43 protein-coding genes and 1 pseudogene (2 of these 44 running past the window's edge) are annotated in these 57,671 nt (G+C 40.4%); 15 read left to right on the top strand and 29 right to left on the bottom strand.

Annotation, left to right across the window (positions count from 1 at the left end; genetic code table 11):
* From B0184_RS03025 to recN, 6 genes are all read left to right on the top strand, one after another.
* On the top strand, nt 1-105 hold the 3' end of the coding sequence (locus B0184_RS03025; RefSeq protein ID WP_005709494.1) for a hypothetical protein. Its footprint begins 600 nt before the window's first position; 105 of the gene's 705 nt are visible here — the last part of the coding sequence; the start codon falls outside the window, past its left edge; its stop codon occupies nt 103-105.
* Nucleotides 102-749 (top strand): DUF2572 family protein, encoded by a 648-nt coding sequence (locus B0184_RS03020; protein WP_005709402.1) that lies wholly within the window; start codon nt 102-104, stop codon nt 747-749. The genes B0184_RS03025 and B0184_RS03020 overlap by 4 nt, the downstream gene beginning before the upstream one ends.
* Before the next feature lies 1 nt (nt 750).
* Entirely contained in the window at nt 751-1,047 is a 297-nt protein-coding gene (locus B0184_RS03015; RefSeq protein WP_005709486.1) for a DUF5374 domain-containing protein, read from the top strand.
* 66 nt (nt 1,048-1,113) lie between these two features.
* A complete protein-coding gene (recC, locus tag B0184_RS03010; RefSeq protein WP_005709463.1) occupies nt 1,114-4,395 on the top strand; it encodes an exodeoxyribonuclease V subunit gamma in 3,282 nt (1,093 codons plus the stop codon).
* Between the two features lie 11 nt (nt 4,396-4,406).
* Complete coding sequence (ptrA, locus tag B0184_RS03005; RefSeq protein ID WP_005709472.1) at nt 4,407-7,361, top strand: pitrilysin; 2,955 nt, start codon at nt 4,407-4,409, stop codon at nt 7,359-7,361.
* 139 nt (nt 7,362-7,500) lie between these two features.
* On the top strand, nt 7,501-9,180 hold the full coding sequence (gene recN, locus B0184_RS03000) for a DNA repair protein RecN (protein WP_005709375.1): 1,680 nt from the start codon (nt 7,501-7,503) through the stop codon (nt 9,178-9,180).
* 102 nt (nt 9,181-9,282) lie between these two features.
* On the opposite strand, the gene B0184_RS02995 is transcribed toward recN, so the two are convergent.
* Together B0184_RS02995 and B0184_RS02990 are read right to left on the bottom strand one after the other, a co-directional pair.
* On the bottom strand, nt 9,283-9,516 hold the full coding sequence (locus B0184_RS02995) for a zinc ribbon domain-containing protein (protein ID WP_005709501.1): 234 nt from the start codon (nt 9,514-9,516) through the stop codon (nt 9,283-9,285).
* A gap of 24 nt (nt 9,517-9,540) precedes the next feature.
* Complete coding sequence (locus tag B0184_RS02990) at nt 9,541-10,986, bottom strand: YdgA family protein (RefSeq protein WP_244165758.1); 1,446 nt, start codon at nt 10,984-10,986, stop codon at nt 9,541-9,543.
* Between the two features lie 294 nt (nt 10,987-11,280).
* Between B0184_RS02990 and dnaK the strand changes: the two genes are divergently transcribed.
* From dnaK to dnaJ, 3 genes are all read left to right on the top strand, one after another.
* The gene (dnaK, locus tag B0184_RS02985; RefSeq protein ID WP_005709477.1) at nt 11,281-13,185 is read left to right on the top strand and encodes a molecular chaperone DnaK; all 1,905 of its coding nucleotides are present in this window, start codon (nt 11,281-11,283) and stop codon (nt 13,183-13,185) included.
* A gap of 232 nt (nt 13,186-13,417) precedes the next feature.
* Nucleotides 13,418-13,822: a GyrI-like domain-containing protein gene (locus B0184_RS02980; protein WP_005709434.1), complete on the top strand. Its 405-nt coding sequence runs from the start codon at nt 13,418-13,420 to the stop codon at nt 13,820-13,822.
* A gap of 54 nt (nt 13,823-13,876) precedes the next feature.
* Nucleotides 13,877-15,028 carry a molecular chaperone DnaJ gene (gene dnaJ, locus B0184_RS02975; protein WP_005709399.1) on the top strand — a complete coding sequence of 384 codons (1,152 nt, stop codon included), beginning with the start codon at nt 13,877-13,879 and terminating at the stop codon, nt 15,026-15,028.
* A gap of 73 nt (nt 15,029-15,101) precedes the next feature.
* On the opposite strand, the gene B0184_RS02970 is transcribed toward dnaJ, so the two are convergent.
* Entirely contained in the window at nt 15,102-15,581 is a 480-nt protein-coding gene (locus tag B0184_RS02970) for a hypothetical protein (RefSeq protein ID WP_005709562.1), read from the bottom strand.
* Nucleotides 15,582-15,646: 65 nt separating this feature from the next.
* On the opposite strand from B0184_RS02970, the pseudogene B0184_RS10810 reads away from it, so the two are divergent.
* Nucleotides 15,647-15,874 (top strand): annotated as a pseudogene (locus B0184_RS10810) (hypothetical protein); the annotation flags it as partial.
* Nucleotides 15,875-16,221: 347 nt separating this feature from the next.
* Here B0184_RS10810 and B0184_RS02960 read toward each other — a convergent pair.
* The 11 genes from B0184_RS02960 to B0184_RS02910 all read right to left on the bottom strand — a co-directional run bounded on the left by B0184_RS02960 (nt 16,222) and on the right by B0184_RS02910 (nt 29,900).
* Nucleotides 16,222-16,791 (bottom strand): hypothetical protein, encoded by a 570-nt coding sequence (locus B0184_RS02960; protein ID WP_005709482.1) that lies wholly within the window; start codon nt 16,789-16,791, stop codon nt 16,222-16,224.
* Between the two features lie 10 nt (nt 16,792-16,801).
* Nucleotides 16,802-17,059 (bottom strand): DUF4747 family protein, encoded by a 258-nt coding sequence (locus B0184_RS10840; RefSeq protein ID WP_078177607.1) that lies wholly within the window; start codon nt 17,057-17,059, stop codon nt 16,802-16,804.
* Nucleotides 17,060-17,063: 4 nt separating this feature from the next.
* Nucleotides 17,064-17,705: a DUF4747 family protein gene (locus B0184_RS02950; protein ID WP_005709413.1), complete on the bottom strand. Its 642-nt coding sequence runs from the start codon at nt 17,703-17,705 to the stop codon at nt 17,064-17,066.
* A gap of 111 nt (nt 17,706-17,816) precedes the next feature.
* The gene (gene metH, locus B0184_RS02945; RefSeq protein WP_005709384.1) at nt 17,817-21,506 is read right to left on the bottom strand and encodes a methionine synthase; all 3,690 of its coding nucleotides are present in this window, start codon (nt 21,504-21,506) and stop codon (nt 17,817-17,819) included.
* 149 nt (nt 21,507-21,655) lie between these two features.
* On the bottom strand, nt 21,656-22,807 hold the full coding sequence (gene fucO / locus B0184_RS02940) for a lactaldehyde reductase (RefSeq protein WP_005709476.1): 1,152 nt from the start codon (nt 22,805-22,807) through the stop codon (nt 21,656-21,658).
* A 66-nt stretch (nt 22,808-22,873) separates the two neighbouring features.
* Nucleotides 22,874-24,160 carry an L-fucose:H+ symporter permease gene (gene fucP / locus B0184_RS02935; RefSeq protein WP_005709414.1) on the bottom strand — a complete coding sequence of 429 codons (1,287 nt, stop codon included), beginning with the start codon at nt 24,158-24,160 and terminating at the stop codon, nt 22,874-22,876.
* A gap of 40 nt (nt 24,161-24,200) precedes the next feature.
* The gene (gene fucA / locus B0184_RS02930; RefSeq protein WP_005709426.1) at nt 24,201-24,848 is read right to left on the bottom strand and encodes an L-fuculose-phosphate aldolase; all 648 of its coding nucleotides are present in this window, start codon (nt 24,846-24,848) and stop codon (nt 24,201-24,203) included.
* A gap of 60 nt (nt 24,849-24,908) precedes the next feature.
* Nucleotides 24,909-25,343: an L-fucose mutarotase gene (gene fucU / locus B0184_RS02925; protein ID WP_005709431.1), complete on the bottom strand. Its 435-nt coding sequence runs from the start codon at nt 25,341-25,343 to the stop codon at nt 24,909-24,911.
* 20 nt (nt 25,344-25,363) lie between these two features.
* Nucleotides 25,364-26,797, bottom strand: a complete 1,434-nt coding sequence (gene fucK / locus B0184_RS02920; protein WP_005709529.1) for an L-fuculokinase — start codon at nt 26,795-26,797, stop codon at nt 25,364-25,366.
* 120 nt (nt 26,798-26,917) lie between these two features.
* On the bottom strand, nt 26,918-28,684 hold the full coding sequence (gene fucI, locus B0184_RS02915) for an L-fucose isomerase (RefSeq protein ID WP_005709492.1): 1,767 nt from the start codon (nt 28,682-28,684) through the stop codon (nt 26,918-26,920).
* 466 nt (nt 28,685-29,150) lie between these two features.
* Nucleotides 29,151-29,900, bottom strand: coding sequence for a DeoR/GlpR family DNA-binding transcription regulator (locus tag B0184_RS02910; protein ID WP_005709531.1), 750 nt, complete (start codon nt 29,898-29,900; stop codon nt 29,151-29,153).
* Between the two features lie 221 nt (nt 29,901-30,121).
* On the opposite strand from B0184_RS02910, the gene B0184_RS02905 reads away from it, so the two are divergent.
* From B0184_RS02905 to map, 4 genes are all read left to right on the top strand, one after another.
* A complete protein-coding gene (locus tag B0184_RS02905) occupies nt 30,122-30,640 on the top strand; it encodes a hypothetical protein (RefSeq protein WP_005709514.1) in 519 nt (172 codons plus the stop codon).
* Between the two features lie 329 nt (nt 30,641-30,969).
* Nucleotides 30,970-34,998 carry a DNA-directed RNA polymerase subunit beta gene (gene rpoB / locus B0184_RS02900; RefSeq protein WP_039851581.1) on the top strand — a complete coding sequence of 1,343 codons (4,029 nt, stop codon included), beginning with the start codon at nt 30,970-30,972 and terminating at the stop codon, nt 34,996-34,998.
* A gap of 278 nt (nt 34,999-35,276) precedes the next feature.
* Entirely contained in the window at nt 35,277-39,563 is a 4,287-nt protein-coding gene (rpoC, locus tag B0184_RS02895; RefSeq protein WP_005709524.1) for a DNA-directed RNA polymerase subunit beta', read from the top strand.
* Between the two features lie 253 nt (nt 39,564-39,816).
* A complete protein-coding gene (gene map, locus B0184_RS02890; RefSeq protein ID WP_005709453.1) occupies nt 39,817-40,623 on the top strand; it encodes a type I methionyl aminopeptidase in 807 nt (268 codons plus the stop codon).
* Nucleotides 40,624-40,674: 51 nt separating this feature from the next.
* Here the strand turns inward: map and B0184_RS02885 are convergent, their stop codons facing one another.
* The 4 genes from B0184_RS02885 to rpiA all read right to left on the bottom strand — a co-directional run bounded on the left by B0184_RS02885 (nt 40,675) and on the right by rpiA (nt 44,587).
* A complete protein-coding gene (locus B0184_RS02885) occupies nt 40,675-40,767 on the bottom strand; it encodes a methionine/alanine import family NSS transporter small subunit (RefSeq protein ID WP_039851557.1) in 93 nt (30 codons plus the stop codon).
* A 1-nt stretch (nt 40,768) separates the two neighbouring features.
* Nucleotides 40,769-42,277, bottom strand: coding sequence for a sodium-dependent transporter (locus B0184_RS02880; protein ID WP_005709535.1), 1,509 nt, complete (start codon nt 42,275-42,277; stop codon nt 40,769-40,771).
* A 336-nt stretch (nt 42,278-42,613) separates the two neighbouring features.
* On the bottom strand, nt 42,614-43,843 hold the full coding sequence (gene serA, locus B0184_RS02875) for a phosphoglycerate dehydrogenase (protein WP_005709462.1): 1,230 nt from the start codon (nt 43,841-43,843) through the stop codon (nt 42,614-42,616).
* Nucleotides 43,844-43,927: 84 nt separating this feature from the next.
* The gene (gene rpiA, locus B0184_RS02870; RefSeq protein ID WP_005709459.1) at nt 43,928-44,587 is read right to left on the bottom strand and encodes a ribose-5-phosphate isomerase RpiA; all 660 of its coding nucleotides are present in this window, start codon (nt 44,585-44,587) and stop codon (nt 43,928-43,930) included.
* A 176-nt stretch (nt 44,588-44,763) separates the two neighbouring features.
* On the opposite strand from rpiA, the gene B0184_RS02865 reads away from it, so the two are divergent.
* A complete protein-coding gene (locus B0184_RS02865; protein ID WP_005709510.1) occupies nt 44,764-45,468 on the top strand; it encodes an FtsZ/tubulin family protein in 705 nt (234 codons plus the stop codon).
* 62 nt (nt 45,469-45,530) lie between these two features.
* Here the strand turns inward: B0184_RS02865 and glmM are convergent, their stop codons facing one another.
* The 11 genes from glmM to ftsW all read right to left on the bottom strand — a co-directional run.
* The gene (glmM, locus tag B0184_RS02860; RefSeq protein WP_005709421.1) at nt 45,531-46,862 is read right to left on the bottom strand and encodes a phosphoglucosamine mutase; all 1,332 of its coding nucleotides are present in this window, start codon (nt 46,860-46,862) and stop codon (nt 45,531-45,533) included.
* 9 nt (nt 46,863-46,871) lie between these two features.
* The gene (gene ilvA / locus B0184_RS02855; RefSeq protein WP_039851580.1) at nt 46,872-48,395 is read right to left on the bottom strand and encodes a threonine ammonia-lyase, biosynthetic; all 1,524 of its coding nucleotides are present in this window, start codon (nt 48,393-48,395) and stop codon (nt 46,872-46,874) included.
* Between the two features lie 94 nt (nt 48,396-48,489).
* Nucleotides 48,490-49,086, bottom strand: a complete 597-nt coding sequence (gene slyD, locus B0184_RS02850; RefSeq protein ID WP_005709449.1) for a peptidylprolyl isomerase — start codon at nt 49,084-49,086, stop codon at nt 48,490-48,492.
* A gap of 169 nt (nt 49,087-49,255) precedes the next feature.
* Complete coding sequence (gene lpxC / locus B0184_RS02845) at nt 49,256-50,176, bottom strand: UDP-3-O-acyl-N-acetylglucosamine deacetylase (protein ID WP_005709445.1); 921 nt, start codon at nt 50,174-50,176, stop codon at nt 49,256-49,258.
* A gap of 26 nt (nt 50,177-50,202) precedes the next feature.
* Complete coding sequence (gene ftsZ, locus B0184_RS02840) at nt 50,203-51,432, bottom strand: cell division protein FtsZ (protein WP_005709387.1); 1,230 nt, start codon at nt 51,430-51,432, stop codon at nt 50,203-50,205.
* 48 nt (nt 51,433-51,480) lie between these two features.
* Nucleotides 51,481-52,764: a cell division protein FtsA gene (gene ftsA / locus B0184_RS02835; protein ID WP_005709552.1), complete on the bottom strand. Its 1,284-nt coding sequence runs from the start codon at nt 52,762-52,764 to the stop codon at nt 51,481-51,483.
* A gap of 26 nt (nt 52,765-52,790) precedes the next feature.
* Nucleotides 52,791-53,591: a cell division protein FtsQ/DivIB gene (locus tag B0184_RS02830; protein WP_005709465.1), complete on the bottom strand. Its 801-nt coding sequence runs from the start codon at nt 53,589-53,591 to the stop codon at nt 52,791-52,793.
* Complete coding sequence (locus B0184_RS02825) at nt 53,591-54,502, bottom strand: D-alanine--D-alanine ligase (RefSeq protein WP_005709499.1); 912 nt, start codon at nt 54,500-54,502, stop codon at nt 53,591-53,593. Before B0184_RS02825 ends, B0184_RS02830 begins: the two co-directional genes overlap by 1 nt.
* Before the next feature lie 126 nt (nt 54,503-54,628).
* On the bottom strand, nt 54,629-56,056 hold the full coding sequence (murC, locus tag B0184_RS02820; RefSeq protein ID WP_039851579.1) for a UDP-N-acetylmuramate--L-alanine ligase: 1,428 nt from the start codon (nt 56,054-56,056) through the stop codon (nt 54,629-54,631).
* A gap of 11 nt (nt 56,057-56,067) precedes the next feature.
* Nucleotides 56,068-57,126 (bottom strand): undecaprenyldiphospho-muramoylpentapeptide beta-N-acetylglucosaminyltransferase, encoded by a 1,059-nt coding sequence (gene murG / locus B0184_RS02815; RefSeq protein ID WP_005709546.1) that lies wholly within the window; start codon nt 57,124-57,126, stop codon nt 56,068-56,070.
* A gap of 138 nt (nt 57,127-57,264) precedes the next feature.
* On the bottom strand, nt 57,265-57,671 hold the 3' end of the coding sequence (ftsW, locus tag B0184_RS02810) for a putative lipid II flippase FtsW (protein ID WP_005709458.1). The gene runs 772 nt beyond the window's last position; the window shows 407 of its 1,179 coding nt (coding positions 773-1,179); the start codon falls outside the window, past its right edge; it ends in the stop codon at nt 57,265-57,267.

Genomic DNA, 57,671 nt, shown 5'->3' with positions numbered 1-57,671 from the left:
AATGAATTGATGCAAATTGAATTAACACTTTCTTCAATTAAAGATAAAAAAATAAATTATCACTTAACGGTTTATATTTATTTGTTAAATGGACTCACGCAATGAAGAAATTAGATGCGAGTAGTTTATTAAGTTCATTACTGATTTTAGCAACTATTCTCACGTTACTATTTTTAACTAAAGAAAATTGGTTAAGGCAAGAAAGTGTGGTAAATGTCTATTACCAACAATATTTATCATCCAAATTAGCGCTGTTGAAGACAGTAAATCAAGATCAATGTGCAACAAATAAAAAAGAGATGATTGAAGAAAAAATAGGTGAAATTATTTATTCTTACCAATGTGAAATGAGCAGTTTATTTATTAAACCAAAACCGACAAAAGATAAATATATTGCAGTAGATAATATTGAAAATTGGCTAGACTTAAACAATTACGCTTCTCAAATTATTTATATTAATTCATTATCTGAATTACCTAAAAATAGTGAAGATGATCCTAAAATTGTTGTGGCAAAAAAGGCGATTGAAGAGAGATTAGACGAACATTTTTACGGCATTATTATTACCGACTACCATTTTGATATTACAGGCTCCAAAAGAGTATATGGCGTACTTTATTCTACATTTGATAATGAGCGAGAAGAGCGTAATTTAACGTTTAGAAGAGCCGTAGTTGATAATTTAGAAAAGAAATATTCAAAATGGCATCTGGTGCCGAATTCAAAAAATATCTTAAATAATAAATAGTATGGTTAAACAATTAAGAGCGGAAAGCTTGGTTTCATTGTTGGTCGCATTAACGCTATTTGCAATTTTTGCGTTAAATTTCACCGCTTGGCAGAAAACTCAGCTTGAACGTGGTGCAAGAAATTACCAGCAACAGCAGGCACTACAAATTGCGGAAAACCAGATTGCGTTAAGAATGGCTGGGCTAAGTTGCGAGCCGCAAGCGGTCGAAAATGATGTGAAATTTATCATCCAATGTAGCGGGGAGTTAATAAAGGTCAGTTATCCGATGGGGCATGTTGAAATTAAAGTGAAGTAATCGGCTAAAAGCGTTGAATATTCTAGCCAATTCAAGCAAAATGATTCGCTCTATGAGGATTTTAGTATGTTCACCATTTATTATTCGAATGATCTCAATGCCTTAGCGTCAATGCTTATTCAGCACCAAAAAATTTCTCCAAATCCTGATCCTTTTGCCGAAGAAACCATTTTGGTACAAAGTATCGGAATGGCTCAATGGCTACAAATGGAAATTGCTGAGCAAACAGGCATTGCGGGAAATTACAGCTTCCCATTCCCAACTAGCTTTATTTGGCAGCAATATCGCCTTGTCTTCCCCTTCCTGCCGAAAGAGAATATTTTTGAGCGTGCCGTGATGGCATGGCGCTTGATGCGAATTATTCCGAACGTACTTGAGCAAGAAGGCTTTAGTGCCTTACGAGCTTATCTTAAATCTGAAAAAGAGGGCTCGGATTTACGCCTTTATCAATTAGCGAATAAAATTGCCGATCTTTTTGACCAATATTTAGTTTATCGTCCACATTGGTTAGTTTCTTGGGAAAAGAATAATCAACAGTTAATCATTGATGAAATTAAACATCATTTTTCCAATAAAATTAAAAATGAAGAATATATTGCCGAAAATGTACTTTGGCAAAGTATTTTATGGAATTTATTGATTGAGGATACCAAAAAAGATTACGATGAACTTTTATTTACTACCTCACACCGTGCCTATTTACAAAATTTATATTTTGAAAAATTAGATAATTTAACTGAAGAAGAACAACAAAAATTGCCAAAACGCATTTTTGTTTTTGGTATTTCTTCACTCCCACCTTCACAGCTTGCCGTATTACGCAAGTTAAGTGAGCATTGCGATATTCATTTATTCTTTTTAAACCCAAGTGAAAAATATTGGGGAGATAGTATTGAATATAGTGTATTAGAAAAACTCGCGTTAAAACAACAACTCTCTCAAGAAGATATTAAGAATTTATTATCACAACAAGGCAATCAATTACTTGCGATTTGGGGCAAACAAGGGCGAGATTTCTTAGCACAATTAGTGGAAGAAGAACACGATGTTATTGAAGGCTTTATTCCACCTTTTGAAGGTCATAATCTAAGCCAAGTTAAACAAGCGATTTTAGAATATCATAACGAGCTTGATTTAGATTTTAAACAAGATCATTCGATTCAAATTCATTCAGCACATAGTATTTTACGAGAAGTTGAAATTTTACATAATCAATTGCTACATATTTTCGAAGAAAATAAAACACTCTCGGCAAAAGATATTATTGTAATGTCGCCAAATATTGAGCAATATGCCCCTTATATTCAAGCTGTATTTTCTCGTTATGATAAAAAAGATGAAAAAGGCGTAAAAGATAAACGTTATATTCCATTTGCGATTTCAGACCAAAAAATCAGTGAAGTTGATCCTATTCTTTCTAGCTTTATTTATCTGCTTTCAATGAAAGAAAGCAGATTTAGTGCAGAAGAAATATTAGATTTATTAGAAGTTAAAGCGATTGGTGAGAAATTTAATTTATGTGAAAACGATATTGTTTTATTAAGAAATTGGGTTAAAGAAAGCGGTATTCGTGCAGAACTCACAATTCAGAAAGATGAACAATGGGATAATTATAATTCTTGGGAAAATGGTTTAAATCGCTTACTGCTTGGTACAAGCTTAAAAGAAGAGAGCGGTATTTGGCAGAACACTATTGCTTTTAATGAAAGCTACGGCTTAATTTCAGAACAGGTAGGTTATTTAGCAGGTTTTATTGAGAAATTAACAGATTGGGCGAACTTTTTACAGGAAAATCATACTGCTGATAAATGGAAAGAAATGCTGGAATATATAGTCAATCATTTCTATCAAGAAAATGAAACGACGACTAACGCATTATTATTGATTTCCGAAGAAATTGAAAAATGCTATTCATTAATTGAACAAACAAAATATAATCAGCCTATTTCGATTGATATTATTAGCTCAATTTTTAAAGAGAAATTAAATTATCAACAAAGTCATTTACAATTTTTAGCAGGAAAAGTGAATTTCTGCACATTATTACCAATGCGAGCAATTCCATTTAAAGTAGTTTGTTTATTAGGAATGAATGAAGCAGATTTTCCAAGACAGCAACAAATCAATAACTTTGATTTAATGCAATATCATCCACAAAAAGGTGACCGAGCAAGACGAGATGATGACCGTTATTTGTTTTTGGAAGCATTGCTCTCTGCTCAAGAGATTTTTTATATTAGTTATATTGGGCTATCATTAGTCAATAATAAAGAGTATTTTCCATCGATATTAGTTTCGCAATTGATGGATTATTTAATTGAGTATTCTGATTTAGAAGAAAAAGCACAACTTATTCAAAACCATCCTATTACGGTATTTAGTCCAAATAATTTCAAAGAAAACTATCTTTCTTATGATAAAGAGTGGTTGCCCTTGGCTCAAAATAATACTGAAGTTAAAGAATTTATTTCAGAAAAAATTGTTAATGAAATAGAATTACCAAAATATATTGAATTAGATGATTTGATTAGCTTTATTCAAGCCCCTGCTAGTTATTTTTTCACTCGTCGATTAGGCGTGAACTTTAGTTCAAATGAGGAGAGTATTGAAGAAAATGAACATTTTTCACTTTCTCGTTTAGATGAATATAGTCTATTAGATGAGTTATTGAATATCAAAAATGAAGAGCTAGAGAATTTCTTTGCAAAAGAGTACTTGAAAGGAAATTCGTTAGTGCTGAATTTTGGTAAATTAAAACAAGAAGAATTAAATTCTCGCATTGAGAATATGCGTTCAGAATTGGCTGGTTATTTAAATCAAGATAGTCAAGTGCTTGAAATCCATTTAACGCTCGATCAAACCGAACTTGTCGGCAATATTCCGCACCAATTTGGTAATGGTATTGTGTTATGGCGAACGGGTAGTTTGCGAGATAAAGATGTGATTAAACTTTGGATTTATTATCTTGCCTCAATTTTATCAGGAAAAGAAAACTCACCTATTTTCTATTATCTAAATAACGAAGCGTTAGCTAAACTCAGTTTTAATAAAATAGAAAAAGAACAAGCGAAGCAACAGCTTGAAATTTATGTTTCTGCCTATTTACGCAGCTTTGTTACGTTTGAGTTGGCAATTACCTCAAGTTTAGATAATTATTTTGACAATATTTCTGAAAATATCGAAAAAGATTGTGAAAATAAACTGATTGAAATTGCAAAAAGTTATAATGATGAGAATATCTATCTACAACGTATTCTTAATCAAAGTGAAAAATTAGATTATGCTCATATTCACCAAACAACATTAGATTGGTTTGATTTAATGCAAGAATCTAAAAATAAAGGATAATAAAAATAAGTATGAAGAAAACACAATTAAATCACGCTATTCGTTATGCGATTCTTTCTACATTTTTGGCACTGAATGTGACACCTACTGCATTTGCAGAAAATAATCAAAATCAGACCGCTATTATTCAAGAACAGGCTTACACTAATTTAGGCTTTGAATTGATTAAAACCCAAATCAATAAAAGTCCGAATGATAAAGCTATTTATCAAGGCATTAAATTAGATAATGGGATGACAGTATTATTGATTTCTGATGAAAAGGCGAATAAGTCCTTAATATCGATGGCAATTCCCATCGGTTCGATGGAAGATCCGATTTCTCAACCAGGTTTAGCACATTATTTAGAACATATGATCTTGATGGGATCAAAAAACTTCCCAGAAACCAACAGCTTAGATAACTTTTTAAACAAAAACGGGGGCTACAATAATGCTTCAACTACAGCTTATCGTACTGCTTATTATTTGGAAGTAAATAACGATGCATTCGATGAAGCAGTTACTCGCTTTGCTGATACGCTCGCATTTCCACTGCTTTCTAAGGAAAATGCGGAAAAAGAGGTAAATGCGGTGAATGCTGAAATGGTGCGTGCAAAATCAAGTGATGGGCATTTATTAAATAGCGTTAATTTAGCTACTTCTAACCCTGCGCACCCAATTACAAAATTCACAGTAGGGAATAAAGAAACGCTTTCAGATAAACCAAATAGTTTATTACAAACTGAATTAGAAAATTTTTATCAGAAATATTATTCTGCAAATTTGATGAAAGTAGTCTTATATTCTAATCAACCGATTGAGAAATTAGCAAAATTAGCCGAGAAAACTTTAGGTAAAGTAGAAAATAAACATTTAATTGAACCCAAAATAGATATTCCGCTTTTTAGAGAAGAAGACAAGGGAGTAATAATCTCCTATAAGCCTATTCAACCAATGAAAATGTTAGCTATTTCATTTGATATGCAAAATGATGAAGACAAATTTGCGAATAAAACAGGAGAATATTTAGCTTATCTTTTCAATAATAATACTGATGGCACTTTATCAGATTATTTAATTAAGCAAGGTTTATCAGATAGTGGAATCTCTGTTCAAGCAACAGCAAATGTAAGTCGTAATCGTGGGAGTTTTACCTTTTATGTTGCATTAACTGAAAAAGGATTAAAAGAAAAAGAAAATATTATTTCGCTTATTTTCCAACAAATAGATCAAGTAAAAAAACAAGGTATTCAAGAAAATTATTTTAATGAAGTACGTGAGAGCCTAAAACAAGAATTTACTCATTTACAAGTTGAAAAAAATGGGAGTTATATTGAAGCCCTCGCAGAACAAATGCTATTTTATCCTTTAGAACATATTTTAGATGCGGATTATCTGGTTAAAAATATGGATAAAAAAGCAATTGAAGAAAAATTATCTGAAATGAATATCAATAATGCACGTATTTTATTGGTTAGTGATGATGTAAAAACTGATAAGAAATCGCCTTATTTTGAAGCAGGTTTCTCTATTAAAAAGATAAGTGATGAACAGAAAAAAGTATGGCTAGATTTTAGTAAAAACCCTGAAATCAAATTACCTGAATTAAATCCTTATTTCACTACTGATTTTTCTTTAATTAAAGAAGATAAAAGAACTTCGCCGAAATTGATTGAAGAAGAAAAAGGGACACAACTTTATGCGATGCCAAGCCAATATTTTGCTAATGATCCAAAAGCTCGTATTGCTGTTAATTTCTCGATTACGCCAAGAACAGATAGCTTAAAAGAAAGCATCAGTGCGACAATTTTGAGTTATATGAATGAATTAGCTCAAGCTAAAGTAGATTTCCAATCTTCTGTAGTAGGAATGGGGGCTGGGTTATCGTTAATCGAAAATGGTTTTTCATTGCGGGCAGAAGGTTATACACAGCATTTGGCTCAGTTAATGCAAGATAAAATGCAACAATTTAGCCAATTTGAATTAAATGAAAAATATTTAGTGCAAGCGAAACAGCGTTTAATTGAAGCCTTAGATGGAAAACGTAAAGCGAATAGTTTAAATCAAGCAAATGAAATCTTTGTGAATTTCTCTAGTTATCCTTATTTTGAAGAGGATAAACAGCGTGAGATGATTGACAAAATTACGTTAAAAGATATTCAATCTATTCGAGAGAAATTATTGTCGAAAGCTACGAGTGTGCGAGCTTTATCTGTAGGTAATTTTACTGATAATCAAGTTAAGAATATTATTTCTGAGCTAGAAAAAACAGCTAAAAATAATAATAGTGAATTAGCTAAATATCGCTATTTAGATATTAACCAAAGCACAAGAAAATTAAATGCAATTAAATTTGTACCAAATGAAGATAATGCTCTCTCGATTGCTTATATGGCAAAAGGCTATGATGAGTTGGCAGGCGAAGTGCGAGCAATGTTGCTGAAAGATATTATTTCTCGCTGGTATTTTGATGATTTACGCACTAATAAACAATTAGGCTATGTGGTGTATGCAACTCAAGCAAAAGTAGGCAAAACATCCGGTATTCGTTTTATGGTGCAAAGTCCAAATACGAGCCCGAAAGGGATTATGCAACATAATGAACACTTTTTTGCAGAAAGTTTGCAAAAATTAACCGCTTTAACTGAGCAAGAATTCCAGCAATTTAAAGAGAGTCTATTAAATAAATTAGAAAGAAAGCCTGAATCGATCTCACAAGAATTTGAAAGCTTTGCCTTTGATTATGCGCGTGGCAATCAACAATTTGATCGTAAACAGCAGCTTGTTCAGGCGGTGAAAAATTTGACGAAAAATGACATTTTGGCATTCTATCAAAATGCGGTGATTGAGCAACAAGGTTTGGTATTCATCAGCCAAGCATTGGGCACGAAAGTAAAAGCCGCTGATGCGATTTCACCACAAGGATTTGAAAAAGTGGAGAATGTTGAAGTGCTTCAGAAGGAATTTAAAGTGAAGTTTTATTAAGATACTTTTATTAAGATATTAAAGGCTAAGTTTGGATCTGATTCGAGAAATTTAGCCTTTTTTATTGTATAAAAACACTTTACTGTATATTAAATCAAGTGTAATATAATACAAGTTACTATTTGTACAGGTGTTTATTATGCTTACTCAACTGACTATCAACAATTTTGCGATTGTCCGCCATCTTAATCTTGAGCTTTCTGAAGGAATGTCGGTCATTACGGGTGAAACGGGCGCAGGGAAATCCATTGCAATTGATGCCCTTGGGCTTTGCTTGGGCTATCGTTCTGAGAGTAGTATGATCCGCAATGGTTCGGATAAAGCCGATATTACCGCGACTTTCCAAATGCAGCCAAATAGCCCGGCCTATTTGTGGTTGAAAGATCACGAATTGTTAGATGAAGATAATCCGCACGAGTGCATTTTACGCCGAATGATTAACCTTGAAGGGCGTTCGAAAGCCTTTGTGAATAATCGCCCATTGCCAATTTCTCAATTGCGTGAATTAGGACAATATTTGATTCACTTGAACGGTCAGCACGCCCCGCAATTGCTGTTAAAGAGTGAATATCAACTTGAGCTTGTGGATAGTTATGCAGGCATCCACAGCTTGCTTGGCAAGATGCAAGAACAGTACAGCAAATGGAGAAAATTACATCAGCAAGTAAAAAATTTCCACCAACAATGCAAAGAGAATGAAGCTCGCAAACAGCTGTTGCAATATCAGGTAGATGAACTGGATGAGTTCGATATTAAAGAGGGCGAATTTGAGGAAATGGAAGAGACACACACTCGTCTATCTAATTCCGAAGAACTTACCGAAATGTCGCAATCGGTGTTGGATTTATTGAGCGATGATAACTCAAATGCGGATTCGCTGATTTATAACGCCATTCGTTATTTGGAAGATTTGGTGGAGGTAGATGCAAACTACCAATCTTCGCTCGATATGCTCAATGAAGCTTTGATCCAAGTGCAAGAGGCAAGTTCAGAAGTGCGCGCACTGGCAGGTGGCATTGAACAAGATCATGAATTATTGGCAGAACTTGACGAACGCATTGCCCGTGCAATGTCGCTTGCGAAAAAACACTATGTTTCGCCAAATGAGCTCTGGCAACATCACAACGTATTACAAGATGAACTGCAAAAGCTCGTTGATTTTGAAGATAACGAAGAGCAACTGATTGCTGATGAGAAAAAGGCATATCGTGAATGTGTGGCGTTAGCAGAACAAATTTACCAAGAGCGTGTATCCGCTGCTCAAAAATTAGCAGAGCAAGTAACTGCTCAAATCAAAGCACTTTCGATGGAAAATGGCGAATTTTACATTGATATTCAGCACGATGTGAAAAAACTCACACCAAACGGGGCTGATTTTGTTGAGTTTAATTTACGCAGTAACTTGGGGCAAAATGCTCAACCTCTGGCTAAAATCGCATCGGGCGGTGAGCTTTCGCGCATTTCTCTTGCTGTACAAGTTTTAACAGCTAACAAACTTTCTACCCCGACTATTATTTTTGATGAGGTTGACGTGGGAATTAGTGGTATTGCCGCCACAACCGTAGGCAAATTATTACGCCAATTAGGCAACAAATGCCAAGTGCTTTGCGTGACCCACTTGCCACAAGTAGCAAGCCACGGACACCAACATTTCAACGTGCAAAAATATGTGAAAGACAACCAAACCGAAACACAAATGAGCTTGCTTTCTGAACAAGAACGCATCAATGCCCTAGCCCGTTTGTTAGGCGGAAGCAAAATTACCGATGCGGTATTAGCGAATGCTCAGGAAATGTTGGATTTGGCGAGAGAAAAATGAAAATGGTTGAAAGAGGGTTATGTTAAGATTATTGGATAAAAAGACCGCTTGTAAATTATTTTTCCAAGCGGTCTTTTTTACTTAAAGATTTACCAACTTAGATTATCTATTTACCCACCAACTTGCCACACCTAACACCACGGCGAAGATCAACAGCCAAACCAGTTGAAGTTTATTGCTTTGGCGGTTGATTTCTTTGTTAATCTTTCGGCGTTGTTCAAGTTTTTGACGGTAGATTTCTAAATCTGCCTCTTTAAACGAGAAGCCACAATGTGGGCAGGCTTGCACGCTTTCGCTGATTTTTTTGCGACATTCAGGGCAACGGTGTAGTGCCATAAATCCTCTCTGGTTTTTTAGCAATTAATGAGGAAGTGCGCCGCTCATCAATAGCATAAAGATGGCATTTTGGACTTGCTGTTCTGGAATAGCTGTGCCGTTTAATTTTAACTCGCCATTTTTTAGCACAAGTTTTATGGTAACGGATTTTTCACCATTCACAGCAATGCCATTTTGTTCCGCTTCAGCAAAGCTTGCGGCAATTTTTGCTTTTGCATTGGCTTTTTCTGCTTCAGGCACCAATTTATCAATGATATTTTCAACCGTTGCTTTGTTTAGCTGAACGTCAATTGCAAAATCAGTAAATTGTTTATAAAAATTGCCACGCATTAAATCAAATGTTGGATTTTTGGCTAATGCTATGTTTACATCTAATTCAAGCTTGCCTTTTTCATCAGAAAGAGAAATTGGGTTAATTTTGATTTGTGGCTGGTTGTTTAATATTGCCATACCGTGAGTTTTAACCCAGTCTTGCATAATGATTTTCGTCATTAAATCTGCATTTTCGTGGTTAGATGCTTTAACTACTTCAACAAAGCCTTCAATCAGTGCGTTCAAGGCATTGGCATCAATATGGTTTAACTCATTGTTGTAAGTTAATTTGCCTAAGTTTTTTCCATCGAATAGCACTTCATCAACAATATTTTTGTCTTTGAAGTCGATCACATCCCCGTTAACAGAAATTTCTGTAGTAGATTTTGCACCTTTTTCTGCATAAGACATCGGATTACCCGCATTATCAACTACAGTCACTTCAAATTGCTCTGTCGTTGATGTGCCTTTTCCTGTGTAGAGATATTGCCATTTTGTTGGCTCAAATGTTATTTCATACTTCAAGCCTTTCCAAGAGAATGTGCTTGGGTCTTCAGATGAATTGAGCCTGTATTCATTGGTTTCTAAACTATAAGCACCTTTGAAATCTTTATTGGCATCAAAATTTAGTTCAACATCAGACCATTGAGCAGTAAATTTCGAATTTGTTGCTTCTCCCTTAGCAAGTGTTAGCGAACCTTTTGTACTTAAGCCATAGCTGGTTGAGGCTTGATATTGCAATGGTTTTTCTGATTTAGTTAAATCAAATAACAGTTGTGTCGATTCGTTTTTACCAATGAAACCTTCTGCTGAAAAGAGGGCAGGAATCAGATTAAATTTAGCTAAATGATTTAAAGGCAACGGACCGTGATAGAGTTTCGTTGAAAACGGAATTTTCCACTCTTTTGACTCGCGAGGAATTGCAACAATAAGTTCATCTTCTACTTGAGAACTAAACCAATTGCGCTCAAAGGATTTATTTTTATATTCAATATTGAATGTATTAGAAATGCCCAGCGCTTTAAATTGTTGATTTGCGTATTCAATTTGACGTTTATATTCGGTTTCTGCTTTTTGACCTGTAAACCAAGCTACGCCTGCCCAAACTACGCCAAGTGCAACAACCACGCCAATAGCTAATTTTGATTTTTTCATCATCGAACCTTTGAAAAATAGAAAGTAAAAACAATGCCAATTTACGAAATTTTTATTCTAAAAACTAGCCACAAGCGGTCAAATTTTCTCAAAATTTTGCAAATTTTTTTGTTTTTGCCCTTGAAGGGGGCTTTTTTGTCCTTATTTATGGTTGCGTCTGAATGAGCGAAGTAAAAATTCGCTCCATTCTTTTTATACTAAACTTACAAGATTTTAAATTATGCCTTGAAATAACAAAAAGCATCCTTATCTTGTGGGTACTCAATTAAGTAACGAATTTTTAGAAGGAAAATTATTATGGGAAAAATCATTGGTATTGACTTAGGTACAACAAACTCTTGTGTAGCAGTAATGGACGGCGACAAAGCGCGCGTGATTGAAAATGCAGAAGGGGCACGTACTACTCCGTCAATCATTGCTTATACAGATAACGAAACTTTAGTTGGTCAGCCGGCAAAACGTCAGGCGATAACTAACCCGAAAAACACCTTATTCGCGATCAAACGTTTAATCGGTCGTCGTTTTGAAAGCGAAGAAGTACAACGTGATATTAAAATTATGCCTTTTGAAATTACCCGTGCCGACAATGGCGATGCGTGGGTAAACGTGAAAGGCGACAAATTAGCTCCACCGCAAATTTCAGCAGAAGTGTTGAAAAAAATGAAAAAAACTGCAGAAGATTTCTTGGGTGAAGCGGTAACTGAAGCTGTAATTACTGTGCCTGCATACTTCAACGATGCACAACGTCAAGCAACTATTGATGCAGGTAAAATTGCAGGCTTAGATGTAAAACGTATCATCAATGAACCAACAGCGGCTGCGTTGGCATTCGGTTTAGGTTCAAGCAAAGAGAACCAAGTAATTGCAGTTTACGACTTAGGTGGTGGTACATTCGATATTTCAATTATCGAAATTGATAACTTCGACGGAGAACAAACTTTCGAAGTATTAGCAACAGGTGGTAACACTCACTTAGGTGGTGAAGACTTCGATAACCGCGTAATCGACTATATCATTGATGAGTTTAAAAAAGAGCAAGGTGTTGATTTACGTAACGACCCAATGGCATTACAACGTGTGAAAGAAGCAGCTGAAAAAGCGAAAATCGAGCTTTCATCAGCGCAATCTACAGAAGTGAATCTTCCGTATATCACAGCAGATGCAACGGGCCCTAAACACTTAGCAATTAGCGTAACACGTGCGAAATTAGAAGCTTTAGTTGAAGATTTAGTAGCAAGCTCAATTGACTCATTAAAAGCAGTATTAAAAGATGCAGGTAAGAGTGTAAACGAAATCCACGATATCATTCTTGTGGGTGGTCAAACTCGTATGCCATTAGTGCAACAAAAAGTGGCTGAATTCTTCGGTAAAGAAGCACGTAAAGACGTAAACCCAGACGAAGCGGTGGCAATTGGTGCAGCGGTTCAAGGTGGCGTATTAAAAGGTGATGTGAAAGACGTTCTATTATTAGACGTAACCCCATTATCGCTTGGTATCGAAACTATGGGTGGAGTGATGACTACCTTAATTGAGAAAAACACCACGATTCCAACTAAAAAATCGCAAGTGTTCTCAACTGCGGAAGATAACCAAGCAGCGGTAACTATCCACGTGTTACAAGGTGAGCGTAAACGTGCGGCAGACAATAAATCTTTAGGTCAATTCAACCTAGAAGGTATCAACCCTGCACCACGTGGTATGCCACAAATTGAAGTCACTTTCGACATCGATGCGAACGGCGTAATCAATGTATCTGCGAAAGATAAAAACACAGGTAAAGAGCAACAAATCCGCATTCAAGCATCTTCAGGTTTATCTGATGAAGAAATTCAACAAATGGTGCGTGATGCAGAAGCAAACGCAGATGCAGACCGTAAATTTGAAGAGTTAGTTCAAGCGCGTAACCAAGCAGACGGTATCGCACACGCAACTCGCAAACAAATTACCGAAGCAGGCGATGCGCTAGCAGCTTCAGACAAAGAGAAAATTGAAGCAGCAGTAAGCGAACTTGAAACTGCAGCAAAAGGTGAAGACAAAGCAGAGATTGAAGCGAAAATTGAAGCAGTAATCAAAGCGTCTGAACCGTTAATGCAAGCAGCGCAAGCAAAAGCACAAGCTGGTGGCGAACAACCACAACAATCATCAGCAAAAGATGATGGCGTGGTAGATGCTGAATTTGAAGAAGTGAAAGACAACAAATAATTTCACAGCTCTTCGAGCATAAATAAAGGGCGTGGAAACACGCCCTTTTGGTGTATATAAATGATCCCCCTCTTTAGAAAAGAGGGGTTAGGGGAGATTTGATAGCGATATTAAATTTTCTTATCAGCTAAATTTACTTCTGCCAAATCTCCCCCGCCCCTCTTTGCTAAAGAGGGGAGTATGTTACAAGCGGTCAAATTTACCCAGAATTTTGTAAATTTAAGGAATAGGTATGCCACTTACACTTTATCCATTTGCTACAATTCGTACGCATAACATAAAGGAAAATACCGCGGAAAAGATAGGACAGCTTTGGCAGAATAATTTTGCAAAATTGCCTCAAAATGAGCCTTATTATAGTGTTTATCTGAATTACGAATCGGATTTTACGGGCTATTATGATGTTGCTGTTGCCCAAGAAAGTAAACCAGAAGGCAGTTTCTCAACCATTGAAATTGAAGATCTGACTTGGTATGAAATCTTCCCTACGACTTATGAATCAGTAGTTCAAACGTGGCAACATATTTGGAATAAGGAAAAGCAAGGCTTATTAAAACGTGCTTATAAAGTGGATTTTGAGAAATATTATCCAAATGGCAAAGTGGATATTTACATTTCAATTCGCCCACATTGCTAAAAATAGCGAATTCAAGCGGTCAAATTACAATACATATTTACAAATAGAAATATTATGGCAAAAAAAGATTATTACGAAGTCCTTGGCTTACAAAAAGGGGCAAGTGAGAACGATATCAAACGTGCTTATAAACGTTTAGCGTCTAAACACCACCCGGATAAAAACCAAGGCAGCAAAGATGCAGAAGAAAAATTTAAAGAGATCAACGAAGCTTATGAAGTACTAGGCGATGCTGAAAAACGTGCAGCTTACGACCAATATGGTCATGCGGCCTTTGAACAAGGCGGTGGCGGTGCAGGCGGTTTTGGCGGATTCGAAGGCTTTGGTGGTGGCGGTTTCGGTGGCTTTGAAGACATCTTCAGCGAAATGTTCGGCGGTGGTTTCGGTGCTGGCGGGGGTCGTCGTCAACGTGTTGTGCGTGGCGATGACTTACGTTACGATATCGAAATTACTTTAGAAGAAGCAGTAAAAGGCTGTAAAAAGGATATTCGTCTTTCTACATTAGCTGAGTGTGATACCTGCCACGGTAGTGGTGCAGAAAAAGATTCTAAAGTGGAAACTTGTCCGCACTGCCACGGTTCAGGTCGAGTACGCCGTCAGCAAGGCTTCTTTATGACCGAAAGTCTCTGTCCGACTTGTCACGGTACAGGTAAAAAAATCGAAAAACCGTGCCACTCTTGCCACGGTGACGGACGCATTCAAAAAACGAAAAACTTATCCGTCACCATTCCAGCAGGCGTAGACACTGGTAACCAACTCCGCTTATCAGGCGAGGGGGCTGCAGGCGAGAATGGTGCACCAGCAGGCGATTTATATGTGGTGATTCACGTTCGTGAACACGAAATTTTTGAACGCGACGGCTCAAACCTCTACTGTGAAGTGCCTATTAGCTTTACTCTTGCGGCTTTAGGTGGCGAAATTGAAGTGCCAACCTTAGACGGTAAATTAAAACTCAAAATCCCAGCAGAAACCCAAACAGGCAAACTGTTCCGAGTGCGTGGTAAAGGTGTGATGAGTGCAAGAGGTGGTTACGCGGGCGATTTAATCTGTCGCGTGATTGTCGAAACGCCGGTTTCCCTCAACGAAGAGCAAAAAGAGTTACTCCGCAAATTAGAAGAGAGCTTAGAAGGCAAAAGCCAACATCGCCCTCAGCAAGAAGGGTTTCTAAATAGCGTGAAGAATTTCTTTAGTAATTTAGGTAAATAATCTAGGTCATAAAGATAAGCGGTGAGATTTGCAAAACATTCTGCAAATTTCACCGCTTTTTTATTGACTAATGTTAGCCACCTTTACAATTCAACCAATCTATTCGCTGACCTTGATAAATTTTGTAGTAAGTTGAACCATGTTGGCGTGCTACAAGCTCAATGGTGCTTCCTTGAATTGGGTAATATGAACGATAAATAACCTCGAAACGCGTTCCGCGAGCATTTAATTCTCTATTGTGAATATGATCGAACGGCACAGCTTTCCCACCATTTAGCTGAAAATAGATACCAAAATTCTCTTTTTTTCGGCTCTCGCGTGAAAGGGGAAAATAGGTGGTTAGTGATGATCGTTCTCCTGTCACAGCATGTTTACAAACATAGTAATAGCGTTTGTAATCTTTCGGGTTATTTAATTCCGACTGTGTAATCTCTTCTTTCAGATATAGTGCTTGAGCAGATTTTTTTTGCTGTTGCTTGTTAGGCGTTGTTGTACAGCCAAAAAGCGTCGCTAATGTAATGCCGATTAAGGCTAGTTTGAATTTGTTGAACATAATACTTTACGAGAAAAATTAAAGGTGGGTATGATAGCGTAATTATAATGTAAAAAGTAGGGTAAGGTTATACCGTAGATGTCGGTAAACTCGACAGTAAAGAAATTGATGTTATCGCCCGAAAAGCCGATGAGATTTTATATGTTGAAATCCCTGAAAATACCCACGAAACCGATAATCTTTTGTATATTAAAGATAACTATAAAAAGATCTTAATTACCGGGAAATATTACGAACAAAAAGAGATTGATGGGATTGAAGTGATTTATGTGGTGGATTGGTTGTTGCAATAAATCTAAAAATACTGAAAATTTTCACCGCACTTTTTGTGTTTAATGCTTATGTCGCTGCGCGTTTCCTAGCGTTTGCCTTGGAAATTAAATTAAAGTGCGGTTGATTTTTGAAGTGTTTTTGTTGGAATTAGGCACACGCTGGGAAGCGTGCGTAACAGATTGTGCTAATAAAGAAAGATAGAGCCAGCGTCCACGCTGGTGCTATTTAATAAAAACATTGTGAATTTTACCCATAAGCTGTTGGTAAAAACAATATTCAAAATCCTTTGGATTTTTTGACCGCACTTTTAGTTGATAGGCACAATCGAGGACGCTTGCGCCATCAGAGAGAAATGGCATCGGTAGAGTTACTTATCTTTACTATGGATTTCTTGATATTTTTCATACCATTTAGTACATCTAAATATTGCCATAACTACTGCCATCATAGATGTTATTGAATAAAGTAAAAATAAATAACCAAGCCCCCAAAATATAGGTGTAATTACAGAAAAATAGATCATATAGCTATCAGGTAACCAATTTGGTTGATATGCCAGTGATTTTGCTAATAAGGCAAAAATAATTCCCAACGCTTGAATTAATATAAAATGAACAAATGTAGCTGATACTAAAGTATAGGCTGAGTTTCTCTCCCGATCATCTTTTTCAGCTAAAATTGCTCTAAATTGTTCGTCACCTAAGCCAAGAAAGATAGCAAAGCCACCTAATGAAAATCCTAGGAGATTTGGAAGTATTGATAAGCTTTGATTCCACCAATCTCTTGACATCCATTGATGGTGAGTTAGAAAAAGTAAAAAGAAAGCTACATGTAGATAAGGCGAACTTAATAATGCTCTCCAACCACCATAAGTATTCCAATAATATTGGAATATTTCATAGCTATCTTTATAGCTAGCTTTTAACCTTTTAGCCATATTATAAATCCTATTTAATTATCTCATTGTGAGTATCAAATGCTGTTTCTATTAAGCGTTTTTCTGCAGGATCTTCTCCTCTATTTTCTTCATTTCTATCAGCCTCATACGAAGTTTTAATAACTAGATTAGTTTCTTCTGTAGAAATTTTCCATTTTTCATTCTCAACATTTACTCCTTCGGCAACAACTTTCCCATTAGAGGCTGCAATTTTAATTTCTGCTTTTAAATCCTCATCGAGAACTAAATTTTCCTCTTTAGTTGATATATATTCAGTTCTTTGTTTTTTTAAGGTTACGTTTCTTCATTTTTTCTAATAAAGTTTGTTCTACACAACCAATATCATCAGGATTAGGTCGAACAATATCTACAATTAACTTATCAATATCGTTTCTATTAATTAGTCTTTCTACCTCTGCTGAATCAGGTTCAATAGTAACTTCTATATCCCCAAATTTTTGAGAAATTTCTTTACTTTGAATTAATAACTCAAATAATTTTTTAGCTTTCGTAATTCCAAATAGGTTCTGCTTATGCTTTGTTTGAATGTACAATCTATGACCTTTTGGAATAAAAACAAATGGAATTTTGACAAAATGTGGTCTTAAATGCTTTGGCACAATTAATGATTTTTTCTCTTCATCAGTTGCAGCTTTCTTAGTTCTAGTATTCAAACAATCTCGTTCGGGATCTATTTTGGCATACTTATATATTTGACCAAGAAAGTAACGTTGTTCTCCATATTGCTTGCTTACATTTAATTCACCTATACAAGCCGCATGAGTTTCGTCTAACTGAGCTTCAACATCATCGTTATTTAATGTATGAAATAAATTTTCATAAGATAGCTCACCTTTGTCATGATTGTGCATTGCAATATTCAAAACCGCTATTTCAAGTCTGATTTTAGTCATATTTATTTCCTTAGTTCTATGTATAAAGTTCGTAAAATAGTATTATATTTAACGTAAAACGTGGCATCTATAGTTTAAATTCCTATTTGTTACCTGAGGTTTTATTATTCCCTACTTCATCGCCACACCCAACCATTTCAACATCTCTCTCTCATCCCAGCCTTTACGTTTGGCATAATCTTGAGCTTGGTCTTCATCGATGCGACCTAAAGTGAAATAGTTACTTGCAGGGTGGGTGAAGTACCAGCCGCAGACGGAAGCGGCAGGCCACATGGCGTAGCTTTCGGTGAGTTTCATGCCGATGCGTTGTTCCACTTCTAATAAATCCCAAATCAAGGCTTTTTCCGTATGTTCTGGACAGCTTGGGTAACCAGGTGCAGGGCGGATGCCGACATAGTTTTCATTGATTAAACCTTGATTGTCGAATTCTTCTTGCGTGTAGCCCCAAATGCGGGTGCGTAGCTCAAAGTGCAGATATTCCGCCATTGCTTCGGCGAGGCGGTCGCCCACAGCCTGTAGCAAGATAGCATTGTAGTCATCGCCCGCTGCTTTATAGCCTTCCACTAATGCCATTTCTTCAATACCCGCACAGACGGCGAACATCCCCATCCAGTCTTTTTTGCCGCTTTCGCGATCGGCAATAAAGTCACTTAGGGCAAAGTTAAACGGGCTTTTGCTGTTTTTACCACGTTCCGTTTGTTGGCGTAAGCCGTAAGCCGTACCAATGGTTTGCGTACGTTCTTCATCAGAAAATAGCACCACATCGTCGCCCACACGTTCCGCAGGGAAGATGCCTAAAATACCGCTTGGGTTGAGTTTGTGGTTTTGTTCTAATTCATCCAATACCACTTGTGCATCATTCCACACTCTTCGTGCTTCTTCACCGCCTTCCGGATAATCAAAGGCATCAGGGTAGCCGCCCATCAAGCCCCAAATACGGAAGAATGGTGACCAGTCGATAAATTTGCGCAGTTCGGCAATTGGTACGTTTTTAAATTCGACAATGCCCGTTTGTTTTGGTGTTGGTGGCACATAATCCGCCCATTCGCCACTAAAGCCGTCAAAACGGTTGGCGCGTGCTTCTTCAATACTGAGTTGTTTACGCAGAGGTTTGCGATTGGCAAAAGATTGTTGGATTTTTTCGTAATCTTTCTTGAATTGTTCCCATAATGCCGCACGGCCTTCCGGGTTCATCAAAGTTGCGCAAACCGTTACCGCTCTTGATGCATTAGAGGTATAGAACACACCATGTTGCTTGTATTTTGGATAAAGTTTAATCGCAGTATGTTCTTTAGATGTGGTTGCACCGCCGATCAACACCGGCAAGTTCAACCCTAAACGCGTCATTTCGCCAAGGAAGTATTCCATTTCGTCTAAAGATGGCGTAATCAAACCGCTCAAGCCGATAATATCCGCTTTTTCATCAATGGCGGTTTGAATGATTTTATCCGCCGGCACCATCACGCCTAAGTCGATCACTTCAAAGTTATTACATTGCAACACCACGCTCACGATGTTTTTGCCGATGTCATGCACGTCGCCTTTCACGGTGGCGATCACCACTTTGCCGTTGCTGGAGCCTTTTTGTTTGGTGGCGTTGATAAACGGCTCTAAGTACGCCACGGATTGTTTCATCACGCGCGCCGATTTCACCACTTGTGGGAGGAACATTTTGCCGTCGCCGAATAAATCGCCCACTACGTCCATGCCAGCCATAAGCGGGCCTTCGATCACCTCTAACGGCGTTGGCAATTTTTGGCGCGCCTCTTCGGTATCTTCGATGATATGCGTAGTAATCCCTTTCACGAGTGCGTGTTTTAAGCGTTCTTCCACAGGCCACGTGCGCCATTCAGCGACGGAATCTACCGCACTTTCATCGTTGCCTTGGTTGCGATATTTTTCCGCAATATCCAATAAACGCTCTGTGCCATCCGGCGTGCGGTTTAAGACGGCGTCTTCAATCACATTGCGTAATTCCGGATCAAGATCATCGTAAATCGCGAGCTGTCCTGCATTCACAATTCCCATATCCATGCCTTGTTTGATCGCGTGATAGAGGAAGACGGCATGAATGGCTTCACGCATCACATTGTTACCACGGAATGAGAAAGACACATTCGACACCCCGCCCGAGATTTTCGCGTGTGGTAGGGTACGTTTAATACGACCTGTGGCGTTAATGAAATCCACGCCGTAATTGCTGTGTTCCTCAATCCCTGTGCCGATGGCGAAAATATTTGGGTCAAAAATGATGTCTTCTGGCGGGAAGCCAACTTGCTCGACTAAGATGTTATAGGCACGGGTACAGATTTCCACTTTACGCTCTTCGGTATCGGCTTGCCCCACTTCATCAAATGCCATCACCACAACGGCTGCACCGTATTTACGCACCAATTTAGCCTGATGGATAAATTTTTCCTCACCTTCTTTTAAGGAAATAGAGTTAACGATTGGTTTACCTTGTACTGACTGCAAGCCAGCCTCAATCACTTCCCATTTAGACGAGTCAATCATCACTGGCACTTTGGCCGCATCGGGTTCCGTCGCCATAATGTTGAGGAAACGGGTCATGCATTTTTTGCCATCGAGCAAGGCTTCGTCCATATTCACGTCGATCACTTGCGCTCCGTTTTCTACTTGGTCGATAGCAATTTCAATGGCTTCGGCAAATTTATCTTCTTTAATTAAACGCTTAAATTTCGCCGAACCTGTCACGTTATTACGTTCGCCCACGTTCACGAATAGGCTTTCATCATCAATATTGAGAGGTTCTAAACCTGACAAACGCATTGCTGTTTTGATTTGTGGCAACTTGCGTGGCGGGATGTTTTCTACCGACTCGGCAAAGGCTTTAATGTGTTCCGGTGTGGTACCACAACAACCACCGATAATGTTTACAAAGCCACTTTCAGCCCACTCTTTTAAGTGAGCAGCCATCTCTTCTGCCCCTAAATCGTAGCCACCAAAGGCATTTGGTAAGCCAGCATTTGGGTGGACGGAAACATAGGTTTCGCTGATTTTAGATAGTTGTTCAACATATTGGCGAAGTTCTTTCGGGCCTAGCGCACAGTTCAATCCGAATGTCAGTGGTTTAGCGTGACGGAGGGAGTTATAGAAAGCCTCGGTAGTCTGCCCAGAAAGAGTTCGTCCTGAAGCATCAGTAATGGTGCCAGAAATCATGATTGGCAATTCCACGCCTAATTCTTCGAATACGCTTTCAATGGCAAAAACTGCCGCTTTAGCATTAAGCGTATCGAAAATGGTTTCGATCATAATTAAATCCGCACCGCCTTCAATTAAGCCTTTTGTTGCTTGGGCATAAGCATCCACCAATTCCATAAAAGTCACATTACGGAAACCAGGATCATTTACGTCTGGTGAAATGGAGGCTGTACGGTTTGTTGGCCCTAACACGCCCGCGACAAAGCGAGGTTTTTCTGGTGTGCTATATTTATCTGTTGCCAAACGAGCTAATTTTGCGCCAACAAAATTGAGTTCATAAGCGATAGATTGCAAGTCGTAATCCGCTTGAGCAATCGTAGTTGAACTAAAAGTATTGGTTTCAATAATATCTGCACCCGCTGCTAAATATTTCTCATGAATAGCGGAAATTAGCAGTGGCTGAGTTAATGTCAGTAAATCATTATTACCGCGTAAATCGACCGCACTTTCCTTAAACTTCTCGCCTCTAAAATCGGCTTCTGTCAGTTTATATTTTTGGATCATCGTCCCCATCGCACCGTCTAAAATGAGAATACGATTTTCTAGAGCTTGTTTAAGTTGAGCGGTTTTGTTGGTCATAGTTTTATTCCGTAAAATATATCAGTAATGCAGGAATGATAGGCAGATGGAGAGAGGGTGTCAATAAAACGCAGTCACAAAAAAGCCCGATTATTCAAACACGACAAATAATCGGGCAATACGGAGTTGTGTATTTATTATAGTTCTAATTAAAAGGCAGTTTTGTAGATTTCTAGGATCTCTTCTGCTGTACAATCACGCGGGTTGCCGCCTGTACATACATCTTTCAACGCATCTTGAGAAAGGGCAACTAAGTCCTCTTCTTTCACGCCAATCATATGTAATTTTTCAGGAATGCCAACATCGTGTGAAAGTTGTTTTACCGCGTTAATCGCTGCTTGACGATACTCTTCTTGGCTCATGTCATCAACGCCTTTAACGCCCATTGCACGTGCAATTTCACGGAATTTCTCACCTGTTGCTGGTGCATTGAATGCTAAAACATAAGGTAATAACACCGCATTTGCAATGCCGTGTGGTGTGTCGTAGTAAGCTGAAAGAGGATGAGCCATACTATGTACAATACCTAATCCCACATTTGAGAAGCCCATGCCTGCAACATATTGACCGAGAGCCATACCTTCACGGCCTTCTTTGGTGTTTTCTACCGCACCGCGTAAGGAGCTAGAGATCAAGCGGATTGCTTCTAAGTGTAATGCATCGGTTAATGCCCAAGCAGCTTTGGTAGTGTAACCTTCAATGGCATGAGTTAAGGCGTCCATACCAGTTGCTGCGGTTAAGCCTCTTGGCATACTGCTCATCATTTCTGGATCGACTAATGCAACAATTGGAACATCATGCACGTCAACACAAACGAATTTGCGTTTTCTCTCTTCATCAGTAATAACGTAGTTAATTGTCACTTCAGCAGCAGTCCCTGCGGTAGTTGGAATAGCGATAATCGGTACACATTTATTACGCGTTGGCGCTACACCTTCCAGTGATAATACGTCACTAAATTCAGGGTTATCGATAATAATCCCAATCGCTTTTGAGCTATCAATTGGTGAACCGCCACCAATAGCAATTAAGTAATCCGCACCGCTGGCTTTAAATTTTGCTACGCCTTGCTTAATCACCTTTACGCTTGGATTGGCTTTTACTTCATCAAAGATCTCGTAAGGTAAGCCTGCTTCATCTAACAAGCGGGTAACTTTCTCAACAACTTTGAATTTCACTAATTCTTTATCAGTTACGACAAAAGCTTTTTTAAATTGGCGACTGCGTACTTCATCAACAAGATGTCCAATCGCGCCTGTACCATGATAACTGGTTTCATTAAGAATGATTCGATTAGCCATAATAGACTCCATGATTTTACAAATTAAAGAAGAGGGGAAGATGGCACATCCTGTGCCATCAGAAATTTATTTTAAGACTTTCCAGCATCTGTAACCGTAGATAGTAATTACCACAAAACAGATAAGAGGTAAGATGAATGAGAAGTTTACAGCTGGGATGCCCATAACAACGCCTTGGTCAATGATCATACCTTGTAGAGGTGGCATTAACGCACCGCCTACAATCGCCATTACTAAACCTGCTGCACCTAAAGTTGATTCTTCTTTCAAGCCATCTAAAGCGATACCGTAGATAGTTGGGAACATGAGAGACATAAAGCCTGAAGTTAAGATTAAGCAATATAAACCCCATACTCCGTCGATGAAAATGACACCTAGGATGCTGAAGAATCCGCCGATAGCAAAGAGCATTAACATAAATTCAGCTTTAAGATATTTCATTAAACTGGTGCTGATAAAACGGCTCACAATGAAGATACCCATCGCAATAATGTTAAAGTTTTGACCTTCCGCTTTAGTGAAACCTAAACGCTCAGCGTATTGTACGATGAATGTCCAACACATGATTTGCACACCCACATAGAATACTTGTGCAATCACACCTTCACGATATTTCGCTTTTTGAATTAGGCGACCAAAAGATTCTTTAAATGAGATACGAGCAACTTCTTCTACTTTTACTGCTGGCATTTTATAAAGACCGATGATGACAAGCACGGCAACTACCACAAAACCTAGTGCTACATAAGGGTCACGAATTTCAGCTAAGTCATGAGTACGAATACCCATTTTTTCTGCTTCTGAAAGCGTATGGAAAATTAAGTTACCTGCAGCATCGCGTTTGTCTGATTCTAAATTAGTCAGTACTAATTGAGAGGCAACGAACATCCCTGTAATTGAGCCTAGTGGGTTGAAAGATTGTGCAAAGTTTAAACGACGAGTTGCAGTTTGTGGATCGCCCATAGCTAGAATATAAGGGTTTGCTGTGGTTTCTAAGAAAGCCAAGCCGAAAGTTAAGATATAAAGTGAAATTAAGAAGAAATTGAACACTTCATATTTTGCGGCAGGCCAGAATAAGAAGGCACCAATCGCATAGAGTACTAACCCCAACATAATGCCGGCTTTATAGCTATATCGGCTGGCAAAAAGTGCGGCAGGGATTGCCATTGTGCCGTAACCGCCATAGAAGGCAAATTGTACTAGTGCGGCTTCAGATGCTGGAATTTCCATTACGGTTTGGAATACGGCAACCATTGGGTTGGTAATATCATTCGCAAATCCCCATAGAGCAAATAAACTCGTAATTAAAATGAAAGGGACGAGATATTTTTTTTCTAAAACTTTGGTGCTCATAAGATTTTCCTTATATTAAGTAGATATGAACTGCCTTGGATTATTCTTCAATACGTAATCCGTAAGATTTAAATTTTTCAAGCACAACTGCCATTTGATCTTTGTTAAGAAGCGGAATATCTAAGCCTGTTGCTAAAAGTTGTAAATACCATGAAGCTAACACTTCAACCTCATGAGCTAACCATAAGGCTTTATCAAGGTTTTCTTCACAAGCAATTAAACCGTGATGTGAAAGTAAAATAGCTTTGCTTTCTTTAATCCCTTCGCGGACATAATCAGCTAATTCATGGGTGCCGAAAGTAGCATAAGGTACGCAAGGAATATGATCTGTCCCACCAACTGCAATCATATAGTGAATTGGCGGAATCGGTTTTTCGAGAATAGAAAGCCCTGCACAGTTTTTCGCGTGGTTATGTACTACTGCATTCGCTTCTGGGCGTGCTTGGTAAACCGCTAAATGGAATTGCCATTCGCTTGAAGGAAGTTTGCCTTCTTCGTGTTTACCGTTGTTATCTACGTAAACAATATCTTCTGGGCGAGTGAGTTCGTACGGTTTCCCTGTCGGCGTGATGAGCATACCGTCTTTATAACGTACGCTCACATTGCCTGCTGTGCCTTGGTTTAAACCAAGACGAGTCATTTCTAAACAGGTATGAATAATTTTTTCGGAAAGTTCTAGTCGGTTCATTTGATCACCTTTTTATTGTAAGATTAGTAAAATTTCTAAGATTTTTAACCGCTTGTAGGGTTATTCCACAGGCGTAACGCCTTTCTTAATAATCACATTGCCATATTTGGCAGTTTCGCCTGTGATTACTACGGCATAAGTTTTTTTAGCACGCTCATAAAAAGCAAAGCGTTCGACGCGTTCTACTTTTGGTGCAGTGCCGTTAATTTTTTTGATAGCTTCTAAATAACGAGCTTCTACGCTTGGATCGAGGTTATCTCCTTCTACTGCTTGCATCATTGCTAATGGTGCTTCAATGTATTGGTCGAATTCAAACAGCGGGGTAATGCCAAGCAATAAAGTTGGGATGTCAACACCATCAGCACGAATTACTTTGTGATGTAATTGGTGTGCTGGAAAGTGAGCATCAGAAAGGACCAATTCATCGCCATGTCCCATTTCTGCTAAGGTTTTTAGTAATTCTGGGGAAATTGCAGGGTGGATGCCTTTTAACATAGGGTGTCTCCTTTTATTATTTATTTGTAATACTGGCTGTTTTCTGAGGGCTCAACTCTTGTCACACTTGGTTTCATTGCTTGTTGTGCGGCTAATGGCGAGTTAAATTGCCCTGCACCGAAGAAAGTAAACATCGCCGCACCTAAAACCGTGGTTTCCGGGAAATCCACCACATCAACTGGACAATTCAGCACATCGGCACGGATTTGATTCCAAAGGGCATTTTTCGAACCACCACCTACGCAAATTAAACTTTCAGCATTGAAGTTGCCTACTTTTTGCAAGAGCTGTAAGCCATCTTTTAGGCGGTAAGCCATATATTCCAAACCTGCACGGTAAATTTCTCCTCGTTTGGTATGCATTGAAAGCCCAACGATTGATCCCATTTGATTGGTTGTACCATCAAAATTCCCAATAAGTTTTACACCATTTGCCCCCGCGGGAATGGCACGAGCTTCATCAATCATCGTACGATAATAAGCATCCGTGCCAGCCACTTCAGTAAAGAAGCGTTTGCCAAGCCATTCCATAATGCCCGAAGCTACCCATTGCACACCAGGATTGAAGCAGCCCGCTTGACTATCAAATTCAATGGTTAAACCATGTTGTGCAAACTGCCATTCTGGTTTTGCTTGTTGAGTACGAGCCATCAAAATTTCCCAAGTCCCCGAGCTTAAAACAGGTTGGTTATAATCTGCTCCTGATCCAAAAATCGCAAATTGAGTATCGTGTCCGCAAGAAATCACAGGAATATCAGCACTCAAGCCTAACTCAACTGCAAGATCCGCTTTTAATCCGCCAATGACCTCACCTGCACTTTTCATTGGTGGGAAATGCTCTTTGCTCAAGCCCAATAAATTCAATACTTCGTCGTCCCAAGCATCTTGCTCAATACAAGTCATCATAGAAGTCCCTGCCATTGTGCGGTCTGTGCTTTGCACGCCAGTTAAACGATAGGTCAAGATAGACGAAATAAACATAAAACTATTTGCTTTGGTATAAACCTCAGGTTGATGCTGTTTAAGCCAGAGCAGTTTGAATAGGGTATTAAAGCTGTAATGTCCTACACCATTACGTTGATAAAGTTTTTCTACATCAATGTAATTTGCGAGGCTTGTCATAATTGGTAAGGTACGTGGGCATTTCCACGAAATAATCGGATAAAGTTGGTTGCCCTGTTTGTCAAATAACGCACCATCCACGCCAAAGGTGGTCACGGAAATGCCCACAATTTGCTGACGTTGTTCTGGGCTTAATTCTGCTAAGGTTTGTTTCGCACAGGTGAGCAATTTGCCCCAAATTTCATCAATCGCCCAGATGTGATAATCTGGATTTTCTACCCCAGGTTGAGTGTTATTGGGTAGATGGTGAGCACTTAAAATCTTCCCTGTATCATCAATAGCAATGGTGCGAAGGTTGGTTGCACCACAGTCGAAGATAAATGCAATTGCCATGGTTATCTCCTTGTTTGTAGGGTGTGTGAACAATGTTCACGCACGCAAGCGGTCGATTTTTTTATAGGTTTTGTAAAACGTGCGTGGATTTCACCAATCCACACACCCTAAGGATTGTTCCTATTTATAAAGCGGTCCAAAGTTCGCACAAGCACGGTAGTCTTGACCTTCTTTATCTTGACCAAACATATTCCATGCACTTGGACGGAAGACATCTTTTTCTTCCACGTTATGCATATTAACTGGAATACGAAGCATAGAAGCTAAGGTAATTAAGTCTGCACCAACATGTCCGTAAGTGGCTACACAGTGGTTTGCACCCCAGTTTGCCATCACAGAATACACATCTTTGAATGCACCTTTACCATTTAGGCGAGGTACGAACCAAGTCGTTGGCCAAGTTTCATTGGTACGTTTATTTAAGATGTCGTGTACATTTTCAGGTAACTCAATTGACCAACCTTCTGCAATTTGAAGAACAGGGCCTACGCCTTTGATAAAGTTAATGCGGTGCATGGTAAATGGCATACCACCTTTGGTGAGGTATTGAGAAGATAAACCGCCCCCACGGAAGTATTCATACACAGCAGGACACCAACGAGTATTTTCTAAGCAGCGTTTGCCGTCTGCCTCAGTCACTTCCCAAGCTGGTTTCACTACAGGATTGCCATCTTTGTCTTGGTGTTGACCTGTACCATCTAATGCGGCAGAACCAGAGTTGATTAAGTGAATGAAACCGTTTTCTGGGCGCCAGCCAGTTACACGTTCTACTGAGTCTTCACTCCAGTAAGTACGTACGTCAGCAAAGATTTGAGCTTGACCAGTTAAAAGGTTACCGAACAACATATTTACGGCATTTAAGCTGTCATTTTCAGTGGCAAGAATGTATGGAGAACGTACACCATTCCAGTCGTAAGTTGAGTTCAACATCGCTTCCATAAAGTCGCCATTTGGACGATGGTCTGTCCAATGACGTTGACCTTGGAAACCTGCTGCAATCGCATTGTGGCCTAACGCTTCTTCGCCAAAGTTGAGTTCAGCCAATTTTGGATTACCGACCATTAAATCGCGTGCGATGATGGTCATTTTGATTAAAGTTTTACGTAACTCCGCTCTTTCTTCCGCATTCATTTGATTTTCTGGTGCGTTTACATCAACACCGTCAATGCAGTATTCGTTAGCCCATTTAAGTGCTAATTCATACTCTTCGTAGTCGTAAATGCCACGGTCGATACGGCGGGTAATTTCAGACATATCCACGTATTCGTTACGCATGCCCAAGTATTCTTGGAAGAATGGTTGGTTCACAATAGAACCTGCAATACCCATCGAAACAGATCCGATAGAGAGGTAAGATTTACCGCGTAAAGTGGCAACCGCTAAACCAGCACGGGCAAAACGTAATAATTTTTCACGCACATCCGCTGGAATAGTTTGGTCGTCAGCTTCTTGCACTTCATGGCTGTAAATAGAGAAGGCAGGTAAACCAAGTTGGTTATGACCAGCAAGGGCGGCAGCGAGGTAAACTGCCCCTGGGCGTTCTGTACCGTTGAAACCCCAAATTGCTTTTGGTGTGTGTGGATCCATATCAATGGTTTCAGAACCATAGCACCAGCAAGGGGTCACCGTAATCACCGCACCGACATTCTCACGTTTAAATTTTTCGGCACAAGCGGAAGATTCTGCCACGCCACCGATGCAGCTGTCTGCGATTACGCATTCCACGAAATCGCCATTAGTATGACGAACTTCTGAGCTAATTAATTTCGCCACAGCTTTCGCCATATTCATTGTTTGATCTTCGAGTGATTCACGCACTCCTAAACGGCGACCGTCGATGGTTGGGCGGATACCAATTTTCACGGGAGTGGATTTCAAAGCAGTCATAGCATTTCTCCTGATTGGTTGAATAAAGAAAATTTCTGTTTTTTATTATTCACAGGGAAACCAATTTTTGAATAAAAACGCCATTTTATGTTCAGTTTTGTGAACGAGATCACAAAAATAACCGCTTTTTAGTAGATTGGGAGGGAAGTTGAATACCCGTTTTCGCTCCAAAGTGGCGGAAACGGGCATAGTTTATCTTTACAAATTGCTAAAAAACAACCGCTAGAATTTCTTCCAGTGGTTGAAAATTTATCTATTCAACATTACAAGGTTGGTACAAGATATTTTTTGATTGCTGTGAATGTCTTCACATCTAGTCGAGCCACAACCCGTCAAAGTCATCGCCACGACCATAACCATGATAATCAGAAATATCTTAGTCCTTTTACTGTGTCTTCCCTCGTAAAAGAGCGTTGATCACAATTGAAAGGGCTAGGTTTATGTTGTGCTATTTCAGGCTAAACAGCTAAATCGCCCAAACCACCTCCGTTCTTGCTTGATAATCTGTCAAAATTTCGCATGTTAATGGCTTATCTGTAAACAGCTTATCTACTTCTTGTAAATCGCATAGTCTAAACACATCCTTACGCTCAATTTTGGAATGATCTGCCACTAGAAATTTTTGCTTGCTCATTGCAAGTACTTTGCGTTTAAACGGTAAATTGAGTTGGTTAGATTCCCAAATTGCTCCTTCATAAATTCCTGTGCACGAGAAAATTGCGATATCAATATGTAAGCGTGAGAAAAGATGTTCGGAAAAAGGGCCATAAAAGGCATCGTATTTTTCGGAATAAATTCCGCCTGTGGCAATTGTTTCGATATGTGGTTTATGGGCAAGCGAATGGATTATCCGCATAGAGCTTGTGATAATTTTGCACGGAATGTTGGGTAAGCGTTGGGCTATGTACCACGCAGTTGAGCTGGCATCAAGCACAATCACTGCATCTTCAAAAATATGCTTGCGAATCAGCTCAGCAATATGTTTTTTACCGTCATTGTGGGATTTCTTGCGGGTAGAAAAAGATTGCCCGATGTTCTGGCTTTGCAAACTCATTGCTCCCCCGTGCGTGCGATAGAGTTTGTTTTGGTCAGCGAGTTTGTTTAAATCGCGTCGGATAGTTTCAATTGATACCCCTAAATTCTCGGCAAGTTCGGCAGACCCTGCTTCTTCATACTCTTTAAGGTAATCTAAAATCAGCTCGTGGCGTTTTTCCATCATCACGTCCTGTAGTTTATAGGAAAAGATTTGCCAATTTTGGGCGAAATCAGACCGCTTGTCGAGCAAGAAAGACGGAATTAGGGAGGGAGATCACAAAATTGTTGAGGGGGAAGCGGTGGGATTTAGGTTGAATTTTGCAAGGAAGTATACTTCCGTTAGTTGTTATTGACATAACAACTAAAACAATACTGATTAACGTTTAATTAGAGGGTTTAAATATGGGATGGCTTGATGATATTTTTGATACAGTATCAGATGCGGCAGATTTTGTGTCAGATACAGTAGAAAGTGCAGTTTCAACAGTAGGCGATGTTGCAATGGGAACATTAGATGTTACTTTCAGCACCATTGAAAAAAGCGTTGATCTTGTTGGGGATGGGATTTCAGCAACAGTTGAAACAGTAAGTGATGTCGCAGATGCTGTTTCGGATTTTGCAAAAGAAAATCCGACTGTAACAACAGTGGCAGTTGCAGCAGCAGGTGTAGCAACTGCAATCGTTGCAGCACCAACAATCGCAGCAACACTAGGTGCAAGCGGTGTGTTAGGCACGGCAAGTACAGGCACGGCAATTAATACGTTAAGCGGAGCAGCTCTCAAAAGTGCTTCATTAGCTAAAATTGGCGGTGGTGCTAAAGCTGTTGGTGGCTTAGGCGTTGCAGGTGGCAAGGGCGTTATTGGTGCAACTGGTGGAGTTTTGGGCGGTGGTATAGGAAATAAATATTCTTCTGATAAATAGAACTTTAATCGCTCAAATTTTCGCAAAAAAATTGCTAAAAAAGCAAAAAGCTTTTATAATCTTCAACCATTTTTGCATAATTTTCGGCTGACGAATGATCGTCAGCCTTTTGTGCTTTTAGAAAATTCGGTTAACTTTGTCATTTTAGTGACTGAATTTGCAAATTCCTTCCCCTTTTTAACCGCTTGCAGTAGTGATTTTTGACTCAAGAGAGGAAAAAGGAAAATGACACATCGTACTAACAATTAACAATGCCACTTCCTGCCGAGTTTTCTCGTGTGGATTGTGAAATCTCAACCAAATACATAAAAATCAGAGGCTATCTACAAATGGCATACTCATATTCCGAGAAAAAGCGTATTCGTAAGAGCTTTGGCAAACGTCCACAAGTTTTGAACGTACCTTATCTATTAACTCTCCAACTTGATTCTTACGAGAAATTTATTCAACAAGATTCAGAAGGACAACAAGGTTTAGAAGCGGCATTCCGTTCTGTATTCCCAATTGTGAGCAACAACGGTGCAACAGAATTACAATACGTTTCTTACGAACTTGGCGAGCCTGTTTTTGATGTGCGTGAATGCCAAATTCGTGGCACAACCTATGCCGCGCCATTACGCGTGAAATTACGTTTAGTGACTTTTGACCGCGAAGCTGCAGCAGGCACGGTAAAAGATATTAAAGAACAGAATGTGTATATGGGCGAAATCCCATTGATGACCGATAACGGTACTTTCGTGATCAATGGTACTGAGCGTGTTATCGTTTCACAATTACACCGTAGCCCTGGTGTGTTCTTCGATTCTGACAAAGGTAAAACCCACTCTTCAGGTAAAGTGCTTTATAACGCACGTATTATTCCTTACCGTGGTTCTTGGTTAGACTTTGAGTTCGATCCAAAAGATAACTTATATGCACGTATCGACCGTCGTCGTAAATTACCTGCCACGATTATTCTTCGTGCCTTAGGCTACACCACGGAAGAAATCCTTTCGATGTTCTTCGAAAAAGTGAAATTTACCGTTTCAGGCGATAACAAGTTACAAATGGAACTTGTGCCAGAGCGTTTACGTGGTGAAACGGCGTTATTCGACATTGAAGCAGACGGTAAAGTTTACGTAGAAAAAGGTCGTCGTATTACGGCAAAACACACGCGCGATTTAGTGAAAGCAGGTGTGACCAAAATTGATGTACCAGTGGAATACATCGTGGGTAAAGTGTCTGCGAAAGATTACGTGAATTTAGAAGATGGAGAGATTATCTGTCCTGCGAATATGGAAATCTCTTTAGAAATGCTAGCGAACCTTTCACAGGCAGGCTATAAAGAGATCGAAGTATTATTCACCAACGATTTAGACCACGGGCCTTACATTTCTGAAACGTTACGTGTAGATCCAACTTACGACCGCTTATCGGCCTTAGTGGAAATCTATCGTATGATGCGTCCTGGCGAGCCACCAACAAAAGAAGCGGCAGAAGGCTTATTCGATAATATGTTCTTCTCTGCAGATCGTTATGACTTATCAGCTGTAGGTCGTATGAAATTTAACCGCTCTTTAGGCATTGCAGAAGGCGAAGGTTCTGGCGTATTAAGCAACGATGATATCATCGGTGTGATGAAGAAACTCATCGAAATCCGTAATGGCCGTGGCGAAGTAGATGATATCGACCACTTAGGTAACCGTCGTATCCGCTCTGTGGGTGAGATGGCAGAAAACCAATTCCGTATTGGTTTAGTACGTGTAGAACGTGCAGTGCGTGAGCGTTTATCTTTAGGCGATTTAGACGGTGTAACCCCACAAGATTTAATCAATGCGAAACCAATTTCTGCGGCAGTGAAAGAGTTCTTCGGTTCATCACAACTTTCGCAATTTATGGACCAAAATAACCCGCTTTCAGAGGTAACACATAAACGTCGTATCTCTGCACTTGGCCCAGGTGGTTTAACCCGTGAACGTGCAGGCTTTGAGGTTCGAGACGTACACCCAACCCACTATGGTCGTTTATGTCCAATCGAAACCCCAGAGGGTCCAAACATCGGTTTGATCAACTCACTTTCTGTGTATGCACGTACTAATAACTATGGCTTCTTAGAAACCCCATTCCGTAAAGTAGTGAATGGTCAAGTAACCGAAGATATTGAGTATTTATCTGCGATTGAAGAAGGTAAATACGTGATTGCACAGGCGAACTCAAACTTAGACGAAGAGTTCTGCTTTACCGATACTTATGTAACCTGCCGTGAACAAGGCGAATCTGGTTTATATAAACCTGAAGATGTTCACTATATGGACATTTCAACTCAACAAGTGGTATCGGTTGCGGCAGCATTGATTCCGTTCCTTGAGCATGACGATGCGAACCGTGCGTTGATGGGAGCGAACATGCAACGTCAAGCAGTTCCAACATTACGTGCGGACAAACCATTAGTCGGTACGGGTATGGAAAAACCAATCGCCCTAGACTCTGGTGTCGCGGTAGTTGCAAAACGTGGTGGTTTAGTACAATACGTTGACGCATCACGTATCGTGGTGAAAGTAAACGAAGATGAAACTATCCCAGGTGAAGCAGGTATCGACATCTACAACTTAATTAAATATACCCGTTCAAACCAAAACACCTGTATCAACCAAATTCCTTGTGTGAACTTGGGCGAACCAGTAGCTCGTGGTGAGATTCTTGCTGATGGTCCTTCAACAGATTTAGGTGAATTGGCATTAGGTCAAAACATTCGCGTGGCATTCATGCCTTGGAATGGTTATAACTTCGAAGACTCAATGTTAGTGTCTGAGCGTGTGGTTCAAGAAGACCGCTTTACGACAATCCACATTCAAGAGTTATCTTGTGTGGCACGTGATACCAAATTAGGTGCAGAAGAGATCACAGCCGATATTCCAAACGTAGGTGAATCTGCATTAAGCAAACTAGATGAATCAGGTATCGTTTATGTGGGTGCGGAAGTCAAAGGTGGCGACATCTTAGTCGGTAAAGTAACCCCTAAAGGCGAAACCCAATTAACCCCTGAAGAGAAACTTCTCCGTGCGATCTTCGGTGAAAAAGCGTCTGACGTGAAAGATTCTTCATTACGCGTGCCAAACGGCACTTCAGGTACGGTTATCGACGTTCAAGTCTTCACTCGTGATGGCGTAGAAAAAGATAAACGTGCATTAGAAATCGAAGAAATGCAGCTTCGTGAAGCGAAAAAAGACTTAACCGAAGAGTTAGAGATCTTAGAAGCGGGCTTATTCACCCGTGTTCGCAGCCTCTTAATTGAAGGTGGCGTGGCTGAAGCAGAATTAGACAAAGTGGCTCGCGAAAAATGGTTAGAGCAAACTTTAGAAGATGAAGCAAAACAAAACCAATTAGAACAGCTTGCTGAACAGCACGAAGAGTTACGCAAAGAGTTTGAACGTAAACTTGAAATAAAACGTAACAAGATTATCCAAGGTGACGATTTAGCGCCTGGCGTGTTGAAAGTGGTGAAAGTGTACCTTGCGGTGAAACGCCAAATCCAACCAGGGGATAAAATGGCGGGTCGTCACGGTAACAAAGGGGTTATCTCAAAAATTAACCCAGTTGAAGATATGCCGTATGATGAAAACGGTCAGCCAGTGGAAATCGTATTGAACCCATTGGGCGTACCATCTCGTATGAACATTGGTCAGATTTTAGAAACCCACTTAGGTTTAGCTGCGAAAGGTATCGGTGACCAAATCAACGCAATGATCAAACAGCAACAATCTGTAGCGAAATTGCGTGAATATATGCAAAAAGCGTATGACTTAGGCCACGGTTCACAAAAAGTGGATTTAAGCACTTTCTCTGATGAAGAGATTATGCGTTTAGCTCAAAACCTCCGTAAAGGTTTACCACTTGCAACACCAGTGTTCGACGGCGCGCACGAAACTGAAATCAAAGGCTTATTAGAGCTTGGCGGCTTACCAACATCAGGTCAAATTACCTTATTTGATGGTCGCACAGGGGAGAAATTCGAGCGTCCTGTAACTGTAGGTTATATGTATATGCTCAAATTGAACCACTTAGTTGATGACAAAATGCACGCACGTTCAACAGGTTCTTATAGTCTTGTTACACAACAACCGCTTGGTGGTAAAGCACAATTCGGTGGTCAGCGTTTCGGTGAGATGGAGGTTTGGGCATTAGAAGCATATGGTGCTGCTTACACACTTCAAGAAATGTTAACCGTGAAATCGGATGACGTGAACGGTCGTACGAAGATGTATAAAAACATCGTGGACGGCACGCACTATATGGAACCAGGTATTCCAGAGTCGTTCAACGTAATCACCAAAGAAATCCGTGCATTAGCGATTGATATGGAGTTGGATGAGGCGTAATTGAGTTTTGACGGAGAAAGAAAGCTCCCCTCTTTAGAAAAGAGGGACTGGGAGGGAGATTTGATAGTGATATTAACTTTCCCTCGGAACTCCGTTTAGGTTACTGCTAAATCTCCCCTACCCCCTCTTTACAAAAGAGGGGGATCAAAAAGTAGGGGCATCAACAAGCGGTGAAATTTCGCAAACATTTTGCAAAAATCGACCGCTTACAATCGACAAAATTTCATAAGGTGGGCATTGCCCACCAAACACAAACAACCTCAAACTAGGGGCAAAAAGTGAAAGACTTAGTTAAGTTTTTAAAAGCACAATCTAAATCAAACGATGATTTTGATGTAATTAAAATTGGTTTAGCCTCACCAGATAAGATCCGTTCTTGGTCTTTCGGTGAAGTGAAAAAACCAGAAACCATCAACTACCGTACCTTTAAACCAGAGCGTGATGGTCTTTTCTGTGCTCGTATCTTCGGACCAGTAAAAGATTACGAATGTTTATGTGGTAAATACAAACGCTTAAAACACCGTGGTGTGATTTGTGAAAAATGTGGCGTTGAGGTAACCCAAACTAAAGTTCGTCGTGATCGTATGGGTCATATAGAATTAGCTTGTCCTGTGGCACACATCTGGTTCTTAAAATCATTACCGTCCCGTATCGGTTTGATTTTAGATATGCCATTGCGTGATATTGAACGCGTGCTTTATTTCGAAAGCTATGTGGTCACAGAACCTGGTATGACTGATTTAGAAAAAGGTCAGTTATTAACTGAAGAACAATTCCTTGATGCAGAAGAGCGTTGGGGCGATGAGTTCGATGCGAAAATGGGTGCAGAAGGTATCCAAGCGTTATTACGCGATATGGATTTAGAGCATCAATGTGAAATGATGCGTGAAGAGTTACAAGAGACTAACTCTGAAACCAAACGTAAAAAAATCACTAAACGCTTAAAATTATTAGAAGCTTTCCAACAATCTGGCAATAAACCTGAGTGGATGATAATGACTGTATTACCAGTGCTTCCACCAGATTTACGTCCATTAGTGCCACTTGATGGTGGTCGTTTTGCGACATCAGATCTGAATGATTTATACCGTCGTGTGATCAACCGTAATAACCGTTTAAAACGCTTATTAGACCTAGTAGCACCAGATATCATCGTACGTAACGAAAAACGTATGTTACAAGAGTCTGTGGATGCGTTATTAGACAACGGTCGTCGTGGTCGTGCAATTACAGGTTCAAACAAACGTCCATTAAAATCTTTGGCAGATATGATCAAAGGTAAACAAGGTCGTTTCCGTCAAAACTTATTAGGTAAACGTGTTGACTATTCAGGTCGTTCGGTAATTACCGTAGGCCCATACTTACGCCTTCATCAATGTGGTTTACCGAAAAAAATGGCATTGGAACTATTCCGTCCATTTATTTACTCAAAATTAGAAAACCGTAGCATTGCTTCAACAATTAAAGCTGCGAAGAAAATGGTTGAGCGTGAAGAACCAATCGTATGGGATATTCTTGCAGAAGTGATTCGTGAACACCCGATTCTTCTTAATCGTGCGCCAACACTTCACCGTTTAGGTATTCAGGCGTTCGAACCAATCCTTATCGAAGGTAAAGCAATCCAGTTACACCCACTTGTTTGTGCGGCGTTCAACGCGGACTTCGATGGTGACCAAATGGCGGTTCACGTACCATTAACGTTAGAAGCGCAGTTAGAAGCGCGTGCGTTAATGATGTCAACCAACAACGTACTTTCACCAGCAAGTGGTGATCCAATTATCGTTCCATCTCAAGACGTTGTATTAGGTTTGTATTATATGACTCGTGAGAAAGTCAACGGTAAAGGCGAAGGAATGTACTTCTTAGACCCACGCGAGGCGGAAAAAGCCTATCGCACAGGTCAAGCGGAGTTACACTCACGCGTTAAAGTACGTATTACAGAATATGTGAAGAATGAAGCGGGCGAATTTGAGCCGAAAACTTCATTGATCGATACTACAGTTGGTCGTGCAATTTTATGGATGATCGCACCGAAAGGTATGCCATACAAACTGTTCAACCAAACGTTAGGTAAAAAAGCGATTTCTAAACTGATCAACGAATGCTACCGTCGTTTAGGCTTGAAAGAGTCTGTATTACTTGCTGACCAAGTAATGTATACAGGTTTTGCATATGCGGCACGTTCTGGTGCGTCTGTAGGTATCAATGATATGGTGATCCCAGCACAAAAAGAAGAGATCATCCGTGCAGCAGAAGCTGAAGTTGCTGAGATCCAAGAGCAATTTAACTCAGGTTTAGTAACCGCAGGCGAACGTTATAACAAAGTAATCGATATTTGGGCAGCAGCGAACGAACGCGTTGCAAAAGCGATGATGGACAACCTTTCTACGGAAGAAGTGATTAACCGTGAAGGTAACCCAGAAAAACAAGCTTCATTCAACAGCATCTTTATGATGGCAGACTCTGGTGCACGTGGTTCTGCAGCTCAGATTCGTCAGTTAGCAGGTATGCGTGGTTTGATGGCTCGTCCAGATGGCTCGATCATCGAAACCCCAATTACGGCGAACTTCCGTGAAGGCTTGAACGTTCTTCAATACTTTATTTCAACCCACGGTGCGCGTAAAGGTCTTGCCGATACGGCGTTGAAAACTGCGAACTCTGGTTACTTAACTCGTCGTTTAGTAGATGTAGCACAAGACTTAGTAATCATCGAAGACGATTGTGGTACTTCAGAAGGTATCGTAATGACGCCACACATTGAAGGTGGTGATGAAAAAGTACCATTACGCGAATTAGTATTAGGTCGTGTAGCGGCTGAAGATGTATTAAAACCAGGTTCAGAAGAAGTATTAATTCCGCGTAACACCTTAATCGATGAGAAATGGTGTGATGTGATTGATGAGAACTCTGTTGATAGCATTAAAGTACGTTCTGTTGTAACTTGTGATACCGACTTCGGTGTGTGTGCGAAATGTTACGGGCGTGACTTGGCTCGCGGTCACTTAATCAACCAAGGTGAAGCAGTGGGTGTTATCGCAGCACAATCAATCGGTGAACCAGGTACACAGTTAACCATGCGTACGTTCCACATCGGTGGTGCGGCATCTGCAGCAGCCAAAGAGTCTAGCGTACAAGTGAAAAACAACGGTACGATCAAGTTAGCAAACGCGAAATTCGTTACTAACAAGGATGGTAAGTTGGTATTAACTTCACGTAACACTGAATTAACCGTGATCGACACCTTTGGCCGTACCAAAGAGAACTATAAAGTCCCTTATGGTGCAGTGCTTTCTAAACACGACGGTGATGAAGTGGCAGTAGGAGAAGTAGTTGCAAACTGGGATCCGCATACCATGCCAGTTATCTCAGAGGTATCGGGTCGCATTCAATTCAGCGACATCGTCGATGGTTTAACCGTTACTCGTCAAACTGATGAATTAACAGGTTTATCATCTATCGTGGTACAAGATGTGGGTGAGCGTGCAACTGCAGGTAAAGATTTACGTCCAGCATTACGTTTAGTGGATGCACAGGGTAACGACATCTTAATCCCAGGCACAGACATACCAGCACAATATTTCTTACCAGGTAAAGCGATCGTAACGCTTGACGACGGTGCAGAAATTGCAGTGGGTGAAGCATTAGCACGTATTCCACAAGAATCTGTGGGTACGAAAGATATTACCGGTGGTCTTCCACGCGTAGCAGACTTATTCGAAGCACGTAAACCGAAAGAGCCAGCAATTTTGGCAGAAATCTCTGGTATCGTTTCATTCGGTAAAGAAACCAAAGGTAAACGCCGCTTAGTAATCACTCCTGCAGAGGGCGAAGCATACGAAGAAATGATTCCAAAATGGCGTCAGCTCAACGTATTTGAAGGCGAAATGGTACAACGTGGTGATGTGATCTCTGATGGTGCAGAAACGCCACATGACATCTTACGCTTACGTGGCGTACACGCGGTAACTAACTACATCGTAAACGAAGTGCAAGAAGTTTACCGCTTACAAGGGGTAAAAATTAACGACAAGCACATCGAAGTGATCGTTCGCCAAATGTTGCGTAAAGCGATTATCACTAACGCTTACGACTCTGAATTCCTCGAAGGGGAACAAGTCGAAGTGGCACGCGTGAAAATTGCGAACCGCAAACGTGCAGCCGAAGGCAAACCGTTGGTAGAATTTGAACGTGAATTGCTTGGTATTACCAAAGCATCATTGGCGACTGAATCATTTATCTCAGCGGCATCGTTCCAAGAAACTACCCGTGTACTTACTGAAGCAGCCGTTGCAGGTAAACAAGACGAATTACGTGGCTTAAAAGAGAACGTTATCGTAGGTCGTTTAATCCCAGCTGGTACAGGTTTTGCTTACCACAAAGCACGTGCAGAAAAACGTGCTGCGGCAGCTGCAGGACAAGCGGTTGATTTTGCAGAAACTTTTGCAAATCCAACTAACAGCTTTGCCACTGATGCAGACATTGAAGCAGAATTTGAGTTCGTCGCTGACGACGCAACCCAAAGCCTCGCAGCGTTATTAAACGCAGAGATGGAATCGGAAGAGTAATCTGTGTTAATTGTAGGTGGGCTGTTGCTGAGTTTATCGAAGCATTAGCCCACCGATTAGATAGAGAAAAGCCCTCAGGACTTTGCGTTCTGAGGCTTTTTGTTTATGCGCAAACGAAAATCTTTGCTAAAGCGATGATGAAGTAATAGAAAAAGAATTATTTCTGAACGGATTAAATTTTGTAGAAGAAAATTGGGGATTGCGCCGAAAAAAGGTATAATCTCCTCAATTTTTTGACGATAAAGAGAACATTATGAGCAATATTCCATTAAGAAACGAACAAGAAATTGAGAAACTTCGTGAAGCCTGCAAGCTGGCTTCCGATGTGTTAGTGATGATCGAACCCTACGTAAAAGAGGGGGTGAGCACGGGCGAATTAGACCGCATTTGCCACGAATATATGGTTAATGAGCAGAAAGTGATTCCAGCCTGCTTAAATTATCATGGTTTCCCAAAATCAACCTGCATCTCTATCAATGAAGTGGTTTGCCACGGCATTCCAAGTGATGATAAAAAGCTGAAAAAAGGCGATATCGTGAACATTGATGTAACGGTGATCAAAGACGGCTATTTCGGCGATAACTCAAAAATGTATGTAGTAGGCGAGCCTTCTATTCGCGATAAACGCTTATTAGAAGTAACACAAGAATCACTTTACATCGGCTTACGCCAAGTAAAACCAGGCATTCGCTTAAAAGAGATTGGCACAGCGATTCAACAATATGTGGAAAAAGAAGGTTTCTCTGTGGTGCGTGAATATTGCGGACACGGTGTAGGCACGGAATTCCACTGCGATCCACAGGTCTTGCACTACAACGGTGACGATAGTGGCGTAGTGTTAAAGGAAGGGATGGTGTTTACGATTGAACCGATGGTCAATGCGGGCAAAAAAGAGATTCGTACTATGAATGATGGTTGGACGGTAAAAACCAAAGACCGTAGCCACTCAGCTCAATATGAACACCAAATTGTGGTGACCAAAGATGGCTGTGAAGTGATGACCATTCGTGATGAAGAAATTGCCGAAGGGCGAATTTCGCGTGTCATGGTGAATGTGTAAAATTTAATTAAAGTAAAAGGCTGATTGATGTTCACCAATCAGCCTTATTTTTTACTCTTTTGGCAAGCGTTTAATCGAGAGGATTAAACCACCCCAGATAATGACTAACGCTGCAACCATCATTAAAATTGCTGATGTGCTCATATTATTTCTCCACGTTAAATTCAGATTCGTTTTTCCACGGTAAGCGAGAAAGGATAAACGCCACAATCACTAAGAGAATTGCCATTCCCCAACCGAAAGTATTAACAAACCAGCTTGGATAACCCTCATAGCCTTCGGTAAACACTTTTACACCTTCACTTAATAGCATAAACGCTAAAACACCCGTGGTAACAATAATGCATAAACGCCAAATTGTGCCCACTTTAAATGATGAGGTTTTGTTAATGTGGTGACCTAATGTGCTAAGTTTGCCATTCGCTACAATTGCAATTAAGGCAGCAAAAGCGACCGCTACAATACCGAAATAGTTCACGAATTTATCCATAACATCCAACATCGGCAAGCCTGTAGTGGTACCGAATAAGATAACAGAGACGATCATCATTGGCACGCCTACTGCGAAAGTTGCAGTCACACGTCCCATTTTAAGTTTATCTTGGATCGCTGCGATAATAACTTCAATCACCGAAATGAAGGAAGTTAAGGCAGCAAAAGTAAGAGAACCAAAGAATAATACTCCTAATACGCTTCCCATTGGCGCTTCGTTGATAATAGTAGGGAATGCAAAGAAGGCTAAACCGATACCACCTTTTGCCACCTCACTTACTTCTTGACCTGCGGCAGTAGCTATAAAGCCAAGGGCTGCGAACACGCCGATACCTGCTAATACTTCAAAACTTGAGTTTGCAAAACCCACTACTAAGCCTGTGCTGGTAAGGTCTGAATCTTTTTTCAAGTATGAAGAGTAGGTCACCATAATCCCGAAACAGATTGAAAGCGAGAAGAAGATTTGCCCATAAGCTGCAATCCATACGCTTGGATCTGATAATTTTGACCAATCTGGCGTGAATAACGCATCTAAGCCTTTCGCTGCCCCTGGTAGCGTTAATGAGTAAACCACGAGTGCCACGAACATCACCACCAATACTGGCATTAAAATGCTTGAGCTTTTCGCAATCCCTTTTTGTACGCCAAGGGCTAATACTAATAATGCGACAACCCAAACGGCAATCAATGGGCCTGTTACCAAGCCAACAAAATCAAAGCTTACGCCTTGTGCAATATCGCCCATTCTAAGGAACTCACCGACGAAGAAATCAACAGGTTTATCGCCCCAAGTTTTGCTAAATGAAAAGAAAGTATAAATCGCTGCCCAGCCGAGTACGACGGCGTAGTATAAGCCGATGATGACGTTTACCATTACTTGCCACCAACCAAACACTTCAAAGTGTTTATTTAAGCGACGGAATGAGAGTGGTGCTGCGGCACGATGGCGGTGACCAATCGCAAAGTCCAAGAAAAGTAGTGGAATTCCTGCGGTTAAAAGTGCTACGATGTAAGGAATGATAAATGCACCGCCACCATTTTCATAAGTGGTATAAGGGAAACGCCAGATGTTCCCCAAGCCTACGGCTGACCCGATGGCTGCCATAATAAACGCTTGACGACCTGAGAAGGTTTCTCGTTTATGGGTAGTTTGATTAGACACGGAAAAGTTCCTCTAAAAAAGTTAAAAATGCAAACAGTTGCTTGAGATAAATCAAATAAGTTGCGAATAATTCGCATGGCGTGAAGAATATGCCTAAGCAATCAGAAAGTAAAGAAGAGGAATATAAAATTTTTACGCAAAATTAATGAAAAGAATAGTGTTTTATTCCGAATTAAGGTTTTTAATGTAGATATTTATACTGATTAACTTGAGATTTTAGTTTTTTAGATAAGTGCCACATTCAAAAAACAGCACGAAGATTTTTTTTAAAAACTAAGTAAAAATGAATAAAAAAACGGCTGAGTAGTACTCAACCGTTATATTCAAATTAGAGCATTAGTAAAGCACACGTGCTTTAATTGTACCGTCAATCTCTTTCAAGCGTTTTAGTGCTTCTGAGCTGTCTTCAAGCTGAACATCAATCACCACATAGCCAATTTCTGGGTCGGTTTGTAAATATTGACCAGCAATATTCACGTTTTGATCCACAAACACTTGGTTGATTTTATTTAGAATACCTGGTTTGTTTTGGTGAATGTGTAATAAACGTTTCGCATTATTGTTGGCTGGGAGTGATACTTCTGGGAAGTTTACTGCCGATAAGGTTGAGCCGTTGTCTGAGTATTTCACAAATTTATTTGCTACTTCTGTACCAATATTCTCTTGTGCTTCTGCGGTTGAGCCACCGATGTGTGGGGTTAAAATCACGTTGTCAAATTTACGTAATGGCGACTCAAACGGATCATTGATAGACGCAGGTTCAACAGGGAATACGTCAATCGCTGCACCGCGTAAGGTATTCGCTTCTAAACGAGCTGCCAACGCATCTAAATCCACGACAGTACCGCGTGCGGCATTGATTAAAATCGCATCCTCTTTTAATTGGGCAATGCGTTCTGCACTCATTAAGTTTTTAGTCGAGGCATTTTCTGGCACGTGTAATGAAATCGCATCACAGCTTGAAAGCAACTCTTCTAAGCTTGCCACTTGCTGAGCGTTACCTAATGGCAATTTATTTTCGATATCGTAGAAGTAAACTTGCATCCCTACTGCTTCGGCAATCACGCTCAATTGTGAGCCGATATGACCATAGCCGATGATACCCAATTTTTTACCACGCACTTCATTTGCACCTGCAGCCGATTTGTTCCACACGCCACGATGCACTTCCATATTCGCTTTGGGCACTTGACGCATTAACAAAATAATTTCTGCCAATACTAATTCCGCCACAGAGCGGGTATTTGAGAACGGTGCATTAAACACAGGAATACCACGACGTTTCGCTTCCGCTAAATCTACTTGGTTAGTACCAATACAGAAACATCCTACCGCTACTAATTTTTGTGCGTGCTCTAAAATCTCTTTGGTTAAGTGTGTACGCGAGCGAATTCCCACAAAGTGAGCATCTTTAATTGCTTCGATAAGCTCTTCACCATCTAGGGCTTTTTTGTGATACTCAATGTTGGTGTAACCTGCCGCTTTTAATACATCCAGTGCGTTTTGGTGCACGCCTTCGAGTAATAAGAATTTGATTTTTGATTTGTCGAGAGAAACTTTAGCCATAGTTATTCCTTATGTTGTGTTTAAAGTGAAAAACAAAAAGCGGTGCGATTTCGCAAAACATTTGCAAAAATTCACCGCTTGACCTTATTCAATAATTTTTGCCCCTTCAGGCGTACCAACAATCGTGACGTTTGCGAAACGCTGTGCAAAAATGCCGTTGGTGACCACACCTGCGATATTGTTGATGGTGTGTTCCATTTTAAGTGGTTCAAAAATTTTGAAGTTGTGTACGTCTAAAATCACATTACCGTTATCCGTTATCACGCTTTCACGCCATTCAGGAGAACCACCAAGTGCAACTAACTGACGAGCCACATAAGAACGTGCCATCGGAATAACTTCCACTGGCAATGGGAAAGTTGAACCAAGCACATCAACTTGTTTTGAGCTATCCACGATACAAATAAATTTTTTCGCCAAAGAGCTCACAATTTTTTCACGGGTTAATGCTGCCCCGCCGCCTTTGATCATTGCACCTTGTGGGGTAATTTCATCTGCACCATCGATATACACATCTAATTCCACAACGTCATTAGCACTAAACACCTCAATCCCCAACGCACGTAAACGCTCTTCTGAGGCTTTCGATGCTGCCACTGCACCTTTAATTTCATCTTTCATTGAAGCTAATTCATCAATAAAGCAATTCACGGTTGAACCACTACCCACGCCAACGATAGTATCTGGTGTCACAAATTTCAGTGCCGCTTTCGCCGCAATTTTCTTCATTTCTTGTTGGTTCATTACGTTTTCCTATTATTGCGTTAAAGATAAAAATTGGTCTCATTGTGTGCCAAAGAGCAGGCTAAATCAAGCGGTAATTTTTCATAAGTCATTTGAAAATTTTTTATCGAATACGACATAATTTGTCGCTTTATTTCATTATACTGCACACAGTTTAAATCAATAGGAGAATAAAAATGTTTGAGCCGATTTTTGAAGAACAAAATGATTATTTTTGCTCACTTATCATTAAAGGTGAATTTGGCAATAAAGTGGTCAATAATTTAGCTTCGCCCATAGGAAACGTGGATTTTAATATCTTAAAGCTAGAAGAGGTTACAGATCTGTCTGATAACGTTATAACTTTTGTTATTGCTGATAATCTCACTGAAACGGAATGGGTAAAAATTCGCTCTGCTACCTCAAGCACTATTTTTGTGATTGGTTGTGCTTCACCAGTTCAAGAGCCTCAAGCCGATAGCTGTTTTATCTGTGAAACTTCGCCTGAATTATGTATCCAAACGCTTATATCAATGATGAAAATGATTGGCGGATACGGTCATGTTATGACGGATTTTACAGATATTAGGCGTGTGTTAATTGAATGTGGTCAACAAAAGCATGTGATTTATATTGAATCAACACACCCCGAAGAAGCTATAGAGAGGGTATTAAACCAACTCTCTAATAAACCTATCGCCTTAGATCAGGTAAAAGGGATATTGCTTAATATGGTAATTGGCGAAGATTTTGAGTTTTCCAATATCTATACCATTATCGATACCATTATCGCAAGGATCGAGGAAGAAGTTTCTGAAACAACTTTGGTTATTTTCGGTACGACATTCGATGTGAATAAACAGGGGCAAGAATTAGGCTTAAATATGATTGTAAGTTATTAAAGGTAAGCGGTGGATTTTGCAATTTGTTTTACAAAATCCACCGCTTGTTGTTTATGAAAAGATTAGTTACGTTTCACTGCTTCCGCAATCTCTTCCGCACAGCTTTGGGCTAACGTTGCATCTTCACACTCTACCATCACACGAATAAGCGGTTCTGTACCTGATTTACGTAACAAGATACGTCCTTTTCCTGCTAAGCGTTCTTCTACTGATTTTGCAACAGCTTTTACTTCTTCGCTGTTGAGTGGGTTTTCACCACCTGCGAAGCGAACGTTAATTAACACTTGCGGGAAGAGTGGCACAGCTTTTGCTAATTCGTTTAAGGTTAGGTTGTGTTTTACCATTGCAGCTAACACTTCAAGCGAGGCAACAATACCATCACCCGTGGTGTTTTTATCTAACACGATGATGTGCCCTGAATTTTCACCGCCTAATTTCCAGCCTTTCTCTTTTAACTGCTCAAGCACATAGCGGTCACCTACATTGGCACGCACGAATGGAATCGCAAGTTCTTTTAATGAGAGTTCTAAGCTCATATTGCTCATTAATGTACCTACTACGCCACCTTTTAATTTACCCGCACGTAAAGCTTCGCGTGCCAAAATAAACAGAATTTGGTCGCCATCTACTTTGTTGCCTAAGTGGTCTACCATCATAATGCGGTCGCCATCACCATCGTAAGCTAAACCGATGTCTGCTTCAGACTCTTTCACCACTTTTTGAAGTGCTTTGATGTCAGTTGCCCCACATTTTTCGTTGATGTTTAAACCGTTCGGACGTGTGCCGATTTCGATAACATCAGCCCCTAACTCACGCATTACGTTTGGTGCAATGTGGTAAGTTGCACCGTTCGCACAATCCACCACAATTTTTAAGCCGTCTAAGCTTAATTCGGATGGGAAACCAGCTTTACAAAATTCAATGTAACGACCCGCCGCATCGTTGATACGGCTTGCTTTACCAAGGCTAGCCGAGTCTACGCAGTCCATCGGTTCATCTAACATCGCTTCGATCGCTTCTTCTACTTCATCAGGTAATTTTTCGCCCACTGATGAGAAGAATTTGATTCCGTTATCGTAGTATGGATTGTGAGAGGCTGAAATTACGATCCCTGCTTCTGCACGGAAAGTGCGGGTTAAATAAGCAATCGCAGGGGTTGGCATTGGACCGACAAACACCGCAGATAAACCCGCCGCGGTTAAGCCCGCTTCAAGTGCCGATTCCAACATATAGCCAGAAATACGGGTATCTTTACCGATAATCACTTTTTTCGTGCCTTGAGTCGCAAGCACTTTACCTGCCGCCCAGCCGAGTTTTAACGCAAATTCTGGGGTAATCGGGAATTTACCTACTTCACCGCGTACACCATCTGTACCGAAATATTTGCGAGCCATAAATGTTCCTTATTTTAAAAAGTATTGATAAGCTAAGCTGTCGCTTACGTCTTGGTAGCGATAGCCTAATTGTTCTAAATGTTTGGTTAATTCTGCTTCTGAGCCTGCTGTCATAGAGAATGCGGCTAAAATATCACCGTAGTCTGCCCCGTGTGCACGGTAGTGGAACAACGAAATATCCCAATCGGTTAAGGCTTGTAAGAATTTAAGTAATGCCCCTTTCTGTTCTGGAAAGTCAAAGCGGTAGAGTTTTTCGTTTTGAATGCTAGCTGGTCTACCACCAATCATATAACGCACGTGGGTTTTTGCGATGTCATCATCTGATAAATCGCTCACATCGTAACCATTTTGGCGAAGTTCTTCGAGAATTTCTGCTTTTTCTTGGCTACCAGAAATGCGTACGCCTACAAAAATACACGCATTGGCATCATCTGCGTGGCGGTAGTTAAATTCTGTCACCGCACGGCTACCCAGAATTTGGCAGAATTTTAAGAAGCTGCCTTTTTGCTCTGGAATAGTTACCGCTAATAAAGCTTCACGTTTTTCGCCAATTTCGCAACGCTCAGACACAAAACGCAAGGTATGGAAATTAAGGTTTGCACCTGAGAGCACGCAAGCGAGATTTTCTCCTTCGATGCCGTGCTTTTTCACATATTTTTTCAAGCCTGCAAGCGAGGTTGCGCCCGAAGGCTCCGCCACCGCACGCACATTCTCAAAAATATCTTTCAATGCCGCACAGATTTCATCGTTATCGACTAAAACTACATCATCAACATATTGTTTACAAATACGGAAAGTTTCATCGCCGATACGTTTTACCGCAATACCGTCAGCGAATAAACCTACGTGATCTAAATCGACAGGCTGACCCGCTTTTAATGCGTGATATAAACAAGCGGAGTCTTTGGACTCCACGCCGATCACTTGAATTTCAGGCAGAAGTTGTTTCACAAGGACTGCGATCCCTGCGATCAAACCACCACCGCCAACAGGCACAAAAATGCGGTTCAGATCGGAACGTTGTTGAATGAGCTCCATCGCGATCGTGCCTTGTCCTGCAATCACAGCAGGGTCATCAAATGGGTGAATAAAGGTCATATTCAACTCTTTTGAAAGCTCAAGTGCTTTGGCTTTGGCTTCGTCAAAGTTCGCACCATAAAGTAGCACTTCGCCGCCAAAACCACGCACAGCATCCACTTTAATACTTGGCGTGTTTTGAGGCATCACGATTAACGCACGTAAGCTTAAATGTTTTGCTGAAAGCGCGACACCTTGAGCGTGGTTACCCGCAGAAGCCGCAATCACACCCGCTTCTTTTTGAGCTTTAGAAAGATTAGAAATCATCGCAAATGCTCCGCGTAGCTTAAAGCTATGCACTGGCTGGCGATCTTCACGTTTGATGAAAATATTATTTTTCAAGCGTGAAGAGAGCTTATCCATCTTTTGCAATGGCGTGACTTGAGCGAGATCATAAATATTGGAACTAAGAATAGTGCGGAGATAGTCCGTATTCGATAGGATTTGTTGTGTCATATGATTGGTTTTAATGATCTTCCCAAAGGCAGGGATTGAAAGGGTTAGATAGTCGAAAAGGGCGTGTTTAGCACGCCCCATTGCAATTAGTTAATTAGTGTCCACCGCAACCACAGCTGCCATGACTGTGTCCGTGATCGTGATGATGGTGATGACCACCGCCACAGCAGCCGTGACCTTCTTCTTCATCGCTGTCATGACCACCACAGCCGCAACCATGTTCGTGACCAGAGTGAATGTGGCCGTGTGCGATCTCTTCCAAAGTTGCTTCACGTGTGCCAACCACTTCTACAGAGAAGAGTAATTCTTGACCTGCAAGCATATGGTTACCATCAACCACCACTTCATCACCATCTACTTCCGTGATCACAACAGGTAATGGACCTAAGTCCGTATCGGCGATAAAACGCATACCTACTTCTAACTCATCTACGCCCATAAATACATCTTTTGGTACACGTTGCACCATATTTTCGTTGTATTCGCCGTAGCCTTCTTCTGGGCTTACACGCACTTCAAAAGTATCGCCAACTGCTTTACCCTCTAATGCTTTTTCTAAACCTTCAACAAGGTTATTGTGACCATGTAAGTATTCTAAAGGTTGGTTCGCTGGTGCTTCGTCCACTAATACGCCATCTTGAGTACGTACTTGATAAGCAATGCTTGGTACTACGTTTTTAGTAATTTTCATTAAAAATGATCCTTTGTTTATATAAAAAATTAACCGCATTGTAGCGGTTTGTATGATATTTGCAAATTGTTCTATAAATTCGATCGCTTGTAGGGTATGTGAAATTCATTTCACGCACATCAATATAGAAAAGCGTGCGTGGATTTTTCAATCCACACACCCTACTATACTAAATAAAAACAAGCTCTTTTAAGCGATAACCCTGCGGCACGGCTTCTTTGTCTTCGAAAGTGACAAACTCCCACGCATTTTCATTCGCGAGCACCGCACGGAGTAATTTATTGTTCACGCCGTGACCTGATTTATAGGCTCTGAAATCACCTAAGATGTTGTAACCACACATAAAGAGATCGCCAATAGAATCAAGCATTTTGTGTTTCACTAACTCATCTTTATAGCGTAAACCATCTTCATTCAGAATGCGGTAGTCATCTAACACGATCGCATTATCTAAGCTGCCGCCTAGTGCTAAACCAATCGATTGGAGATATTCCACATCTTTCATAAAAGTAAAGGTTCTTGCACGGCTAATTTGCTGAATGAAGTTTTCTGCTGAAAGATCCATCGCAAAATGGCGTACATCTTTGCTAATCATCGGGTGATTAAAATCAATGGTGAAATCTAATTTTAAACCATTTGCATAAGGTCTGATTTCTGCCCATTTATCGCCCTCTTCCACACGTACGGTTTCTTTAATACGGATGAATTTTTTCGGGGCATTTTGCTCTTCGATACCTGCATCTAAGAAAAGATAGATAAACGGACTTGAACTACCATCCATAATTGGAATTTCTGGGGCATCGACTTCAACGATAAGATTATCTAAACCTAATGCTGCCATCGCTGCATTTAAGTGTTCAACGGTTGAAATACGCACACCGTCATCGTTGATCATACAAGTACAAAGTTGTGTATCACGAATCGATTCCGCACTTGCAGGGAAGTAAACTGCAGGTTCTAAATCGGTTCGAGCATAAATAATCCCCGTATTGGCAGGTGCAGGACGCAAAGTGAGCGTTACTTTTTTGCCACTGTGCAAACCAATGCCAGTAACTTTGGTTGCTTGTTTTAGGGTTCTTTGTTTAATCATTTTTTATTCCTCGCAAGCGGTCAAAATTAGTGACCGTTTCGCATAAATCCTGGAATAGCACTTGGTGAGAACATTTGGTTTGGATCAATCGTTCTTGGCTGTTGCGTTGTTCCAGCATTTTGTGGTGCTTGGTTAAAGCCAGTTGGATGTGGCTGATGAGCATAATTCGGGTTTTGCTGAATAGGCTGTTGAGTACCATAACCTACAGGTTTTTGTACGGGTTGCGCTTGTTCAACTGGCATTTGTGGCTGTTGTAACATACCTGTACGTGGCATTGCTAACTCTTCTGCTTGGCCTAAACCTGTTGCAACTAATGTTACGCGGATTTGACCTTCCATGTCAGGGTAGAATGTCGTACCGAAGATGATAGTTGCGTCTGGATCTGCGGCTTCTGTCACATATTTTACAACGGCATCTACCTCGTTCAATTCTAAATCATCACCTGCAGAGATGTTAATTAACACACCTTTTGCACCAGATAAATCTACATCTTCCAATAATGGGCTTGCAACTGCATCCATTGCCGCACGTTCTGCACGACCGTCTCCCTCTGCAACGCCTGTTCCCATCATTGCACGTCCCATCTCAGACATAACTTTTTTTACGTCTGCAAAGTCAACGTTTACCAAACCTTCTTTGGTAATCATATCTGTGATGCCTAATACGGCATTGCGTAAAACATCATCAGCATAAGCATAAGCTTCTTTAAATTTAATATTTTTAGGAAGTACTTTTAGTAATTTTTCATTTTGGATAATAATGAGAGAGTCTACATTCTTAGATAGCTCTTTAATCCCTTGTTCCGCAAAATGAGCACGTTTTTTACCTTCAAAATTGAATGGTTTGGTCACGATTGCAACAGTTAATGCTTCTTGGCTTTTTGCAATTTCAGCAATAACAGGTGCTGCACCTGTGCCAGTACCGCCACCCATACCCGCTGCGATAAACACCATATCTGCACCGTTGATCATATTACCGAGTGCTTCACGGTCTTCTTCAGCAGATTGATAACCAATATTTGGATCCGCACCTGCACCTAAACCGTGGGTAATGCTTGCACCAATTTGAACAGTGTTGCGAACAGAACTTGAGCGTAATACTTGTGCATCTGTATTCACTGAAAAAAACTCAACGCTGCCGATATCATCTTCTTGACAGCTTCTTACCATATGATTTAAAGCGTTACCGCCACCGCCACCAACACCAACGACTTTAATAATCGCATCAGGCGTCATTTCATAAACTGGTTCAAACATGCTTTACTCCCTAAAAATAAGCATCATATTAACTTATTTAATTTTAATTTAAAAATTTGATTTAACCCAATGTAAAATTTTACGTGATTTTTTCTTCACGTCTTCAATTATATCTGACACACTTTGGTTATTTATCAAGGTTGAATTTTTTTGTATTGGATAATGAAAATTATACTGCAAAAGTCCTAATACTGTCGCATATTGAGGCTTATTTACATAATCTGTTAAACCTGCAATATTGAGCGGATTTCCTACCCTTACATGTGCTTCAAAGATATTTTTTGCACATTTTACAATATCTTCCATTTGCGAACCACCACCAGTTAATACAAAACCTGCAATTAATTCTTGTTTTATACCTTGTTGATATAATTCTTGGTGTAATTGCATTAAATCAGCATTAACTACTTTAAATAAATCGCTATAGCATTGTGCGGTTACCTCCGCAACGTGAGCTCTTGTATAAATACGAGGTGCACTTCCAGATAAGCCCGAAATTGAGAATTTCTTATCTGGATTATTTGGTGGTGGTGAAACCGCACTGCCGTAATTAATTTTAATATTTTCGGCTTCTTTGCGGGTCATAGTAAAAGTACGAGCAATAAAATCGGTAATATCATTGCCACCAAATGGATAAACCTTACTAAAACGTAATGCACCATCGGTATAAACCATCACATCCATCGTACCTGCACCGATGTCAATTAAGCAAACCCCGAGTTCTTTATCATCTTCAGTTAAAACCGAACAAGCGGAAGCTAATCCAGAAAAGACGACGCTCGCCACTTCTGATTTTTTATCATACTCTACGGCATTAACTAAATTACGTTTCCAATCTTGATGAGCCGCAATTAAATGCACATGGGCAGTTAAACGATTGCCCGATAAACCGACAGGATTTTTCGTTGCCGGTAAGCGATCAACCTTAAATTCTTGTGGAATAACATGCAACATTTCCAAACCATCAGGTAAACGTACTGATCTCGCATTACGCGTAGCATCTTCAACATCTTCTTTACGGACAAGATCAACTAATGGCACCTGACCCATTTCATTTAAGCCCGTAATATGTGAGCCAGAAATAGCCAACATAACCTTAAAAAATTCAAGGTTTGAAACCGATTCCGCCTCTTCAATTGCATTGCGAATAGAACGCACAACGGCATCTAAATCAATGATGCCTCCGCGATCAACCCCTTTTGAAGGGGCAACACCTGTGCCTAGCACTTTAATTACACCATCAGGTAGCATCTCACCGATGACAGCAACTGTCTTAGAAGTGCCAATATCTAACCCAACGATGGTATCTAGCTCATTTGTATTATCACTCATTTTATTTTTCGTTTATTTGCACTTTACTATTTGGGGATTGGATAGAAACCTACGGCTGCACCATGCTCATAGCGTAAATCAACATAGCCCAAACGCTGCCCTTCAGGAATTTCTATATCAGGAAAAATCATCATAAAGCGGTCAATTTTGGGTGTCCATTCACCACGACCTAATCTTAATTCAATATTATTCGTTAACGTAATAGACCAAGAGCCTCGATTATCCATCGCAAGAGATTTAAGCGATAAATTACGAGAAGCTAATTCAGCTTGAATCTTAGCCCAAGCATTTAAAACCTCTTTGCTTTCTGCGTCTGGTCCAAACATCTGAGGCAAGCCTGTGCGATCAAAGCGATCTGCGGGTAAATTAAATACCACTCCTTGATCAGAAAGATAGTGAATGTTATTCCATACTGCCACAGGTTTATGCTCAACCAATCCAATACTTAAACGATCAGGATAAGATTTTCGTACAACTACATCTTTAACCCAAGAGAGTTGCATTAACTTATCTTTAACTTCTTGAATATCTTGAGAAAAATATCCTTTTAGAGCGGGCTCTTTGGCTAAAGTTTCACGAATATCTGCATTAGTCGTAAATTGTGTCTTATTTGTTAATGCATAAGCACGAATAGAGGTTCTATCTAAACCTTCTAGCAAAGACGACCAATTCGCGTACAAAACATACATTACAATGAAGCAGAATAACAGAATCAATGGCTTAAATGAAGTTAACCATTTCATAGGTAACAAATGAAACTTTGTTGCCATATACTCTTTCGCAAGGCGAAGATAATTCGGTTTTCTCTTACGAGCAAACGCAACCATTACGCACTTAACTCCAACACACGTTCAACTAAACGTTCAAAGCTATAACCCACGGTTGCTGCCGATTTCGGGAAGATGCTGTGACTTGTCATACCTGGGCAGGTATTTACTTCGACTAAACGGAAATTACCGTTCGCATCTTCCATCACATCAATACGGCTCCAACCCCTACAGCCCACCACATCAAAGGCTTGCTTCACAATTTTTGCCACCTCGGCTTGGCGTTCATCGCTTAATGCGGGCACGACATATTGGGTATTGTCTGAAATATATTTGGCGTGATAATCGTAAAATTCGCCTTCTGGAATCACTTGCACTGCAGGCAATACTTCGCCATCTAACACCGGCACAGAATATTCCGCCCCTGCTAAAAATTCTTCAACTAACACAATGCTGTCAAATTTTAGCGCTTCTTCAATCGCAGGCTGTAATTCCGCTTCAGTTTTTACCTTGAACACGCCAACGCTTGAACCTTCACAAGAAGGTTTAACAAACACTGGCAAGCCTAATTTTGCAATAATGGCTGCAGAATCGACCGCTTGTCCGCGTTTTACTACCACCATTTCTGCAGTCGGTAAACCAACAGCTTGCCATAATAATTTGGTGCGAAATTTATCTAAAGTGATTGCTGATGCCATCACGCCACAGCCTGTGTAAGGAATGCCCATCTGTTCCAAAGCACCTTGCAACACACCGTTCTCACCAATGCCACCGTGTAAAATGTTGAAGACACGTTGAATCCCTTTTTCTTTTAATTTTTCAATTGGGAACTCTTTGGTATCAATACCTTCCACATCATAGCCAAGGTTTTTAAGGGCTTCGGTTACCGCTGCACCAGAGTTTAACGATACCTCGCGTTCCATCGAAACGCCCCCAAATAACACTGCGATTTTTTCGTTTTTAATGTTCATTGTATTCTCGATTTTCTCGTAGGGTCGTGTTGCATACGCCCTTTTAACATCTTTGGTATATCAGGACGTGTGCAACACGCCCCTACAAGCGGTGTAATTTGCAAAATATGTTGCAAAAACAACTGTTTATGCTTTCCAACTCTCTGCTAAATCACGCGAAAGTTTGCTCACATTGCCCGCACCTTGTGCCAAAATCAAATCACCATCTTGAATGATTTGATCAAGCACCTCGCCTAATTGGCTGGTATCCGACACCAAAATTGGATCAACCTTACCCAAGTTACGGATAGAACGGCATAATGCTTTACTGTCTGCTCCAACAATCGGAGCTTCGCCTGCCGCATATACATCTAACATTACCAACGCATCGACTTGCGATAACACTTGCACGAAATCATCAAACAGGTCACGGGTACGCGAATAGCGGTGCGGCTGGAATACCATCACAACACGTTTGCCTTCCCAGCCTTGACGTGCAGCTTTAATCGTCACATCAACTTCCGTTGGGTGATGACCATAATCGTCTACCAACATCACTTTACCATTCGGACGAATAAATGAACCCAATTGGTCAAAGCGACGCCCCGCTCCTTGGAAATCTGCAAGTGCGGCTAAAATCGCTTCATTGGCAATGCCTTCTTCTTTAGCAACCGCAAGTGCTGCAGTCGCATTCAATGCATTATGACGACCAGGTACGTTTAACAGCACCTCAACACGTTCTCCATTAGGGCAAATCACCGTGTAGTGCCCTTGGAAGCCTGTTTGTTGGTAGTCTTCGATACGATAATCCGCATTTTCGCTAAATCCGTAAGTGATCACTTGGCGGCCCACTTTCGGGGCAATTTCCATCACCGTAGCATCATCAGCACACATCACCGCTAAACCGTAGAAAGGCAAGTTACGCAAGAATTTAACGTAAGTCTCTTTCATCTTCTCAAAATCGCCACCGTAGGTGTCCATATGGTCTGGCTCAATGTTAGTGACAACAGAAACCATTGGTTGTAAATGTAAGAATGACGCATCACTTTCATCTGCCTCCGCCACTAAATAACGGCTTGCACCTAAGTGAGCATTTTTACCTGCAGATTTTACCAAACCGCCGTTTACGAAGGTTGGATCTAAGCCAGCTTCGGTGTAAATCATTGAGATCATTGCAGTGGTTGTGGTTTTGCCGTGCGTGCCCGCAATCGCAATTCCGTGGCGGAAACGCATAATCTCTGCCAACATTTGTGCACGTTGAATCACAGGAATACGCGCTTCTTTTGCCGCTTTTACTTCAGGGTTTTCTTCGTTAATCGCACTGGATGCCACCACTACGCTCGCCCCTGAAATATTTTCCGCACTGTGACCAATAAAAATATGTGCCCCTGCAGCAGCTAGGCGTTTGGTAACCACACCATCGGCAATATCTGAACCGCTGATTTTGTAGCCTTCATTCAGTAATACTTCAGCAATACCGCTCATCCCCGCACCGCCAATGCCGATAAAGTGAATTTGGCTCACACGGCGCATTTCAGGCACAAGTTTTTTAATATTATCTTGGAAATTTTGCATTTTATTTTCTCTCATTCATTACTTTCTGCCACAATCACTTCCGCCACGCGTTTTGCTGCAGTTGGCGTAGATTTTGCTTTGGCTTTGATTGCCATCCCGGTTAATTTAGTACGATCAGCAATCAACGGCTCTAACACTGCTAACAGTTTTTCTGGCGTAAATTCGGGTTGCTCAATCACATAAGCTGCCCCCGCCTCCACCAAATATTCCGCATTCAAAAATTGCTGTCTGTCTTTATGTTGGAACGGTACGAAAACGGCAGGCAAGCCTGCAGCGGCAACTTCGCATACGGTTAATGCGCCTGAGCGGCAAATCACTAAATCTGCCCATTCGTAAGCGGCTTTCATATCATCAATAAATTCTGCTGCTGTGCCATTGCCTGTCGCTTGGTAAACCTCTTCTACACCTGCTAATTTCCCTTTACCAACTTGATGGCTAATAAACACCTGATTGCCCAACGCTTTTGCCACTTCGGGCATGGTTTTGTTAATTACTTGTGCCCCTTGGCTTCCACCCATCACTAAAATATTGATTGGATAGCTACGTTCTGCAAAACGCTGTTCTGGTGCTTCAATTTCAAATAAATCTTGGCGAACAGGATTACCCACCACCTCAGCATTCGGGAAAGCATTAGGAAAAGCCTGCAACACACGGCGAGCAATTTTTGAAAGCCACACATTGGTTAGCCCAGCCACTGCATTTTGCTCATGTAAAATCACGGGCACGCCACACAATTTCGCCGCAATCCCACCTGGTCCAGACACATAACCGCCCATACCGAGCACCGCATCAGGCTTAAATTTTTTGATAATTTTACGGGCTTGCATTACTGCTCTTAGAATGGCAAAAGGGGCTTTTAGCAATGCGCCAACGCCTTTGCCTTTCAGCCCTGAAATTTGGATAAATTCAATGGGAATACCGTGTTTGGGAACAAGATCTGCTTCCATTCGGTCTTTTGTTCCTAGCCAACAAATCTCCCATCCTTGTTGCTGTAATTCACGTGCAACGGCAATTGCGGGAAATACGTGCCCACCTGTGCCTCCTGCCATGACTAATAATTTTTTTGCCATTGGTATTCTCGTTTACTTTATTTTTAGACAACTTTTGTTGTAAAGAAAAAATTGTGGATATTGTACAAGAATTTACACTTTTTCGGAAAAAGAAAGCGGTCAATTTTGTAAATTTTTCACAAAATCGACCGCTTAAACTTAATTTTTCTTCACACGAGTGTAACCAATTCTTTCCAATCGATTTTCGTGGTCTATTCTCACTAGAATCGCCATTGCGATAGATAATAAAATTAAACTCGAACCACCATAACTAACAAACGGGAAAGTAAGTCCTTTCGTTGGTAGTAAACCTGATGCTACCCCTAAGTTAATCACACCTTGCAGAAATATCCATACAGCAATGCCAAAAGCAAAATAGCCTTTGAAACGTTCTTCCATTTGTAAAGACTCTCGGCTAATTTTTATTGTTCGAATTAACAAACAGGTCAGCATAAAGATAATAAATAAAATGCCAACTAAGCCAAATTCTTCACCAATTACAGCCATAATGAAATCGGTGTGGGCCTCTGGCAAATACTCTAATTTTTGTACCGAATTTCCTAAGC

Source organism: Haemophilus paraphrohaemolyticus, assembly GCF_002015045.1.
Lineage (GTDB): Bacteria > Pseudomonadota > Gammaproteobacteria > Enterobacterales > Pasteurellaceae > Haemophilus_A > Haemophilus_A paraphrohaemolyticus.
The sequence above is the reverse complement of the archived record's forward strand: the minus strand, read 5'-3'. Positions and strand labels throughout refer to the sequence as shown.

What these genes read in the sequence shown, in the direction of transcription:
- B0184_RS03020 (WP_005709402.1), top strand. Translation starts at nt 102, where the DNA reads ATGAAGAAATTAGATGCGAGTAGTTTATTAAGTTCATTACTGATTTTA.
- B0184_RS03015 (WP_005709486.1), top strand. Translation starts at nt 751, where the DNA reads ATGGTTAAACAATTAAGAGCGGAAAGCTTGGTTTCATTGTTGGTCGCA.
- recC (WP_005709463.1), top strand. Translation starts at nt 1,114, where the DNA reads ATGTTCACCATTTATTATTCGAATGATCTCAATGCCTTAGCGTCAATG.
- ptrA (WP_005709472.1), top strand. Translation starts at nt 4,407, where the DNA reads ATGAAGAAAACACAATTAAATCACGCTATTCGTTATGCGATTCTTTCT.
- recN (WP_005709375.1), top strand. Translation starts at nt 7,501, where the DNA reads ATGCTTACTCAACTGACTATCAACAATTTTGCGATTGTCCGCCATCTT.
- B0184_RS02995 (WP_005709501.1), bottom strand. Translation starts at nt 9,516, where the DNA reads ATGGCACTACACCGTTGCCCTGAATGTCGCAAAAAAATCAGCGAAAGC.
- B0184_RS02990 (WP_244165758.1), bottom strand. Translation starts at nt 10,986, where the DNA reads ATGATGAAAAAATCAAAATTAGCTATTGGCGTGGTTGTTGCACTTGGC.
- dnaK (WP_005709477.1), top strand. Translation starts at nt 11,281, where the DNA reads ATGGGAAAAATCATTGGTATTGACTTAGGTACAACAAACTCTTGTGTA.
- B0184_RS02980 (WP_005709434.1), top strand. Translation starts at nt 13,418, where the DNA reads ATGCCACTTACACTTTATCCATTTGCTACAATTCGTACGCATAACATA.
- dnaJ (WP_005709399.1), top strand. Translation starts at nt 13,877, where the DNA reads ATGGCAAAAAAAGATTATTACGAAGTCCTTGGCTTACAAAAAGGGGCA.
- B0184_RS02970 (WP_005709562.1), bottom strand. Translation starts at nt 15,581, where the DNA reads ATGTTCAACAAATTCAAACTAGCCTTAATCGGCATTACATTAGCGACG.
- B0184_RS02960 (WP_005709482.1), bottom strand. Translation starts at nt 16,791, where the DNA reads ATGGCTAAAAGGTTAAAAGCTAGCTATAAAGATAGCTATGAAATATTC.
- B0184_RS02950 (WP_005709413.1), bottom strand. Translation starts at nt 17,705, where the DNA reads ATGACTAAAATCAGACTTGAAATAGCGGTTTTGAATATTGCAATGCAC.
- metH (WP_005709384.1), bottom strand. Translation starts at nt 21,506, where the DNA reads ATGACCAACAAAACCGCTCAACTTAAACAAGCTCTAGAAAATCGTATT.
- fucO (WP_005709476.1), bottom strand. Translation starts at nt 22,807, where the DNA reads ATGGCTAATCGAATCATTCTTAATGAAACCAGTTATCATGGTACAGGC.
- fucP (WP_005709414.1), bottom strand. Translation starts at nt 24,160, where the DNA reads ATGAGCACCAAAGTTTTAGAAAAAAAATATCTCGTCCCTTTCATTTTA.
- fucA (WP_005709426.1), bottom strand. Translation starts at nt 24,848, where the DNA reads ATGAACCGACTAGAACTTTCCGAAAAAATTATTCATACCTGTTTAGAA.
- fucU (WP_005709431.1), bottom strand. Translation starts at nt 25,343, where the DNA reads ATGTTAAAAGGCATCCACCCTGCAATTTCCCCAGAATTACTAAAAACC.
- fucK (WP_005709529.1), bottom strand. Translation starts at nt 26,797, where the DNA reads ATGGCAATTGCATTTATCTTCGACTGTGGTGCAACCAACCTTCGCACC.
- fucI (WP_005709492.1), bottom strand. Translation starts at nt 28,684, where the DNA reads ATGACTGCTTTGAAATCCACTCCCGTGAAAATTGGTATCCGCCCAACC.
- B0184_RS02910 (WP_005709531.1), bottom strand. Translation starts at nt 29,900, where the DNA reads ATGGAAAAACGCCACGAGCTGATTTTAGATTACCTTAAAGAGTATGAA.
- B0184_RS02905 (WP_005709514.1), top strand. Translation starts at nt 30,122, where the DNA reads ATGGGATGGCTTGATGATATTTTTGATACAGTATCAGATGCGGCAGAT.
- rpoB (WP_039851581.1), top strand. Translation starts at nt 30,970, where the DNA reads ATGGCATACTCATATTCCGAGAAAAAGCGTATTCGTAAGAGCTTTGGC.
- map (WP_005709453.1), top strand. Translation starts at nt 39,817, where the DNA reads ATGAGCAATATTCCATTAAGAAACGAACAAGAAATTGAGAAACTTCGT.
- B0184_RS02885 (WP_039851557.1), bottom strand. Translation starts at nt 40,767, where the DNA reads ATGAGCACATCAGCAATTTTAATGATGGTTGCAGCGTTAGTCATTATC.
- serA (WP_005709462.1), bottom strand. Translation starts at nt 43,843, where the DNA reads ATGGCTAAAGTTTCTCTCGACAAATCAAAAATCAAATTCTTATTACTC.
- rpiA (WP_005709459.1), bottom strand. Translation starts at nt 44,587, where the DNA reads ATGAACCAACAAGAAATGAAGAAAATTGCGGCGAAAGCGGCACTGAAA.
- B0184_RS02865 (WP_005709510.1), top strand. Translation starts at nt 44,764, where the DNA reads ATGTTTGAGCCGATTTTTGAAGAACAAAATGATTATTTTTGCTCACTT.
- glmM (WP_005709421.1), bottom strand. Translation starts at nt 46,862, where the DNA reads ATGGCTCGCAAATATTTCGGTACAGATGGTGTACGCGGTGAAGTAGGT.
- ilvA (WP_039851580.1), bottom strand. Translation starts at nt 48,395, where the DNA reads ATGACACAACAAATCCTATCGAATACGGACTATCTCCGCACTATTCTT.
- slyD (WP_005709449.1), bottom strand. Translation starts at nt 49,086, where the DNA reads ATGAAAATTACTAAAAACGTAGTACCAAGCATTGCTTATCAAGTACGT.
- lpxC (WP_005709445.1), bottom strand. Translation starts at nt 50,176, where the DNA reads ATGATTAAACAAAGAACCCTAAAACAAGCAACCAAAGTTACTGGCATT.
- ftsZ (WP_005709387.1), bottom strand. Translation starts at nt 51,432, where the DNA reads ATGTTTGAACCAGTTTATGAAATGACGCCTGATGCGATTATTAAAGTC.
- ftsA (WP_005709552.1), bottom strand. Translation starts at nt 52,764, where the DNA reads ATGAGTGATAATACAAATGAGCTAGATACCATCGTTGGGTTAGATATT.
- B0184_RS02830 (WP_005709465.1), bottom strand. Translation starts at nt 53,591, where the DNA reads ATGGTTGCGTTTGCTCGTAAGAGAAAACCGAATTATCTTCGCCTTGCG.
- B0184_RS02825 (WP_005709499.1), bottom strand. Translation starts at nt 54,502, where the DNA reads ATGAACATTAAAAACGAAAAAATCGCAGTGTTATTTGGGGGCGTTTCG.
- murC (WP_039851579.1), bottom strand. Translation starts at nt 56,056, where the DNA reads ATGCAAAATTTCCAAGATAATATTAAAAAACTTGTGCCTGAAATGCGC.
- murG (WP_005709546.1), bottom strand. Translation starts at nt 57,126, where the DNA reads ATGGCAAAAAAATTATTAGTCATGGCAGGAGGCACAGGTGGGCACGTA.